Here is a 55480-nt window from a genome sequence, read left to right on the forward strand (position 1 = left end):
CGCGATCGCCGCGGCCGTCGCCGCCGGCCTGGGGGCGCTCGCGGACCTGCTCCGGGACGCGGCCCGCCCCGGCGGCCGGTAGCCGAACGCGCCCACGCCCTGCGCGAACGCGCCCAGCGCGCCGTCAGGGCCGTGTGGTCGAATGGCCCCATGAGCCTCACCTCATCCCGCCTGTCCGGCCTCGTCGACTGGGACCTCGCCGCCGGCACCGCCGCGAAGCTCGCCCCCGCCGGCCCGCGCGTCAGCCCCCGCCGGATGCGGGAGACGGTGGAGAGCCTGCGCGCGGCCGCCGACGCCTCCGTCGCCCACGTCCACCAGATCAGCCGGCTCGACGCCGCCGCCGACCTGCGGGACTCCGCCGTGCTCGTCGTCGACCGCGCGACGTGGTCCCGTGCCAACACGCAGAGCTTCTCCGTGCTCATGCAGCCGGCCCTGGACCGGCTGGTCGAGACCCGCGGCCAGGCGCTGACCGCGGCGACCGCGGCCCTGGGCGGGCGGCTCACCGGGGTGCAGCTCGGCTCCATCCTCTCCTTCCTCTCCAGCAAGGTGCTCGGCCAGTACGACCCGTTCGCCGCGCTCGCCGCCGGCACCACGGCCCCGCCCGCCGGCCGGCTGCTGCTGGTCGCGCCCAACGTGCTCGAGGTCGAACGGGAGCTGCACGTGGAGCCCGCCGACTTCCGGCTCTGGGTGTGCCTGCACGAGCAGACCCACCGGGTGCAGTTCGCCGCCGCGCCGTGGCTGCGCGGCCACATGATCGAGCAGATCGGCCTGCTGTCGGAGTCGATGGTGGACAAGGCGGACACGTTCGCCGCCCGGATCGCCGAGGCGGCCCGCTCCGTCGGCTCCGGCCGCCTCACCGGGGCGGCCGGCCGGGCCGACGGGGCGGCCGGGGGCACCGGTATCCTCGGCATCCTTCAGGACGAGCAGGAGAAGGAGATCTTCTCCCACCTGACCGCCGTGATGAGCCTGCTGGAGGGGCACGCCAACGTCGTGATGGACGGGGTCGACGCCGGGATCGTGCCGACCGTGCGGACCATCCGGCAGCGCTTCAACGCCCGGGGCGCCCACCGCTCGGGCCTGGAGAAGCTGCTGCGGCAGCTGCTCGGCCTGGACGCCAAGATGCGGCAGTACAGCGACGGGTCCCGGTTCGTCCGCGGGGTCGTGGACCAGGTGGGCCTGGACGGTTTCAACCGGATCTGGGACGCCCCCGGCAACCTGCCCTCCGAGCACGAGATCCACCACCCGGCAGACTGGGTCGACCGCCTGGGTCTGACCGGCCGGCGGTGAGCCGGTCGACCGCGTCGCCGCCCCCACCGCCACGAGCATGACGCCGTGCCCCACCCGGTGACGCGGCGGCAGCACGGACGCCGTGGACGGCTCGACCCCGTCGTCGCCCGCGCCCGGCGTACCGTGACCGCCGCGCTCGCGGGGCCGGACACGGCCACGCGCCCGATCGCGGGCGTGCACGCGCTGGTCGCCTGCAGCGGGGGAGCGGACTCGCTCGCCCTCGCGGCCGCGGCCGCCCACCTGGCCCGTCGCGGCGACGCCCGGGTCGGCGCCGTCGTCGTCGACCACGGCCTGCACCCGGACAGCGCCGCGATCGCCGCCCGCGCCGCCGAGCAGTGCATCGCCCTCGGCCTCGCCCCGGTCACCGTCGAACGGGTCGGGGTCGAGCAGGCCGGCGAGGGGCTGGAGGCCGCCGCCCGTCGGGCCCGGTACGCCGCGTTCGACGCCGCGGCCCGGCGTGCCGGGGCGCGGGCCGTGCTCCTCGCGCACACCCTCGACGACCAGGCGGAGCAGGTGCTGCTCGGCCTGCTGCGGGGTTCCGGCACGCGCTCGCTCGCCGGCATCCCGCCGCGGCGGGGCCCCTACCGGCGGCCGTTCCTCGACCCCGAGCTCGGCCTGGACCGCGCCGACACCGAACGGGTGTGTACGGCCGAGGGCCTGACCTGGTGGGACGACCCCGCCAACCACGACCCGGCGCACACCCGTTCCCGGATCCGCGCCACCGTGCTGCCCCTGCTCGCTCGTGAACTCGGCCCCGGCGTCGCCGCGGCCCTGGCCCGCACCGCCGCCATCGCCGCCCGGGACGCCGACCACCTCGACGCCGAGGCCGCCGCCCTCCTCGACCGGATCGGCCGGCGCGGTCCGGGGCGGTGCGCCCTGCCGATCGCCGACCTGCGGGCGGCCCCGGCCGCCCTGCTGCCGCGGGTGCTCGCGGCGGCGGCCGCCGAGGCCGGCGCCGGCCCGCTCTCCCGGGAGCGGATCGTCGCCCTCGAGACCCTCGTCGCACCCCGGGCCGCCGGCGGTCCCGGCAGCCCGGGACCCGTCCAGCTGCCGGGCGGCGTCACGGCATGGCGCACAGCGCCGGGGACCCCACCGGGGACCCCACGACGCGACGGGCGGCGGATCCCGCCGGACGAGCCCGGGCCGGCCGGCGCGGTGCTGGACCTGCGCGGCCCGGGATCGGCCGGCGATTGACCGGCGACGGTGCGACTGTGGCACGCTAGAGGGGCGCCGGCGCCGCCCGGCGTTCCCTCTCCCGCCGGCCGCACGACGGCCCGTCCCTCCTGAAGGAGCCCCGCGTGGATTCGAGCGACGTCCAGGCCGATCTGGAGCACGTGCTCTACACCAAGGACCAGATCCAGCAGAAGATCGCCGACCTGGCCGCCGAGATCGACCGGGACTACGCGGGGCGGGACATCCTGCTCGTCGGCGTGCTCAAGGGCGCCGTGATGGTCGTCGCCGACATCGCCCGGGCGCTGCACAGCCACGTGGCGATGGACTGGATGGCGGTCTCCTCCTACGGGTCGGGCACCCAGTCCTCCGGCGTCGTCCGCATCCTCAAGGACCTCGACACGGACCTGACCGACAAGCACGTCCTGATCGTCGAGGACATCATCGACTCCGGGCTGACCCTGTCCTGGCTGAAGTCGAACCTCGCCTCGCGGGGTCCCGCGTCGATCGAGATCTGCACCCTGCTGCGCAAGCCCGAGGCCGCGAAGGTGGAGCTGGACGTCAAGTACGTCGGCTTCGACATCCCCAACGAATTCGTCATCGGCTACGGCCTCGACTTCGCCGAGAAGTATCGCAACCTGGACTTCATCGGCACGCTCGCCCCGCACGTCTACCAGTGACGCCGGCGCGGTCCCGCGCGACACGCAGCGGCGAGGTGGACGGTGACCGCGGTCATGCCGCTGCGCTCTGAGGGAACTCGGCACCCGTCGAGTACGTCCTACAGCCGTAGCAGTGCGATATTGGGCACTGACACGACGCGCGCGCCGCGGCGGCACAGTTGAACGGGAGGTAGGGGCCGGTCCGGGCCCAACCACGCATGAACGTCAAGAAGCTCTTCAAGGGACCGCTGGTCTACATCGTGATCGGCCTGATCGCGCTCGCCGTCCTGTTCCCCCTCCTCACCGGCGGCTCCTCCAGCCGCGTCGACACCAACGTCGGGCTGCAACTGCTGGCGGACGGCAAGGCCGACCAGGCCCGCATCTCCGACGGCGAGCAGCGGGTCGACCTGACCCTGCGCGACGACTACATCAACGGGGACGGCCAGAACCTCGGCAAGAACGTCCAGTTCTACTACGTCGCCCCGCGTGGGGCGGACGTCGTGAAGGCGGTCTCCGACTCCCGGCTCGACAGCTACACCGACCAGCCGCCGGAGAACAACTGGCTGCTCGGCCTGCTGCAGCTGATGATCCCGTTCCTCATCATCGGCGTCATCTTCTGGTTCATCCTCTCCCGCGCCCAGGGCGGCGGGTCCAAGGTCATGCAGTTCGGCAAGTCCCGGGCGAAGCTGATCTCCAAGGACCACCCGAAGGTCACCTTCGCGGACGTCGCCGGGGCGGACGAGGCCGTCGAGGAACTGCACGAGATCAAGGAGTTCCTCTCCGAGCCGGCCAAGTTCCAGGCGGTCGGCGCGAAGATCCCCAAGGGCGTGCTGCTGTACGGCCCGCCGGGCACCGGCAAGACGCTGCTGGCCCGCGCCGTCGCCGGTGAGGCCGGCGTCCCGTTCTACTCGATCTCCGGCTCGGACTTCGTCGAGATGTTCGTCGGCGTCGGCGCCTCCCGCGTGCGCGACCTGTTCGAGCAGGCCAAGAACAACGCCCCGGCGATCATCTTCGTCGACGAGATCGACGCCGTCGGCCGGCACCGCGGCGCCGGCGTCGGCGGCGGCAACGACGAGCGCGAACAGACCCTGAACCAGCTCCTCGTGGAGATGGACGGGTTCGACGTCAAGACCAACGTCATCCTCATCGCCGCCACCAACCGGCCCGACGTGCTGGACCCGGCGCTGCTGCGGCCGGGCCGGTTCGACCGGCAGATCGGCGTCGAGGCGCCCGACATGGGCGGCCGCTTCCGCATCCTGCAGGTCCACGCGCAGGGCAAGCCGATGGCGCCCGGCGTCGATCTGTACTCCGTCGCCAAGCGCACGCCCGGCTTCACCGGCGCGGACCTGGCGAACGTGCTGAACGAGGCGGCGCTGTTGACCGCCCGCTCCAACGCCCAGCTGATCGACGACCGGGCCCTGGACGAGGCGATCGACCGGGTCATCGCCGGTCCGCAGAAGCGGTCCCGGGTGATGAAGGAGCTCGAGCGGAAGATCACCGCCTACCACGAGGGCGGTCACGCGCTCGTCGCGGCCGCGCTGCGGAACACGGACCCGGTCACCAAGATCACCATCCTGCCCCGCGGCCGGGCGCTGGGCTACACCATGGTGCTGCCCGCCGACGACAAGTACTCGACCACCCGCAACGAGCTGCTCGACCAGCTGGCGTACGCGATGGGCGGCCGCGTCGCGGAGGAGATCATCTTCCACGACCCCTCCACCGGCGCGTCGAACGACATCGAGAAGGCCACCGCCACGGCCCGGAAGATGGTCACCCAGTACGGCATGAGCGCCCGGGTCGGTGCCGTGAAGCTCGGCTCCGGCAGCGGCGAGCCGTTCCTCGGCCGCGACATGGGCAACGAGCGGGACTACTCCGAGGAGGTCGCCGCGGTGATCGACGAGGAGGTCCGCGTGCTGATCGACTCCGCGCACGACGAGGCCTGGGCCATCCTGATGGAGAACCGCGACGTCCTCGACCGGCTCGCCCTCGAGCTGCTGGAGCGGGAGACGCTGAACCAGGAGCAGATCGCGGACATCTTCCGCGACGTGCGCCAGCGCGACCTGCGGCCGGTGTGGCTCTCCAGCGACGAGCGGCCCGTCTCGGACATCCCGCCGGTGACGACCCGCGCCGAGCAGGACCAGGCCGCCCGCGAGGGCCGTCCGAACCCGGCGCGGCAGGCCCCGCAGGACCAGGCCGTCGCCGCCAAGCCCGAGCACCCGGTGCAGACTCCGCACGAGTCCGGCGCCGGGGAGCTCCCCCCGCACCAGTGATGGCGGACGTCAACCGGGCCGAGAGTCCCGACGACCCGGGCATGCCCGGCGCGGTCGGCGGGGTCGACGAACCGCGGATCGCCGCGGCCGTGCGCGAGATCCTGCTCGCCATCGGTGAGGACCCGGACCGGTCGGGACTGCTGGACACCCCGGACCGGGTGGCGCGCGCCTACGCGGAGATGTTCTCGGGGCTGCACCAGGACGCCGGCGACGTGCTCGGGACGACGTTCGACCTCGATCACGAGGAACTGGTGCTGGTCAAGGACATCCCGTTCTACTCGACGTGCGAACACCACCTGGTGCCGTTCCACGGGACCGCCCACGTCGGCTACATCCCGTCCCATGACGGCCGCGTCACCGGGCTGAGCAAACTGGCCCGGCTGGTGGAGATCTACGCCCGGCGGCCGCAGGTGCAGGAACGGCTCACCACCCAGATCGTGGAAGCATTGGTCACGCACCTCGCGCCCCGCGGCGCCATCGTCGTCATCGAGTGCGAGCACCTGTGCATGTCGATGCGCGGGGTCCGCAAGCCGGGGACGAAGACCGTGACCTCGGCCGTGCGCGGTCAGCTGCACGACCCGGCGACCCGCGCCGAAGCCATGGGACTCATCCTCGGAAGGTAGAACGTCATGGACACTCTCGGTGTCACGCCGGGCACGGGCCCGAACACGCTCCCCCTGCCGGTCATCCGCCGCGCGACGCGGCCCCGCACCGTCGCCGACCTGCCCACCGGGCGCACCCTGGTGATGGGCATCCTCAACGTCACCCCCGACTCGTTCAGCGACGGCGGGGACCACAGCACCCGCGGGGCGGCCATCGACCACGGCCTGCGCCTGCACTTCGCCGGCGCCGACATCGTCGACGTCGGGGGCGAGTCCACCCGGCCGGGGGCCGCCGAGGTCCCCGTCGAGGCCGAACTGGACCGGGTCGTCCCGGTGATCACCGCGCTGGCCCGTGCGGGCGCCCTGGTCAGCATCGACACCCGCCGCCCGCAGGTGGCCGCCGCCGCGATCGACGCCGGTGCGGCCCTCGTCAACGACGTCTCCGGCACCGCGGTGCACCCCGACATGCCGGCCCTGATCGCGCAGCGCGGCGTCCACTACGTCCTGCAGCACAGCCGCGGCGACTCCCGCACCATGACCTCGCGCGCGCAGTACGACGACGTCGTCGAGGACGTCATCGCCGAACTCGCGCCGCTGGCGGGTCGCTTCATCGACGCCGGCGTCGCCGAGGACCGGCTGATCCTCGACCCGGGGATCGGCTTCGCGAAGGCGGGCGAGCAGAACTGGCAGTTGCTGCGCTCGCTCGACCGGTTCACGGCGCTGGGCAAGAAGGTGCTGGTGGGCACGTCCCGCAAGACGTTCCTCGGCGAACTGCTGGCCAGCTCCGGCAAGTCGGCCCCGCCGAAGGACCGCGACGCCGCGACGGTCGCCTCCACCGCCCTTGCCGCCGCCGCCGGGGTCTGGGCGGTCCGCGTCCACGACGTGAAGGCGAACCTCGACGCGGTGAAGGTGGCCGCCGCCTGGTCCGGGCGGTGAGCGTGGACACGATCACCCTCACCGGCATCCGCGGGCGCGGCACCCACGGGGTGCTGGACGCGGAACGGGACCTCGGCCAGATCTTCACCGCCGACGTCGCGCTGGAGCTCGATCTGACCGCCGCCGCCCGCGACGACGACCTGACCCGCACGGTGAACTACGCCGAGGCCGCCGCGCGGGTGCACGCCCGGCTCACCGGGGCGCCGGTGGCCCTGATCGAGGCCCTCGCCGCGGCCATCGCCGAGGACCTGCTGGACGCGTACCCCGTGGCCGCGGTCACCGTCACCGTCCACAAGCCGGCCGCCCCGATCCCGGTCCCGTTCGACGACGTCGCCGTCACCATCCGGCGAAGCCGGGGATGACCGAGCCGGGGATGACCGAGCCGGGGATGACCGAGCGGGAGATGGCGCAGCCGGGGATGACGGCGCCGGTGACCGGACCGCCGCCGACCGCGCGGCCGGCGGTCGGCGCGGAGGCGGTCCTCGCCCTGGGCGCCAATCTCGGCGATCCGGCCGCGACCCTGACGGCGGCCGTGGACGCGATCGCCGGTGAACCGGGCCTGACGCTGCTCGGGGCCTCGCCCGTCGCGATCACGGCCCCGGTCGGCGGACCGCCCGGGCAACCGGACTACCGCAACCAGGTGGTCCGGGTCGCGACCGGGCTGAGTCCCGACGAGCTGCTCGCGGCCTGTCACCGGATCGAGGCGCGCTTCGGCCGGGAACGACTCGTCCACTGGGGGCCGCGGACCCTCGACGTCGACATCGTCACCGTCGTCACGGCCGACGGCGAGGTGCATCGCACGGATCCGCAGCTGACCCTGCCGCACCCCCGCGCCGCCACCCGCGCGTTCGTCCTCGCCCCCTGGTCCTGGCTGGAACCGGGGGCGCGGCTGGGCGGCGTCCCCGTGAGCGACCTGCTCGCGGCCGCGCCCGATCGCGACGGTGTCCGCGCCGAGGTGAGACCGTGAGCGGGCTGCGGCTCCGGCCGCTGGTGGTGGCGGCGGTCGTGGCCGCCGTCATCGGCTGGATCGCCGACGTGCTGATCACCCGGACCGGCGGGCCCACCCCGGTGCTGCCGCTGAGCTCCCTGCTGACCGTGCTCCTGCTCGTCGGCATCACCCTGGGCCTCGGCGTCCACGTGCTGCGCTGGCGGCAGGGGAGGGCGCGGCGGATGATCAACCCGCTCCTCGCCGCGCGCACCCTCGTGCTCGCCCAGGCCACCGCCTACACGGGGGCCGTCATCGGCGGCTGGCACGTCGGGGTGGTGGTCGAGCAGCTGGGCCTGGTCGCGTTGCGCTCGGACCAGTCGGTGCTGTGGTTCGCGGTCGCGCAGATCGCCGGCGGCGCCGTCATGGTCGGCGTCGGCGTGCTGGTCGAGCACTTCTGCCGCATCCCGCCGGAGGATGGGGACGGCAGCGGGGAAGGCCCCCAGCCGAGCGAGGGGGAGTATGCGTAGCGAACCGATCGACCCGGAGGGCTTGACCTTCACCGGCGTCTCGCCCCGGCTGGTGTGGGCCCGCGCCCTGGGCTGGCTGCCCGCCGCGGTCCTCATCGTCGCCGTCTGCTCCGTCCCGCTCGTCCTCACCCTGCTCGGCGTGTGGACCTGGGTGCCGCGATGGCTGGCCTGGGCCGTGCCCGTCGTCGCCCTCGTCGTCCAGCTCTGGCGCCTCGCCCTGATCCCGCGGCAGGTGCGGGCGCTCGGCTACGCGGAGCGGGACGAGGACCTGCTGATCCGCAGCGGCCTCTTCTTCCGCCGGCTCGTCGTCGTGCCCTACGGGCGGATGCAGTACGTCGACGTGCAGGCCGGGCCGGTCGAGCGGGCGCTGGGCATGGCCGGCATCAAGCTGCACACCGCGTCGGCCTCGACGGACGCCGCCATCCCCGGGCTACCCGCCGACGAGGCGGCGCGGCTGCGGGAGGCGCTGTCCGCGCGCGGCGAGGCGAGACTGGCGGGACTGTGACCGTGGCCTCCCCGGTGCGCGGCGGTATCGACGCGCCGTCGACGTGGCACCGCGTCCACCCGGCGTCACCGCTGGTCCGCGGTTGGCTCGCCCTCGTCGCCGTCTACGTCGTGTTCGGGCGGGACTGGCTGCAGAACGCGATCGGCTCGATGGCGGACCCGTCCTCCCGCGAGCCCGGCCCCGACGGCGTGCCGATCGGCATCATCGTGGTGGTCGCCGTCGTCCCCCTGGTCGTCGTCCTCGCCACCTTCTTCGCCAGCTGGTGGTTCACCCGTTACCAGGTCACCACCGATCACGTCCGGATCAACTCCGGGGTGCTGTTCCGGCAGAACCGGCAGGCACGGCTGGACCGGGTGCAGGCCATCGACATCAACCAGCCGCTGCTGGCCCGGCTGCTGCGGCTCGCCGAACTCAAGTTCGAGGTGGCCGACGCCGGCCAGTCCGCGATGCGGCTGTCCTTCCTGCGGCTCGACGAGGCCGAGCAGCTGCGTGCGACCATCCTGGGCCGCGCTGCAGGGGTGCACGGTGATCCCGCCCACCCCGACGTCATCGTCTCCGCCCCGGAGCGCCCGGTGCTGACCGTGCCCCCGCAGCGGGTCCTCGGCGCGGCCGTGCTCTCCGGCATGACGGTGTGGCTGCTCGTCGCCGCGGCGGTCACCCTGCTGCCGGCCGTGTTCAGCGGCCAGCCGCTCGCACTCGCGGCCGTCATCCCCGTCGTCTTCGGTGCGGGCACGGCCTACTGGGCCTTCTTCACCCGCAGCTTCAACTTCCGCGTCGCCCATTCCCCGGACGGGGTCCGGCTGCACTACGGGCTGCTCGAGACGCACGCCCAGACCGTGCCGCCGGGTCGCGTGCAGGCCGTGTCCGTGCACGCCCCCCTGCTCTGGCGGCCGCTGGGGTGGCACCGGGTGGAGATGAACGTGGCCGGCTACGGCACCGCCGGCAGCGAGCAGAACGCCCGCACCGTGCTGCTGCCGGTCGGCACGTTCGACGAGGTGCTCGAGGTCATGGCCCTGGTGCTGCCGCGCCCGGGCGTCGACGACCCGGTGGCCGTCTTCCGCGCGGGGCTGCACGGCACGGGCAGCGCCGAGGGATTCGTTCCCGCCCCGGCGCGCGCCCGATGGCTCGACCCGCTCGCCTTCCGGCGCAACGGGTTCCAGCACACCGAGACGGCGATACTCGTCCGCAGTGGGCGGCTCACCCGTCGGCTCGCCGTCGTGCCGCACGAGCGCACGCAGTCGGTGGCCCTGCAGCAGGGCCCGCTGCAACGCCGGCTGGGGCTGGCGCACGTCCACCTGCATTCCACGGCCGGACCGGTCAAGCCCGTGGTGCCGCATCTGGCCGTCGACGTCGCCCGCCGACTGTTCACCGACCAGGCGGAGCGGGCCGCGCGGGCCCGGCGCGCGGCCGGCCCCGAGCAGTGGATGCTCCGGCGCGCGACCCAGGACGCCGCGCCGATCCCGCCGGCTCCCGTCGCCGCGCCGGACGCCGCGCCCGGAGGCGCACCCACCGATCGCCACGGGGACCGGCCGTGAGGCCCGGGCGCCTCGGCGTCGGGGTGATCGGCGCCGGCCGGGTCGGGGCGGTGCTCGGGGCGGCGCTGCGGGCGGTCGGGCACTCCGTCGTGGGCGTCAGCGCGATCTCGGAGCAGAGCCGGGACCGGGCCGCCGCGCTGCTGCCCGGCGTGCCGCTGCTCGAACCGGCCGAGATCGTCGAGCGATGCGAGCTGGTCGTGCTCGCCGTGCCCGACGACGACCTCGTGCCCCTGGTCCGGGGCCTGGCCGAGCTGGACCACTGGCAGACCGGGCAGATCGTGCTGCACACGAGCGGCCGGCACGGTATCGCGGCCCTCGCGCCGGCCGCCGCGCGCGGCGCCGTGTGCCTGGCCGTGCATCCCGTGCTCGCGTTCACCGGGATGAGCCTCGACCTGGCCCGGCTGACCGGGGCGATGGTCGCGGTCACCGCGCCGGCGGCGTTCCTGCCGATCGCCCAGGCACTCGTCGTCGAGATGGGCGCGGAGCCGGTGGTGCTGAGCGAGGAGGACTTCCCCGTCGTCGGCGGCATCCTCGCCCGCGTCCGGGAGGACGTCGACCGGAGCACCCGGCAGGCGCTGCGCCGACTCGCCGAGGCGGACGTCGAGGATCCCGCGCGGATGGCCGGCCCGCTCGTGCGGGCCGTGCTGGAGAACGCCCTGGCCGCCGGCCCCGAACGGCCGGCCACCGGGCTGGCACCGCCCGATTCCCCCATCGAATAGGCGCGCGGGCGCCCGGGAAAGGGCGATATCCCGGCCGGTCCGGGAGCCGGGAAAATGGCGGCGGACGACCAGCGGAATCCGCGCGAAGAACAAGCACCCTGATGATCTCCGATCACCGCGAGGCGGCCGAAGAAATGAGGCGGGAGAAATGCCGGTCTCCGCCTCGTCGGCGGGCGCCCGCGGACCCGCGGTCCGTCCCGTCCACGGCGGCGGCGAATTCCGTTCAGGGGGAACCGGAAAAAGGGGCGAGTGCGCGGTGGTCGAGGGCGGTCAGAGCACGGTGAATCAGAGCACGGTGAAACGGGGCGGGAGGTCCGCGCGACCGGTCAGGGCGAGCAGCAAGGTCTCGGCCGAACCCGCCCGGATGCCCACGCGCGCCGCCAGCTCCGCCGCGTCGGCGACGAGCTCGGGGTCCAGACCGGCGGGGAAGCCGCACGCCCGCGCCAGGTCCAGGCCGTGCACGGTCAGCTCGAAGCACCGGGTCGGCAGGTACTCGCTCAGCAGCATGCCGCCCCCCGCGGTGGGCAGCAGGGGATCCCCGCCCCCGGCCATCGCCGCATCGACGGCGGCCGTGGCCGCCGTCGCCAGCCCCGCCACCGTCGCGGCCGGATCCGGCCCGAGGGCCAGACCGGCCTGTTCGCCCCGGGCCGCGACCTCCGCGTCGTGACCGTGGGCGGCGAGGAAGTAGGCGGTGGTGTCCGGCACGTCCCGGGTGACGGCCGGCCGCTGCAGGTAGTCGACCACGGTCGTCAGGGCGCGCGCGCCGTGACCGGCGAGCGACCGCACCGACCACTGGCCCAGGCCCGGGCGGTCCCAGTCCTCGGCCCCGATCCGGGAGACGATCGTGGTGTACGCGGCGGCCGCCGCACGGAAGCGATCCGTGGTCTGCATGCGCCGATCGTAGGCCACCGCCCTGGGCCGATACCCTTGGATATCGTGACCACACCGACTCCTGCCTCCACTCCGTCGTCCCCGGAGCCGGCCGACGACTCCGCCGAGGCGCAGCTGCGCCGGCAGACTTCAGAGCAGATCGAGGTGCGCACCGCCAAGCGCCGGCGCCTCCTCGAGGCGGGCGTCGAGCCCTACCCGGTCGGTGTCGAGCGCACCCACACGCTCGCCGAGGTGCGCGGCACGTACGCGCACCTGGCCGCCGACGAGGCGTCCGGCGAGCACGTCGGCGTCGCCGGTCGCGTCGTGTTCCTGCGCAACACCGGCAAGCTGTGCTTCGCGACCCTGCAGGCCGGGGACGGGACCCGGTTGCAGGCGATGATCAGCCTCACCGGGGTGGGTGAGGAGTCGCTCTCGCAGTGGAAGGCCGTCGTCGACCTCGGCGATCACGTGTTCGTGCACGGGGAGGTGATCAGTTCCCGCCGCGGTGAGCTGTCCGTGATGGCGGACCGCTGGCAGATGGCGTCCAAGGCGCTGCGGCCCCTGCCCACCCTGCACCACGACCTGTCCGAGGAGACCCGCGTCCGGCAGCGGTACGTCGACCTGATCGTGCGGGAGGAGGCCCGGCAGATCGTGCTCGACCGGGCCACCATCACCCGCACCGTGCGGCAGACCCTCGACGCCCGCGGCTACGTGGAGGTGGAGACGCCGATCCTGCAGCTGGTCCACGGCGGGGCGACCGCACGGCCGTTCAACACCCACATGAACGCCTTCGACCAGGACATGTCCCTGCGCATCGCCACCGAGCTCTACCTCAAGCGCGCCGTCGTCGGCGGCCTCGACAAGGTGTACGAGATCGGCCGGGTGTTCCGCAACGAGGGCGTCGACTCCACGCACAGCCCCGAGTTCACCATGCTCGAGTGCTACGAGGCGTATGCCGACCAGTTCGTCATGGCCGACCGGATGCGCGAGATGATCCTGGCCTGCGCCCACGCCCTGGGCCGCACCCGGATCGAGACCGCGGCGGGCACGGTGGACCTCGAGGGCGAATGGCGGTGGCTCTCCGTCTACCCGGCCGTCTCCGAGGCCGTCGGCGAGGAGGTCACGCCGCAGACGGGCATCGAGGACCTCCGCCGGATCGCCGCCGCGCACGACGTCGAGCTGCCCACCGACGTGATCGACCAGAAGATCGTGATGAAGCTGTTCGAGGAGCTGGTCGAGCACACCCTGCTGCAGCCCACCTTCGTCTGCGACTACCCCCCGATCGCGCAGCCGCTCGCGCGGCCGCACCGCAGCATTCCCGGCGTCATCGAGGCGTGGGACCTGATCATCGCCGGGACCGAGACGGGAACGGCGTTCTCCGAGCTGATCGATCCCGTCATCCAGCGGGAACGGCTGACCGCGCAGTCACGTCAGGCCGCGGCCGGGGACGAGGAGGCCATGCAGCTGGACGAGGACTTCCTGCGCGCGCTCGAATACGCGGCGCCGCCGATGGGCGGCATCGGCCTGGGCATGGATCGCCTGGTGATGCTCTTCACCGGTGTCGGCATCCGCGAGAGCATCCTCTTCCCCCTGATGAAGCCCGAGTGAGAGCTGTGAGCATTCACCCAGCCGACCGCACTACCCTGATCCGGTGAACGATTTTCTGGCGGCACTGACGGTGCTGCTGCCGTCCCTCGGCGTCGGCCTGCTCTTCTTCATCGCCATGCGCGCACTCCTGAATGCGGATCGTTCGGAGCGCCGCGCATTCGCCGAGGAAGAGGAACGATTTCTCAAGAATCATTCGGATTGACCGGAATACTTTGACTCCGGGCACGAGAATATTCATACTTGAGGGGAATTCCGCGGGATCCCGGGAATTCTGACAGGAACATTTCCCCCAAGGAGAGTTGACTTGGCTCAGAAGGTGAAGATCATCCTCGTGGACGATCTCGACGGCGGTACCGCCGATGAAACCGTCCGGTTCGGTCTCGACGGCGCGAACTACGAGATGGACCTGTCCACGGACAACGCGGAGCAACTGCGTGATGCGCTGAAGCCGTTCGTGTCCAAGGCCCGCCGTTCGGGCAGCCGTTCCTCCTCCGCCCGGAGCACCAGGTCCGGTGGCGGGTCCGGGCGCAATCAGGACACGGCGCGCATCCGGGAATGGGCGCGGGAGAACGGCTACACGGTCAGTGACCGCGGCCGCGTGCACTCGGACATCCAGGAGGCCTACCGCAAGGCACACGGCCAGTGACCGGCGCTCCGCGGCTGATCCCGCGGAGCGCGGACACGGAACCCTCCCGGCCGTCCCCGGGTGGAGCGAATGCGGATCGGCCATCGGCCGGTCCGCATTCGTCGTTCCGGCCCGATCACGGGATCCGGGTCCATCTCGCCTGTGGCGAACAACCGGCCACGGGGCGGCATCCCGCACGTAGCATCGTCAGTACGCATCAGCTAGGGAGTGTGCCCCATGTTCGAAAGATTCACTGACAGAGCCCGCAGGGTCGTCGTGCTCGCCCAGGAAGAGGCGCGCATGCTCAACCACAACTACATCGGTACGGAGCACATCCTCCTCGGCCTCATCCATGAAGGCGAAGGGGTCGCGGCCAAGGCGCTCGAGTCCCTGAACATCTCGCTCGGCGCGGTCCGGGAGCAGGTGCAGGAGATCATCGGTCAGGGCCAGCAGGCGCCGTCGGGGCACATCCCGTTCACCCCGCGCGCCAAGAAGGTCCTCGAGCTCTCCCTGCGCGAGGCCCTCCAGTTGGGCCACAGCTACATCGGCACCGAGCACATCCTGCTCGGCCTGATCCGCGAGGGCGAGGGCGTCGCCGCCCAGGTGCTCGTCAAGCTCGGCGCGGACCTGTCCCGGGTGCGCAACCAGGTGATCCAGCTGCTCTCCGGCTACCAGGGCGGCAAGGAGAACGCCGCCGCCGGCGTCGGGCCCGGCCAGAACGAGGGGGCGCCCGCCGGTTCGGTCGTGCTCGACCAGTTCGGCCGCAACCTGACCCAGGCGGCCCGCGAGAGCAAGCTCGACCCCGTGATCGGGCGCGAGCACGAGATGGAACGCGTCATGCAGGTACTCTCGCGCCGTACCAAGAACAACCCCGTCCTGATCGGCGAGCCCGGCGTCGGCAAGACCGCCGTCGTCGAGGGCCTCGCCCAGGCGATCGTCCGCGGCGACGTGCCGGAGACCATCAAGGACAAGCAGCTCTACACGCTCGACCTCGGGTCCCTGGTGGCCGGCTCCCGGTACCGCGGTGACTTCGAGGAGCGCCTGAAGAAGGTGCTCAAGGAGATCCGCACCCGCGGCGACATCATCCTGTTCATCGACGAGATCCACACCCTCGTCGGGGCGGGCGCCGCGGAGGGCGCGATCGACGCGGCCAGCATCCTCAAGCCCATGCTGGCCCGCGGTGAGCTGCAGACCATCGGCGCCACCACGCTGGACGAGTACCGCAAGCACATCGAGAAGGACGCCGCGCTCGAGCGCCGCTTCCAGCCGATCCAGGTCTCCGAGCCCTCGGTCGCCCACGCGATCGAGATCCTCAAGGGCCTGCGCGACCGGTACGAGGCGCACCACCGGGTGTCCATCACCGACGGCGCGCTGGCCTCGGCGGCGAGCCTGTCCGAGCGCTACATCTCCGACCGGTTCCTGCCGGACAAGGCGATCGACCTGATCGACGAGGCCGGGGCGCGGCTGCGCATCCGCCGGATGACGGCGCCGCCGGAGCTGAAGGAGATCGACGACCGGATCGCCGACCTGAAGAAGGAGAAGGAGTCCGCGATCGACGCGCAGGACTTCGAGGGCGCCGCCTCGCTGCGCGACAAGGAGCAGCGCCTCATCGCCGAGCGCGGCGAGAAGGAGCAGGCCTGGCGCAGCGGCGGCATGGACGACGTCGCCGAGGTCGACGAGGAACTCATCGCCGAGGTGCTCGCCAACTCCACCGGCATCCCCGTGTTCAAGCTGACGGAGGAGGAGTCCTCGCGCCTGAAGAACATGGAGGGCGAACTGCACAAGCGGGTCGTCGGCCAGGACGAGGCCATCAAGGCCATCAGCCAGTCCATCCGCCGGACGCGGGCCGGCCTGAAGGACCCGAAGCGCCCCGGCGGCTCGTTCATCTTCGCCGGCCCCACCGGCGTCGGGAAGACCGAGCTGGCCAAGGCGCTCGCCGAGTTCCTGTTCGGTGAGGAGGACGCGCTGATCCAGCTGGACATGAGCGAGTACTCCGAGAAGCACACCGTCTCGCGGCTGTTCGGCTCGCCCCCGGGTTACGTCGGTTACGAGGAGGGCGGCCAGCTGACCGAGAAGGTCCGCCGTCGTCCGTTCTCCGTCGTGCTGTTCGACGAGGTGGAGAAGGCGCACGCCGACATCTTCAACTCGCTGCTGCAGATCCTCGAGGACGGTCGTCTCACCGACAGCCAGGGGCGGGTCGTGGACTTCAAGAACACGGTCATCATCATGACGACGAACCTGGGCACCCGGGACATCGCCAAGGGCGTGCTCACCGGGTTCCAGTCGGGCACCGACACGCAGACCTCGTACGAGCGGATGCGCGCGAAGGTGCAGGAGGAGCTGCGTCAGCACTTCCGTCCCGAGTTCCTCAACCGTGTCGACGACATCGTCGTGTTCCCGCAGCTGACGCAGGACGAGATCATCGAGATCGTCGACATGTTCGTGGCCCGCCTCGAGCTGCGGCTCAAGGACAAGGACATGGGCATCGAGCTGACCACGGAGGCCAAGAAGCTGCTGGCCACCCGCGGGTACGATCCCTCGATGGGCGCCCGGCCGTTGCGCCGGACCATCCAGCGGGAGATCGAGGACCAGCTGTCCGAGAAGATCCTGTTCGGGGAGCTCTCCGCCGGCCAGGTCGTGCTCGTCGACGTGGAGGGCGAGGGCGACCTCGCGAAGTTCACGTTCGAGGGCACCTCGAAGCCGTCGGTGCCGGACACGGTCCCCTCGGCCTGACCCGCGCTGCCTCGACCGTTCGACGGGCCCGGAACCGCCGCCACGTGCGGCCGGTACCGGGCTCGTCGTCGTTCCGGGGTCCGTGCGGTGACGCCCGCACCGCGGGCGCGGCTGGGCACACCTGCGCATGGTCAGTAGGCTGAGGGTGACGCGGGGACCATCCCGCCACGAGGAAAGGAAGTGCCGGATGCTCAAGAAAGCGATCTTCCTGGTCGGAGCGGGCGTGGGGTTCGTGCTCGGAACCCGTGCGGGCCGGGAGACCTACGACAAGCTGCGGGCCCAGGTGACGGGCTTCGTCAACGACCCGAAGGTGCAGGAGAAGGTCAGCCAGGGCACCGAGTGGGCCAAGGACAAGGCCCCCGTGGTCGCCGGCAAGGTGCAGGAGGGCGCGGAGAAGATCAAGGGCGCCGCCTCCGACGCCGCCGGCACGGTTTCCGGCAAGGCCTCCGACGCCGCCGACAGCGCGTCCGCGAAGGCGGACCAGGCGGTCGGCACGATCAAGGACCGGACGTCGGGCGACGACGGGACCGATCCCGAGACGGGTGGCACCAGCAGCGACTACGAGCCGCACGTCGTCGATCAGGGCGACCAGCACTGAGCTGTCGCCGGCGCTGACCTGCCCGACCACGACGCTCGACACGGCGGACCGACCCGGCACGGGTCGGTCCGCCGTGCTGCATCCCCACCGTGTCGCCTCCACCGCGTCGCCTCCACCGGGGCCTGGTCCCACCCGATCCCGGCAGCGACCGGCAGTGATAGAGAAGAGACATGACCGACGTCACCGTGCCCACGACCGCCGCAGCCGACCCCGCTCCCGCCACGCACTTCCACGACGTCGACCGCTTCGTCCGCCTGCCGCGGCTCTCCGGGCTGACGCTCAGCCCGGACGGCCGGCGCCTGGTCACCGGCGTCGCCACCCTGAACGCCAAGGGGACCGGTTACAGCACCGCCCTGTGGAGCGTGGACACCGCCGGGGAGGCACCCGCCGTTCGCCTGACCCGCAGCGCCGCGGGGGAGACCGGTGCCGTCTTCACCGCCGACGGTGACCTGCTGTTCACCTCCGCCCGCCCCGACCCGGGCGCCGACGACGCCGAGGAGCCCGTGACGGCGCTGTGGGCGATCCCGGCCGCCGGGGGCGAGGCCCGCGTCGTGCACGGCCGGCCGGGCGGCCTGGGGCCGGTGCTCACCGCCGCGGACGCCGACGTCACGATCGTGCGGGCCAACGTGCTGCCGGGGGCCCGCGACGAGGCGGAGGACGCGCGGCTGCGTGACGCCCGGAAGACCGCCGGCGTCTCGGCCATCCTGCACGCCGGCTACCCCGTCCGGTTCTGGGACGCCGACCTCGGTCCCGACGAGCCACGCCTCTTCGCGCTGGAGACCGGCGGCGAGGCCGACCCGTTGCCCGGCACCACCGACGCCGTCGCCCCCACCGAGCTCCGCCCGATCACGGTCGGCATCGGCAACGGGCTGATGCACGCCGAGCAGGTCCTCAGCCCCGACGGTGCCACCGTGCTCGCTGGGCAGACGCTCGCCGTCGCGCGCGCCGACCTGCGCGACGTCCTGATCCGCGTCGACGTCGCCACCGGCGAACGGACCCGGCTCGTCGAGGACGCCGACTGGGACTACGCGCCCGGCCCGATCAGCCCCGACAGCACCCGGGCGGTCGTCGTGCGCGAACGTCGCACCACCCCCGAGCAGGCGGCCCAGCTGCAACTCATGCTCCTGGACCTGCGCACCGGGGACGTCAGCCCGCTCGCCCACGACTGGGACCGCTGGGGTCACCCGCACGCCTGGCTGCCGGACGGCTCCGGCGTCGTGGTCACCGCCGACCAGGACGGGCGCGGGCCCGTGTTCGTCATCGACGTGGCCAGCTCGGCCGTGCGCCAGGTGACCGACGACGCCGCCGCCTACACCGACGTCGTCGTCGGCCGGGACGGCGCCGCCTACGCGCTGCGGGCCAGCTACGCCCACCCGGCCGAGCCGGTGCGCGTGGACCTGGCCACCGGCGAGGTCACCACCCTCCGCGGCCCGGTCACCCGCCCGGAGCTGCCCGGCCGGCTCGAGGAGGTCCGCACCGAGGCCGCCGACGGCACCGCGCTGCGGGCGTGGCTGGCGCTGCCGGGCGGGGCGGGCGCCGACGCGCCGGCGCCGCTGCTGCTGTGGATCCACGGCGGGCCCCTCGGATCCTGGAACAGCTGGAGCTGGCGCTGGTGCCCCTGGCTGCTCGTCGCTCAGGGCTACGCGGTGCTGCTGCCGGACCCGGCGCTGTCCACCGGCTACGGGCAGGACTTCATCCAGCGCGGCTGGGGAGCGTGGGGTGAGGCGCCGTACACGGACCTGATGGACGTGACGGACGCCGTCGTCGCCCGCGACGACATCGACGAGACCCGCACCGCGGCGATGGGCGGCTCCTTCGGCGGCTACATGGCCAACTGGGTGGCCGGGCACACCGACCGGTTCGACGCCATCGTCACCCACGCCTCCCTGTGGGCGCTGGACAACTTCGCCCGGACCACGGACATGTCGCTGTACTGGGAGAAGGAGCTCTCCCCGGCGATGACCGACGCGAACTCCCCGCACCGCGCGGTGGAGCAGATCCGCACACCGGTCCTGGTGATCCACGGGGACAAGGACTACCGGGTGCCCATCAACGAGGGACTGCGGCTGTGGTACGAGCTGCTCTCCCGTTCCGGCCTGCCGGCCGACGACGAGGGCCACAGCCCGCACCGGTTCCTCTACTTCCCGGACGAGAACCACTGGGTGCTCAAGCCGCAGAACGCGAAGGTCTGGTACGGGGTGGTGGCGGCGTTCCTGGCCGAGCACGTGCTCGGCCGGGAACGCCCGCTGCCCGCCGAGCTCGGCCTCACCCGGGCCGTTGCCGAGGAGCCGGCGGAGGAACCGGCCGGCGCAGCAGCGGAGGGCCCCGCCGATGCCCGCTGACGGCGCGCCCGGTTACACCCTGCGCCGGGCACGCACGTCCGACGTCGGACCCATCCGGAACCTGGTCGCCCCGCTCGCCGAACAGCGCGTGCTCATCGCCAAGGAGGCCGTCGCCTACTACGAGGGCATCCAGGAGTTCCTGGTCGCGCAGGACGCGACGGGCACCGTGATCGGCTGCGGCGCCCTGCACGTGATGTGGGAGGACCTCGCGGAGGTGCGCACGCTCGCCACCTCGAGCGACTGGCGCGGACGGGGCGTCGGGCATGCGCTGCTGGACGCCCTGCTGCAGCGGGGACGGGAGATCGGCGTCGCCCGCGTGTTCTGCCTGACCTTCGAGGTCGATTTCTTCACCCGGCACGGGTTCACCGTGATGGCCAACCAGGACAGCATCGACCCGGTGATCTACTCGGAGCTGCTCCGCTCCCACGACGAAGGGGTCGCCGAGTTCCTCGACCTGGCCCGGGTCAAGCCGAACACCCTCGGCAACACCCGCATGATCCGGCGGATCGACACCGCCTGAGCGCCCCCGCAACGCTCACTGGCAAGCGGCCGGGAACCCGGGGCAGCACTGGACACCCTCCCGGCAGTCTGCTTAGTGTGGGGACCGCGGACGGAGGCGGCCCCGGCGGTCTCCACCGCGACGACAGGCTCTATCCCCGACCCGAGAGGGAACAGACCATGGGATTCGACGACGCGATCAACAAGGGCAAGGACGCCCTGGGCAACGACCAGGTGGGCGACAAGGTCGACGAGCTGCAGGAGCAGCACGGCGACAAGCTCGGTGAGCACGGCGACCAGGTCAACCAGGGCATCGACGCCGCTCAGGAGAAGTTCGGCGGCGGGTCGGACGCGGGCGAGGGCCAGTAGGCCGCCCGGCGGGAACGCTGCCGCATCCACCACGTCCGGCGCCGTGAGGGCGCCGATCGATCGAAGGGAGAACGCATGGGACTCGGAGACAAGATCAGCAATGCTGCTCAGGACGTCAGCGGCAAGGTGAAGGAAGCCGCCGGCAAGGGCAGTGACGACCAGAGCCTCGAGGCGGAGGGCCGAGCCGATCAGGCCGGCGCCGACGTCAAGAAGGCCGGCGAGAACGTGAAGGACGCGTTCAAGCACTAGAGCGGACCGGGCGCCCGATGATCGGGCGCCGACCGGACCGGAAGGGGCGGGGACCACGGGTTCCCGCCCCTTTCCCCTGCCCGGGGGCGGCGGTACTGTCGAGTCACCGCGACGACCTGCGATGACGCCGCGGACGGAGCGGACGAGGAGATTCGATGAAGAAGCTCATCAATGACCCGAAGAACGTCGTCATGGAGTCGGTCGAGGGGTTCGGGCGCGCTCACGCCGACCTCGTCACCGTCAACCCCGAGCCGTTGTACGTGGTGCGCAAGGACGCCCCGCGCAGCGGCAAGGTCGGCCTGGTCTCCGGCGGAGGCAGCGGGCACGAGCCGTTGCACGCCGGTTTCGTCGGGCGCGGCATGCTGGACGCCGCGGTGCCCGGCGCGGTGTTCACCTCGCCCACGCCGGACGCGATCATCCCGGCGACCGCCGCGGTGGACGGCGGTGCCGGCGTCGTGCACATCGTGAAGAACTACACGGGCGACGTGCTCAACTTCGAGGCCGCCGCGGAGATGGCCGAGGCCGAGGGCAGCACCGTGCGCCAGGTGCTGGTCAACGACGACGTGGCCGTCGAGGACTCGCTGTACACCGCGGGCCGGCGCGGCGTCGCCGGCACCGTGCTCGTCGAGAAGATCGCCGGTGCCGCCGCCGAACGCGGGGACGACCTGGACGCCGTCGTCGCCGTCGCCGAGCGGGTGGTCGCCAACGTCCGCTCGATGGGGGTGGCCCTGACCCCGTGCACGGTCCCGCACGCGGGGGACCCGAGCTTCGACCTGCGCGACGACGAGATCGAGATCGGCATCGGCATCCACGGGGAGCCGGGCCGCCGCCGGGGCAAGCTCGAACCGGCCGATGCCATCACCGAGCACCTGCTGCAACCGGTGCTCGACGACCTCGGCATCGGCTCCGGCGAGCGGGCACTGCTGTTCATCAACGGGATGGGCGGCACCCCGCTCTCCGAGTTGTACATCGTGTACCGGGCGGCGGCCGCGCTGCTGGACCGCAGCGGGATCGGCATCGCCCGCTCGCTGGTCGGCAACTACACGACGTCCCTGGAGATGCAGGGGGCGTCCGTGACGGTGCTGCGGGTCGACGACGACATGCTCACCCTGTGGGACGAGCCCGTGCTCACCGCCGCGCTGCGGTGGGGGGCCTGACCGTGGCGGGCGACGCCCTGGACACGGCGTGGGCGGTGCGCTGGGTGCGCGCCGCCGCCGACGCGATGGCGGAGCACCGCCGGGAGCTGATCGATCTGGACCGGGCGATCGGCGACGGCGACCACGGCGAGAACATGGACCGCGGCTTCAGCGCCGCCCGCGAGAAGCTCGAGGAGGAGTTCGCGGGCCCGGGCGCGGTGCTGAAGATGGTCGCCATGACGCTGATGTCCAAGGTCGGCGGCGCGGCCGGGCCGCTGTACGGCACGGCGTTCCTGCGGGCCGCCACCAGCCTGGGCGACGCCGACGCGTCCGCGGAGGCCGTCGCGGCAGCACTCACCGCCGCCCGCGACGGCGTCGTCAGCCGCGGCAAGGCCGAGGTGGGCGACGCGACCATGGTCGACGCGTGGACGCCGGCCGTGGACGCGGCCACGCAGGCGGCGTCCGCCGGTGATTCGCCGGCCGCGGTGCTGGCCGCCGCCGCCGACGCCGCGCAGACCGGGGCGGAGTCCACCGACGAGCTGCAGGCCCGGAAGGGCCGAGCCAGCTACCTCGGCGAGCGCAGTGTCGGTCACCGGGACCCGGGCGCTGTCTCCACCGTCCTGCTGTTGCGGGCCGCCGCCGACGCCGCCGCCACGGGTGCGGGGACGGCGTCGGGCGACGGGTCCGGCGCGTGAGCGTCGGCCTGGTCGTCGTCTCGCACAGCCCGAAGATCGCCGAGGGCGTGCGCGACCTCGCGGCCCAGATGGCCGCCGACGTGCGGATCGTTCCCGCCGGGGGCACCGACGAGGGCGGTATCGGCACCAGCTTCTCCGTCGTGATGGCGGCGGTCGAGTCCGCGCAGAGCGGTGACGGCGTCGTCGTGCTCACCGACCTCGGCTCCGCCGTGATGACCGCGGACTCCGTACTCGAGTTCCTCGACGACGACGCCCGCGCGCTCGTGCGGGTGCCGGACGCGCCGCTGGTGGAGGGCGCGGTGGCCGCCGCGGTCGCCGCACAGGGCGGGGCGGACCTGGACCGGGTGACCGCCGACGCGGTGGCCGCGGGAGGCCCCGGCTCACCGTCGACGGGGGCCGCGTCCGGCGGTGCCGACGCCGGTGCCGATCGCGCGGGCGCCGCCGACGAGACCGCGACCGGCTCCTTCACCCTCGTCAACGCGGTCGGCCTGCATGCCCGCCCGGCCGCGATGCTCGCCCAGGCGCTCGGCGCGCTCGACGCGCAGACCGAGGTGAACGGCGTCGACGGCGCCTCCGTGACGATGCTGATGACGCTCGCCGCCGGGCAGGGGTCGACCCTCACCGTCCGGTCCAGCGGGCCCGACGCGGAGCGCGCGATCCAGACCGTGGGCGACCTGGTGGGCCGCGGCTTCGACGAGGACTGAGCCCCGCTCCTCCTGCCCCGAGGCCGGCCCGGGGTGGGTCCGAACTCAGTCGGGCAGGCGGACGGTCCTCCCGTCGTCGTCGCGCGTGCCGCCCGCGCCGTCCAGCCTGACCAGTCCGTCTGCCGCCAGGCCACCCAGCGCGGAACGGATGCGGTCCTCGTCGTGGCCGAGTCCGGCCAGGGTCCGCAGGGCTCGGCCGTGCGTGGCCGGCTCGGCCGATGCCGCCGCGGAGGTGCCGGTGAGATCGACGGTGGCTCCGGTCGCGGTCCGTACCAGCGCCTCCACGTCGACGGGACCGGCCGCCTCGCGCACGACCGCGAGGATCGCGCCGCGCAGCTGCCGGGTAGTGCCGGCCCACGCCTGGCCGGTGGGGCGGTGTTCCGGTGCGGGGCGTCCGGCCGCGAGCCAGGCGCAGCGGTCGGCGAGGGGGCAGTCGTCGCACCGGGGGGAGCGAGCCGTGCACACGAGCGCGCCGAGCTCCATCACGGCGACGTTCCACACCGCGGCCTCGGCGTCGTCGGCGGGCAGCAGGTCGCGGGCGAGCCGGGTCTCGGCGACGGTCTGCGAGGGGCGGGGCAGGGCGCGGCCGTGCAGGACGCGCGTGAACACGCGCCGGATGTTGGTGTCCAGCACGACGGTGCGGCGCCCGTGGGCGAAGGCGGCGACGGCGGCGGCGGTGTAGGCGCCCACGCCGGGCAGCGCGAGCAGCGCTTCCTCGTCGTCGGGCACCCGGCCGCCGTGCCGGGTGGTGATCGCGGTGGCCGCCGCGTGCAGGCGCAGCGCGCGCCGCGGGTAGCCCAGGCGGCCCCAGGCGCGCACCGCCTCCCCGCTCGGCACCGCGGCCAGGTCCGCCGGCGTCGGCCACCGGGCGAGCCACTGCTCCCACACCGGGAGCACGCGCACCACCGGGGTCTGCTGCAGCATGAACTCGCTGACCAGCACGGCCCAGGCGGTGCGCTCCGCCGCACGCCATGGCAGCGTCCGGGCGTGCCGCCCGTACCAGTCGATCACGGTGGCGTGCAGATCGGCGGTCGCGTCCGGATCGGCGGGATCGACGACCGCAGCCGTCGTGCTCGATGCCGCCTGCGTCATGCTCTCGATGCTAGGGCAGCAGGCAGGCTCGGCCCGGCGGCGCGTCACCCGGGACGCGTCCACGGGCGCCACTACGCTGGAGGGCATGCCAACGAACGGAAGCGGCCGCGGGCCCAGTGCGGCCACCTTCCGGCGTCGCCGGCTGGTCGCCGCCCTCGTCGTGCTCGTGCTCGTCGTCGCGCTGCTCGGCGGGGTGATCGCCCTGTTCACCGCCGTCGGCGGCAGCACCGCCTCCGGTTCCGCGACCGGCCGACCCGGCGACGGCGGTACCGCGTCCGCGACGCCCGCCCCGACGTCGAGCCGGCCCACCTCCAAGCCGTCGAGCGCCTCACCCACCCCGACGCCCACGTGCGACCCCGCCAAGGTGACCGTGGAGGCGGCGACGGACAAGGCGGTGTACGCGCCGGGCGAGAAGCCGCTGCTGACGCTGCGGGTGATCAACGGCAATGCCGTGCCCTGCGAGGTCAACGTGGGCACCAGCCAGATGGAGTTCGTCATCACCAGCGGCAACGACCGGGTCTTCTCCTCGAAGGACTGCCAGGTGGAGCCGTCGGACAACAAGAAGCGGCTGGCCGCGGGCGCCACCGACTCGGCGAACTTCCCCTGGAACCGCAACCGGTCGACGACCGGCTGCGCGGCGGTGAAGACCGAACCGCGGCCCGGGTACTACCGGCTGGAGGTCAAGCTCGGGGACCGGGCCGGCGGGCAGACCATGTTCCAGTTGCAGTGACCGTCGCGGTGCGGCCCCGCTGACCGCCGTCAGCCGAAGCGGTCCAGCAGACTCGTCTCCGCGATCCGGGACAGGGTCTCGCGCACCAGCCGGGCGCGCTGTTCCCCGACGCCGTCGACGGTCATCAGGTCCTCGACGTTCGCGGCCATCAGGGTCTGCAGGTCACCGAACCGGGAGATCAGCCGTTCGATCACCGGGCGGGGCAGCGCCTGCATCCCGGCCAGGAGCCGGTAACCGCTGGGCTGGACGGGCGCCTCCAGGTTGTCGCCGGCGCGGATCAGCCCGACCGCCTGGGCGATCACGGCCAGGTCCACCATCTCCGCGGACGTCAGCCCCCGCAGCGTGGCCACCGCGGCGTCCACCTGGTCGGGGGTCAACTCCGTGCCGAGGTAGTCGCCGAGCAGCATCTGGCTGTCCGGCCCGAGCCCGGTGGACAGTTCCTCCAGCTGCAGGTCGACGAGCCGGCCGTCGGTCCCGAGCTCCGTCACGTACTGGCGGATCTCGTCCGAGATGCGGCGCACCATCTCCTGGCGCTGCAGGGTGATGGCCACCTCCCGGACGGTCGCGACGGCCTCGATCTCCGACGCGGAGAGGGCGGTCGTCACCTGGTCCAGCCGGTTGCGGTAGCGCTCCAGGGTCTGCAGCGCCTGGTTGGCGCGGGCGAGGATCGCGGCGGAGCCCTCCAGCACGTGCTTGCTGGCCCCCATGTACAGTCCGATGATCCCCATCGACTGGCTGACGGACACGACCGGCAGCCCGGTCTGCCGGGCCACCCGCTCGGCCGTGCGGTGCCGGGTGCCGGTCTCCGACGTCTCGATCGACGGGTCCGGCATCAGGTGCACGCCGGCGCGGACGATGCGGGTCAGGTCCCGGTCGACGACGATCGCCCCGTCCAGCTTCGCCAGTTCCCGCAGCCGGGTGGCGGAGAACTCGATCCCGATGTCGAATCCGCCGGTGCAGAGCCGTTCGACGGTGCGGTCCCAACCGAGCACGATCAGGGCGCCGGTGCGACCGTTGAGGATGCGCTCGATGCCGTCCCGCAGGGCGGTGCCCGGAGCCAGCCGCGCCAGCGTCTCCCGCGGCATGCTGCTCATCGGTCGCCTCGCTCCTGGTGGTGGGCCGGCCGGCCCGACGGGTACCGTCCGAGCCTAGTCCAGGCCCGCCGTTCCGGGCGTCAGCCCTCCGGTGTGCCGGGGTAGAGGACGGCCAGGGCCTCGTTGAGCGAGGACACCTCCCGGACGGTCACCCCGGCGGGGCCGATCACCGGGCCGTGGGGGGCGGCGGGCACGATGGCGTGGGTGTACCCCAGCCGCGCCGCCTCCTGCACCCGGCGCAGGATCTCCGGCACCGGACGTACCTCGCCGGCCAGGCCCACCTCGCCGAAGGCGATCATGTTCCGGCGCACCGCCTCGCCCCGCTTCGCGGACGCCAACGCCAGGGCGACGGCCAGATCGGCGGCCGGCTCGGTGAGCCGCACCCCGCCGACGGTGGCGACGTAGCTCTCGTCGCCGCCGACCGCGTAGCCGGCACGCTGCTGCAACACGGCCAGCAGCATCGACACCCGGGACGAGTCGAGCCCGCTGGTCGCCCGGCGGGTGCCGCCGGGGGCGGACGGCGCGAGCAGCGCCTGCACCTCGGCGACCAGCGGCCGGCGCCCCTCCAGGGTCACCGTGACGCACGTGCCGGGCACCGGCTCCCGGGTGCGGGAGATGAACAGGCCGCTCGGGTCGGCCAGCCCGGTGATGCCGTCCTCCGTCAGGTCGAAGCAGCCCACCTCGTCGGTGGGGCCGAACCGGTTCTTCGTGGCGCGCAGCAGCCGCAGCCGGGAGTGCCGCTCCCCGTCGAACTGGCAGACCACGTCCACCAGGTGCTCGAGCAGTCGGGGGCCGGCGATGGACCCGTCCTTGGTCACGTGCCCGACGAGCAGGGTGGTCATGTTCCGCTTCTTCGCCGCCGCGATCAGGGAGGCCGCCACCTCCCGCACCTGCGTGACGCCGCCGGCCACCCCGTCCACCTCGGCGCTGGAGAGGGTCTGCACCGAGTCGATCACCAGCAGCCGCGGGTCCAGGGCCTCGACGTGGGCCAGTGCGGTGCCCAGGTCCGTCTCCGCGGTCAGGTACAGCCGCTCCGCGACCGCGTCGATGCGCTCGGCCCGCAGCTTCACCTGCGCGGCCGACTCCTCACCCGTCACGTACAGCACGTCGCTGCCCCGGCCGGCGAGTTTCGCGGAGACGTCCAGCAGCAGCGTCGACTTGCCGACGCCGGGCTCCCCGGCCATCAGCACCACCGCCCCGGCCACCAGCCCACCACCGAGCACGCGGTCCAGCTCGTCGACGCCGGTCCGCAGGTAGGCGGCCGCCGTCGCATCGACCTCGGTGATCCGCTGGGCGGGGGCGGCGACGCGGGAGGCCGCCGTCGTGCGCCCCACCGACGGCCCGCCGACCTCCTCGATGCTGCCCCACGCCTGGCACTGGCTGCACCGGCCCATCCACTTCGCGGTGGTCGCCCCGCACTCGGCGCACCGGTAGCTGGCGGTGCGGGGGGTCCCGGGGCGGCGGGACGTGGTGGTGCGCGTGCTCATGGTTCCACCCTAGGCAGCGCCACCGACAGAACCGGGCCCACCCCGCGCCAGGTCGTCAATAGATGCACACCCGGCCCCGGATTCGGGGTCGGATGGAGCATCTATTGACGAGCTGGCGGAAGAAGAGAGGGGTCAGTCCAGGTCGGGCAGGAAGTCCCGGGCGTCCTCGTGGGACAGGCCGGTGGACTCCAGCAGGTCGACGATCAGCGGGCGCAGCAGCACGACGAGGGTCTCGCCCTCGAGGTGCTGGATGCGCAGCAGCCGGGGGTGCATCCGGGTGGCGACGTCACCGAGCTCGTACCGGGCCCGCCGGATCAGCCGGTCCCGCCCGTCCGAACGTCGCTCGCCGACGGCGGCGGCCAGCGAGTCCACCGCGTCCGCCAGGTCCTGCAGCACGGCGACGATGCTCTCGGCGCCGGGGTCGCTCAGTGCCGCGTGGTTGATCACGGACGCGAGCCGACGGGCGAACACCCGGCTGTTGCGCAGCGCCAGGTCGACGGCGGACAGGGCATCGGCCAGGTCCGCCAGCTCGCCCCGGTGCCGGCGGTAGGCCGGCGCGAGCGCGGCGACCTCGGTCGACCCCGTCAGGGTCACCCGCATCGCGTCGATCGACTTCTGGGTGCCGCGCGCCCGCACCAGCGCGTGCCAGGCCGTCGTCGCGTCGGCCTCCCGCACCGCCGTCGCGCACTCGCGCAGGATCAGCGCCTGCTCGGTGAGCAGGGAACTGAGCTCGGCGCGCGGCTCCGTGCGAGGATCCCGGGGGACGAGCATCGTGATCAGCAGGGCCATCACCCCGCCCACGACGGCGTCCACGCTGCGGGTGAAGGGGCCCGAGTCCGGCACCGGGAGCAGCACGACGAGCAGGGACTGCAGGCCCAGCTGGGTGGTGAAGACGACGCCCCGGTCGAGGAACCGGGCCAGCATGATGGAGACGAACAGGATGATCGCCGCCTGCCACAACCCGTGGCCGAGCACCTGGATCAACAGCTCGCCGACGGCGATGCCCAGGGTGCAGCCGATGCCCACCTCGAGCACCCGGCGCACGCGCGGCTCGCGGGAGAACCCGAGGGACACCAGGCCCGCGGTGGCGGCGAAGATCGGCCCCCGGTGGCCCAGCACCAGCTCGGCGAACGCGTAGGCGCCCACCCCGCAGACGGTCATCTGCACGGCCGGGAGCACGGACTTGCGCGTCCGGGACAACCCGACCCGCGAACGCACACGGACGAAGCGGCGGCCTCTGCTCCACACCTCGCTCACGTGCACGCTCGCCAGTCTAGGGGCGCGGGGATCGCCGCCGCGGCGTGGACCGGCGCCGAGACGCTGAGACGGGAATCACGCCGGCCGTCGTGAACCGCTGGCCGCCGTTAACCTCCCGTTAAGGTGAGGCGCCCGGTCCCGTCACCTGTCCTGCCTACCGTCACAGCTGTTGTGCTTCGCGACCGTTGCCCGGAATTGGGCCGGCGACGGATCGATCCTCCCAGGTAAAGGACTACACAGTGAAGTTTGTTCGCGTCAGCCAGGCTGCGGCCGTTCTCGCAGTCGGCGCCCTCGCCCTCACCGCGTGCGGCTCGGACAACGCGACCGGCCAGGCCGGCGGCTCCTCCGCCGCCGGGTCCGGCTCGGCGGGCTCGTCGGTCTCCGGCACCCTGACCGGTTCCGGCGCCAGCTCGCAGAACGCCGCCATGGACGCCTGGAAGGCCGGCTTCTCCAGCGCCAACTCGGGCGCCACCGTGCAGTACTCGCCGGACGGCTCCGGCGCCGGCCGCAAGGCGTTCATCGCCGGTGCCGTGCAGTTCGCGGGTTCCGACTCCGCGATGAAGAAGGAAGAGCTCGAGTCCGCGAAGAAGCAGTGCACCACCGGTGCGCTGGACATCCCGGCCTACATCTCCCCGATCGCGGTCGCCTTCAACGTCCCGGGCGTCAAGGAGCTCAACCTCGCCCCCGACACCATCGCCAAGATCTTCCGCGGCCAGGTCAAGAACTGGAACGACGCGGCGATCAAGGCCGACAACCCCGACGCGCAGCTGCCGGACCTGGCGATCACCGCCGTCCACCGCTCGGACGACTCGGGCACCACCACCAACTTCACCGACTACCTGAACAAGGCGGCCGAGAAGGTGTGGACCGACAAGTCGGACGGCGTGTGGCCGTCCGCCCTCGGCGGCGAGAACGCCAAGGGCACCCAGGGCGTCGTCAAGACCGTGACCGACACCGAGGGCGCCATCACCTACGCCGACGAGTCCGCCATCGGCGGCACCCTGGGCAAGGCCAAGGTCAAGGTCGGCGACGCCTGGGTCGACGTGACCCCCGAGGCCGCCGCCAAGGCCGTGGAACTGTCCTCCGTGCAGGAGGGCCGCGAGGAGCACGACATCGCGCTGACGCTGGACCGCACGCCGACCGACTCCTCCGCCTACCCGGTGGTGCTGGTCTCGTACCACGTCGTGTGCAGCAGCTACAAGGATCAGAAGACTGTCGACCTGGTCAAGGCGTTCGAGAACTACGTGATCAGCGAGCAGGGCCAGAAGGACGCCGCCGACTCGGCCGGCAACGCCCCGCTGTCCTCGAAGCTGAGCGAGCAGGCCAAGGCCGCGATCGCCACCATCAAGGTCGCTTCCTGATCGGTCGCCGTTCGCCCAGGTGCCCTGCCCGGAACGTCGGGCAGGGCACCTGCGCGGTTCACCGGTCGACGAATTCGACCTATCGTCTGAAAGGCGAATGACGAGTGTCACTCACGAGGAATCAGCTGGTGGGGTCCAGCTCCGCCCCCGGACGGGGCGACACCGGCCGTGCCGGGGACAAGGTCTTCTCGGGCGCCGCGCTCGCGGCGGGGATCCTGATCCTCGTCGTGCTGTTCGCGGTGGCCATCTTCCTGCTCATCCAGGCGCTGCCCACGTTCGGCGCGAACCCCGCCGACGTCAGCGGTGGGGCCGGGTTCGGCCGCTACATCTTCCCGCTGGTGATCGGCACGCTGATCGCGTCGGTCATCGCCCTGGTCATCGCCACCCCGGTGGGGATCGGCGTGGCCCTGTTCATCTCGCACTACGCGCCGCGACGGCTGTCGCAGGGCCTGGGTTACGTCATCGACCTGCTGGCCGCGATCCCGTCGGTGATCTACGGCGCGTGGGGCATCGCGTTCCTGGCGCCGGCGCTCGTGCCCGTCTACGACTGGCTGGCCACCTACGCCGGGTGGATCCCGATCTTCGCCGGCCCCGCCTCGGGCACCGGCAAGACGATGCTGACCGCCGGCATCGTGCTGGCCGTGATGATCCTGCCGATCATCACCTCGCTGTCGCGGGAGATCTTCCTGCAGACGCCGAAGCTGCACGAGGAGGCCGCCCTGGCCCTCGGTGCCACCCGCTGGGAGATGATCCGGATGTCGGTGCTGCCGTTCGCGCGGGCCGGCATCATCAGCTCGGTCATGCTCGCCCTCGGCCGGGCGCTCGGCGAGACGATGGCCGTGGCCATGGTCCTCTCGTCCGGTGGTCTGAAGGCCAGCCTGATCCAGTCCGGCAACCAGACCATCGCCGCCGAGATCGCCCTGAACTTCCCCGAGGCCTTCGGGTTGCGGCTCTCCGAGCTGATCGCCGCCGGCCTCGTGCTGTTCGTCATCACCCTCGCGGTGAACATGATCGCCCGCTGGATCATCAGCCGCCACAAGGAGTTCTCAGGAGCCAACGGATGAGCGCCACCACCCAGATCCGCGGCCGGTCGGCCTACATGCGGGGACGTGTTCCCGGGTGGGCCCGCTGGGCGGTCCTCGCGGCCGCCCTCGTGCTCGGCGCCGCCCTCTCCTCCCTCGTGGGCTTCTCCCTGGTCGGCTGGGTCCTGTTCTCCGCCGTGCTGTTCGTGATCGGCTGGCCGGTCACCGTCGGCGTCGTCGAGGGACGGCGCAAGGGTGTCGACGCGCTCGTCTCCGCCCTCATCGTCGCCGCGTTCATCGTGGCCCTGCTGCCGCTGCTGTCGGTGATCTGGACCGTGCTCGGCAAGGGCGTGCCCGGCCTCACCGGCAACTTCCTGTCCACGTCGATGAACGGCATGACCGGCGCCCAGGACAACCGGGCCGTCCGGGAGGGCACCGCGATCCTCGGCGGCGCCTACCACGCCATTCTCGGCAGCGTCCTGATCACCGTGTGGGCCACCGTCATCTCGGTCCCGATCGGTCTGCTCACCGCCGTCTACCTGGTGGAGTACGGCCAGGGCAGGTCCCTGTCGCGGGCCATCACGTTCTTCGTCGACGTGATGACGGGCATCCCGTCGATCGTGGCCGGCCTGTTCGCGGCGGCCCTGTTCGGGCTGATGTTCGGGCCCGGCTTCAAGGCGGGCATCGTCGGTGCCATCGCCCTGTCGGTGCTGATGATCCCCACCGTCGTCCGCTCCGCGGAGGAGATGCTCCGGATCGTGCCCAACGAGCTGCGGGAGGCGTCCTACGCCCTCGGCGTGCGCAAGTGGCGGACCATCCTCAAGGTGGTCATCCCCACGGCGATCTCCGGCATCGCCTCCGGCGTCACGCTGGCGATCTCGCGCGTCATCGGCGAGACCGCGCCGCTGATCGTGACCGCCGGCTTCGCCACGGGCATCAACGGCAACGTGTTCGCCGGCTGGATGCAGTCCCTGCCGGCCTACATCTACACCCAGATCCTCACGCCGACCTCGCCGACCAACCCCGGCCCCAGCGAGCAGCGGGCCTGGGCGGCCGCCCTGATCCTGATCATCCTGGTGATGCTGCTCAACCTCATCGCCCGGCTGGTCGCCCGCCTCTTCGCCCCCAAGACCTCCGGACGCTGACGCCGCGCGTCAGCAGCCACCGAAACCGAAGGAAGTCACGTGTCCAAACGCATCGACGTGGACGATCTGAACGTCTACTACTCGAAGTTCCTCGCCGTGGAGGGCGTCTCGATCACCATCGAGCCGCGCTCCGTGACGGCGTTCATCGGTCCCTCCGGCTGCGGCAAGACGACGTTCCTGCGCACCATCAACCGGATGCACGAGGTGCTGCCCGGGGCCCACGTGCAGGGCAAGATGCTGCTCGACGGCGACGACATCTACGCCGCCGGGGTCGACCCGGTCACCGTGCGCAGCCAGGTCGGCATGGTGTTCCAGCGGCCCAACCCGTTCCCCACCATGTCCATCCGAGACAACGTGCTCGCCGGGGTGAAGCTGAACGGCAAGCGCCTCGGCAAGCGCGCGGAGGAGGAGATCGTCGAGACCTCCCTGCGCGGCGCCAACCTGTGGAACGAGGTCAAGGACCGCCTCGACAAGCCCGGCTCGGGGCTCTCGGGCGGCCAGCAGCAGCGGCTGTGCATCGCCCGCACCATCGCGGTGCAGCCCGACGTCATCCTCATGGACGAGCCCTGCTCCGCCCTGGATCCCATCTCCACGCTCGCGGTCGAGGACCTGATCAACGAGCTCAAGGAGAAGTACACGGTCGTCATCGTCACGCACAACATGCAGCAGGCGGCGCGGGTGTCGGACAAGACGGCGTTCTTCAACATCGCCGGCACCGGCAAGCCCGGCAAGCTGATCGAGTACAACGACACGAAGACCATCTTCAACAACCCGTCCGTGAAGGCCACCGAGGACTACGTCTCCGGCCGCTTCGGGTGAGCCGTCCGCCCCGGGCGGAGGACGACGCGCGCGTCAGTGGGCGAGCGCGACCAGGGGGTCCAGGGCGAGCGTGAGCACCATGCCCAGCAGCAGGCACGCCGGCACGGTGAGGATCCAGACGCCGACGATGCGGGTGGCCAGGGGTCGGTTGATGGCGACGAACCGGTGGTTGGCGGCGGTGCCGAGCAGGCCCGCGGCCACGGTCTGGCTGCTCGAGACCGGCACGTCCAGGACCGTCGTGCCGCCGAACATCATCACGGCGCTGATCCACTGGGTCACCATCGCCCGCAACGGGTCCAGGCGCACCAGCCGGTAACCCAGCGTGTGGGTGATGCGCCAGCCCCCGGTGAGGCAGCCGGCCGCGCCGATCAGGGCGACCGCCGCGACCACCGTGCCCACGGGTCCGCCGTCGCGGTCGACGACGCCGGCGGTGATCAGCGCGGCGGTCATCACGGTGATGGAGCGCAGGCCGGTCTGCATGCCGTGCCCGAGGGCGACGACCGCGGCCCCCACGGCCAGGGCGGCCCGGTTCCGGGCGGAGAGGAACCGCACCTCCTCGTGCCGGTCCAGGAAGCCGAACACGGCGACGGCCCCGAAGCTGAGGGCGAAGGCGGCGACGGGCGTCACCAGCAGCGGCAGCACCACCGAGGGCCAGAACTGGCCGTCGATGCCGTCCAGCGCCTCGTGACCGAGCAGCACGGTGGCCAGGGAGGCGCCGACCAGGCCGGAGACCAGCGCGTGCGTCGTCGATGAGGGCATCGACCACCAGTAGGTCACCAGTCCCCAGCAGCACGCCGCGAGCACGCCGCTGAGCAGCACGCCCAGGCCGAACGGGCCGTCCGGCATGGTCAGCCAGTCCGCCACGGTGGAGCCGAGGGTCGCGCCGGCGACGCAGCCGAACCCGTTGAACAGCGCGGCGACGAGGACGGCGATCGACGGGCTGAGGGCGTGGGTGCGGACGGCGGTCGCGATCGAGTTGGAGACGTCGTGGAAGCCTGCGATGAACACCAGCACCCCGCTCACCACGAGGGTGACGACGAGCAGCAGCGACACCTCAGGATTCCCTCACGATGATCTGACCGACGTGGCTGGCCATGTCCCGCAGCAGCCGGGTGGTGCCCACCAGCTGGTCCGCGAGGAAACGGTGCCGCTCGAACCCCGTCGGCGCGTGCTCGGCGAGCAGTTCGGCCAGGTGCTTGCGGTGGGTGCTCTCCGCGCGGCGGGACAACCGGTGCACCTCGATCCAGTAGTCCTCCAGCTCGTCGAGCGTGGTGAGCCGGCGCATCGCCCGGGTGGTGCTGTCGACCTGCAGGCTGATCACCTCGAGTTGCTCCGCGGGACGCCGGGACAGATGGGTCAGCCGGTGCAGCAGGATCAGGTGACCCGCGGCGTCCAGGCTGGTCATGACGCCGGTGAGGTGGGCGGCGAGGGCGTAGAGGTCCTCCCGGGGCAGCGGGGAGATCAGACTGGTGCGCATCCGGGTCAGCAGCGCGAACTGCAGGTTCGCGGTGGCCGCGTCGAGCTCGTGCAGGGACCCCGAGAGTCGTTGGACGTCCTGCACGGGGGCACCGAGGAGTTCACCGAGGATGCGGACCGCCTCGCCGAGCTGCTGGGCCATCTCGGCGAGCAGCTCGACCCCCTCGTTCTGCTGGGGGAACAACGTGAAACGCACGGGGTCACTGTAACCGGCCCGCGTGAACGCGGCCGCGCACCGGCATCCGGGCATGAAGGTGGCGCCGAACCGGGAGCGCCTCTCGGCGGAAGGCCGCTCGAAGCGGCTTTATGTTGGAGCCCGGGGCTGCCACGGTTCGACGCCGTAACTCAGTCAACTACTCGACTTCGGGCCGTGTCAAACCCTTCCGGGGCGACCCCGGCGGCGTCGCAGGTCAGGGCGCGGGACGCGGCACGTCGCCGCACCCGCCATGCCCGGGACGCCCCGGTGAGCGCTCAGTAGCGGTTCGCCGGCTCCGGGTCCCGCCCCAGCGACAAGCCGGCGAACGAGGCGACGACCAGGCTGACGCCGGCCAGGACGGCCGCCAGCGGTGCCGTGGCGGTGACGTCGCGCTGCACGATCTCGGCGGCACCGGCGGGGAGCGCCGTGGACGTCGCGAGGAAGGCGAAGCCGGTGGCCGCCGCCAGCACGAGGATGACGACGCCGCTGACGACCATGCCGCCCGGGGCGCGGGAGGTGCAGGCCACGCCGATCGCCATCAGCACCAGGCCGAGGACGAGCGCGATCGGGCGGGTGGCGTCGGGGGCGGGCCAGCCCACGCGGGCGAACGCCTGGAGCAGATTCTCCTGCGTGGCCAGGCAGAACAGGGCAAGCCCGGGCGCGAAGCAGATCGCCGAGAACAGGCCCAGGAAGAACGAGCTGACCGGACCGGCGAGGTCCTCGGCCCGGCGGCGGGTGGAGAACGCCAGACCGATCAGGAAGAGCAGCACCCCCGCCAGGGCCGTCTCCGGTCGGAGGAACGCCTCCGCGACGGGGGCGGGCACCGACCACGCCGTCAGCTGGCCGCGCACCAGGGCGGCCGCGTCGCCGCTCACCATGGCGGCGAGGGCGGGCAGGGCGATGATCGACCCCATCAGGGGAGCGGTGGAACTGACCCGGCCGGCGACGATCACGATGGCCACGCACAGCACACCGGCCCCGAAGCCCAGCAGGGCCAGCAGGCCGCCGCCGTCGAACGCGCCGCCGGGGCGCACGGTGCCGGTCGCCGCCTGACCGTTCATGCCCAGCAGCGCCGCGGCGATGACGGCCAGCAGCAGGCCGAGGACCAGCAGCCCCAGCTTCGCGCCGATGCCCGTCCGGTGCGCCCTGCCGGTCGCGGCGTAGGCGTCCCGGTCCTCGTCGACGGCGAGGCGGCGGTCCGACGAGTAGCCCGCGGCCCGGTCGGTCTCCTCCGGGTAGTCGTCCTGGTCCTCGTCCCAGGCCGCGCGCTCGCTGCTGATCGGCTGCGGCGCGGTCGTGCCGCGCCCGTCGTCATTCCCGTCGTCGTTCCCGCCGGCGGGCTGGCCCGTCGGCCGGTCGAACGCCTCGGTCCGGGCGCCGACCGGTTCCCTGCCGGCGGCATCCGCGCGGTCGCGATTCCCTCCGCGTCCGCGGTCCAGACCTTCGAGCGGCCGGGTGGCCGCCGAGCCGGCACCCCGGTCGTCGGCATCGTCGTCGCCGACGTACAGATCGGAGTCGTACCAGTTGCTGTAGTCCGGGCCCTTGTCGTCGCGGTCCCGGGACGAGCGGGCGATCGGCTGGGTGGGGGTGGCCTGTGTCGGCGCCCCACCGTCGAGGTCGAGGGGCTGCGTGCGGTCCGTCGGGGTGGTGCGGATCGGCTCCGTCGGGGAGGACGACCCACGGCTCCTACGGGCGTCACGAGTGTCGTCGGGCTGGTCCTCTGGCCGGATCTGCATGCCTGCCAGCCTATCGGCGGGGCCGGCCGGCGGGCCGGGAGCCGGGGCGTTTCGCGCGGCGGGCTCGGTTCGGGTGGCCGCGGACCTCAGTCCAGGTGGCCGCGCCGCCAGGCCTCCGCCGACGCCTCGAGGTCCTCCGCCGTCTTGATCAGCCGGTGGGACCGGCGGGTCAGCTCGCTGGCGTACTCCGGCTTGCTGGTCTCGGCGTCGTCGGCGACGTTCGTCTGTCCCAGGGCGACCACCCGGCAGAACGCGGCGCTGCGCTCGAGCGCGACGTCGAACTCGCCGTCGAAGGCGCCGGAGAGGATCGCGTCCGCCATCTCGCGCATCTCGACCGCGCCCGGCGGCTCGGCGGCACCGGCCACCACGTTGGACACCTGCGCGACCGACTGCCCGGCCTGGAAGAACTGGGCGATGCGCTCCGGGTCCCGCTGGGCGGATGCACGGATCGCGTACAGCCGCCACAGGGCACCGGGCAGGGAAACGGCGGGGCTCTCGGCCCACATTTCGGCGATGGCCTCCAGGCCCTGCTTGTCGGCGAGCTTGACCAGCCGGCGGGTCACCTCGGGGTCCTCGGACGCGCGCCCGTGGTGCACGAGGGCCCGGGCGGCCAGGTGCGCCGCCTCGGAGATCCGGACCGGGTCCGCACCACCCTCGTACGCCTCGAATCCCGCCGGGTCCATCTGCACGGGGCGGTGGGGTCGGGGTGCTGAAGAGCTGGGCTTCTCGCTCATGCCCGTCAGGATACGCCCGGGAGGCGGGACCGCGACGACCGATCCGGCGGACCGGTCGGGACGCGGCTCAGAGCCGGGCGTTGGCCAGCACCGGCAGCGTCCGGCGGGTCCGCGCGACGACCCCGGGATCGACATCGGCGATCAGCAGGTCCGCCCGCCCGTCGAGGGTGGCGACGGGGAACCCCAGCGGGTCCACCAGCGCGCTGTGCCCGACGCCGGTCGGGGCGCCCTCCTTGACGGGGACGCCGGTGACGGCGGGGTCGGCCTGCCCGGCTGCGGCGACGTAGGCCGTCGCGTCCAGCGCGCGGGCCCGCACCAGCAGGTCCCACTGCTCGGTCTTGGTCGGGCCCGCGCCCCAGGACGCGCACACGGCGATCAGCTGGGCGCCCTCGGTCGCCAGCCGGGTGAACAGTGCCGGGAAGCGCACGTCGTAGCAGGTGGCCAGGCCGACCGTCACGTCGTCCACGGTGAAGGTGACCGGCGCGTCCCCGGCGTCGACGGTGTCCGACTCGGCGAAGCCGAACGCGTCGTAGAGGTGGATCTTGTCGTAATGGGCCTCGACGCCACGGCCGGTGGCGAGCAGGGTGTTGCGCACCTTCCCGTCCGCCCCCGGCGTGAACATGCCGACGACGACGGTGACGTCGTGGTCCGCGGCGACCTGCCGCACGGCGTCGGCCCACGGCCCGTCGACGGGCTCGGCGATGTCGGTCAGCCGGTGCCCGAAGGCCCGCATCGTCGCCTCGGGGAACACGACCAGCCGCGCCCCCTGGGCCGCCGCGCGGGCGGTGTACTCGCGGACCAGCGCGAGGTTCTCCGCGGCGTCGGGTCCGCTGTTGATCTGGGCCAGGGCGATACGCATCGAACTGCCTCCTCCTCGTGTTGTATACATAAGGTATGCGTCAGCGTGTCACGGCGGCCACGTCCGGTCGGGAGCGCGCCTACGCCTACCTGCGGGACGAGATCCTCTCCGATCCCGCACGGCAGGGCACGTTTCTCAACGAGACCGAGCTCGCCGCCTCCATCGGAGTCTCGCGCACGCCCGTCCGGGAGGCGCTGCTCCTGCTCGTCGCGGACGGGCTGATCGAGATGATCCCCCAGCGCGGCGCCCGGGTGCCGGTGGTGGGCCGGCAGCACATCCACGACCTGATGCAGCTGCGCTCCATGCTGGAGTGCCAGTCGGCGCTGATCACGCTGCGCGACCGGACCGCCCCGGTGGGGGCGATGGACGCCGTGCTCGCCGCCCAGGAGGACCTGGCCGACGGCGGGGACGAGCGCGCGTTCATCGACCTGGACCGCGACTTCCACCAGGCGCTCATCGACGCCGTCGGCAACGGCCTGCTCTCCGCCAGCTACGCGAAACTGCGCTCGCGGCAGATCGTGATCGGCGTCGAGGCGCTCTTCCGGTCCCCGGAGCGACAGCGGCAGGTGGTCGCGGAGCACCGGGCCATTCTCGCCGCGCTGCAGGCCGGCGACGACGCCGCGGCGACGGCCGCCATCGTCGAGCATCTGCGCGTGACCGAGCGGGTGCTGCTCGGCGGCTGACGCCCCGCCGCCGAGCGCACGCCGCGTCACAGGCTGGGCGAGTCCTGGTGCTCGGCCGCGTACTCGCGCAGGTACTCCTCGTCCTCGGCGTGGTTCGGCTCCCGGCCCATGGCCAGCCCGACCAGCGTCAGGATGCACGCCACCGCCACGTACAGCGCCACCGGCCACCAGTTGGCCCCGTTGGCCGAGACCAGCGTGAACATCAGCGGCGCCAGCGCGCCGCCGAACACGCCCGCGATGGTGTACGCGAGCGAGGCCCCGGTGTAGCGCAAGCGCGGGTGGAACTGCTCGATCACGAAGGCCGCCTGCGGGCCGTACATGAACGAGTGGAAGGTCAGGCCGATGATCAGGGCGAGGATGAGCAGCCCCTGCGCGCCGGGCTGGAGGATGACGAAGAACAGGAAGCTGAAGACGGCGGTGCCCGCCGCGGCGACGGCGTAGAGCGTGCGTCGCCGGATCCGGTCCGACAGCCAGCCGGCCAGCGGGATGGTCACCAGCTGGAACGCGGAGCCGACGAGCACGGCCACGAGCGCGGCATTGCGGGACAGGCCCAGGTGCTGGACGGCGTAGGAGAGGCTGAAGACCGTCAGCAGCGCGTACAGCACGTCCGGTCCGAGGCGGGAGAGGATGCCGGCGACCAGCGGACGCAGCTGGGTGGTGAAGACCTCCCGCACCGGCGCCTCGGAGCGGTCACCGCGGGACTCGAGCGCCTGGAAGACCGGGGTGTCCTCGAGCTTGAGCCGGATCCACAGGCCGAAGGCCACCAGGACGGCGGAGAGCAGGAACGCGACGCGCCAGCCCCACTCGAGGAAGGCGTCGGCGGAGAGCAGCGCGGTCAGCCCGGCCAGGGCACCGTTGGCGAGCAGGTTGCCGGCCGGCGGCCCGATCTGTGCGGCCGACGCCCACAGGCCCCGCTTCCGCGGATCGCCGAACTCGCTCGAGAGCAGGACGGCGCCGCCCCATTCGCCGCCGACGCCCACGCCCTGCGCGAACCGCAGCACCACGAGCAGCAGCGCGGCGGTGCCGCCGATGTCCACGTAGGTGGGCAGCACGCCGATCAGGAAGGTGGAGACGCCGATCAGCAGGAGCGTGATGACGAGCACGCGCTTGCGGCCGATGATGTCGCCGAGCCGGCCGAACACCACGCCACCGACGGGCCGGGACACGTAGCCGACGGCATAGGTGCTGAAGGCCAGGATGGTGGCGGTGAACGGGTCCGCGGACGGGAAGAACAGGATGGGGAAGACGAGGGCGGAGGCGGCGGAGTAGACGGCGAAGTCGTACCACTCCAGCGACGTGCCGGTGAGGCTGGCGACGAAGGCCTTGCGCAGGCCTGCGCTGTCGATGGCCTCCTCGGCGGAGACCGGTCGGTCGGGGGTCATGGATTCTCCTCGGGAACGGTGCGCGGGGAACGACGTGTTGTATACATTAGGCATACAGAGCCGCGCTGACCAGACCTGCGCCGGCGTCGTCGGGAGAATCGATCTCCCCACACACCGTCACATCGCCGACACATGAGGGAGCCGAGATGACCACCCTGACCTTCGCCCTGCCGGACGGCACCACCGAGACCGTCGCCGTCACGCGCCTCCTGAACGCCGGGTACGCCGGCCGCGACCAGGCCGAGGTGCGCGCGCACATCGAGGAACTGGCCGAGCTCGGCGTGCCCGGGCCGGACACCATCCCGACCATGTACCCCATCGCGCCGTACCTCGCGCAGCAGACCGACGTCGTCGAGGTCCAGCACGGCAAGACCTCCGGCGAGGCGGAATGGGCACTGATCATCACCGAGTCCGGCGTGCTGCTGAGCGCCGCCTGCGACCACACCGACCGGAACCTCGAGGTGCACGGCGTGGCGTGGAGCAAGAACGCCTCCCCGGACGTCATCGCCACCAGCGCCTGGCGGCTCGACGACGTCCGCGACCACCTCGACGACATCACGCTCAAGGCGTGGGTGGGCCAGGACCGCCGGCTGATCCAGGACGGCACGCTCGGCGCCCTGCTCGACCCCGACCACTGGCTCGGCGTGCTCGCCGAGCGCGGCCTGGACACGCCCGGCACCGTGCTGGTCTCGGGCACCATCACGATGAAGCCCGGCGTCGACCAGTTCGCCGACCGCTGGGAGGTCGAACTCGGCGACCCGACCACGGGTGCCACCATCGGCCTCGCCTACGCCGTCGCACCGCTGCCGGAGCCGATCGGCTGACGCCCTCCGGCGTGCTCGGCCGGCGGGCGTTGCATCGGGGCTGACGTGCGATGATGCGACCGGGCGACCGCGCGTCGTCCGTCTGCCGCACGTGCGCGGCGGGCACGGGGGCCGAGCACGGGGAATCGATGAGAACAGCACCCTCCACCAGAACAGCACCGTCCACCGGAATCGCCACGAGCACTGAACTCAGGGCGCCGGCCGCGGCAACGTTCGGAATCGCAGGAACGGTGGCGCTGGTCATCTCCATCGTGGCCACGGCAGGCATGTTCACCGAGGGCGACCCCCTGTCCGCCCTGGCGAGGGCGGTGTCGTCCGTTCCCGTGGTCGCCGGGGCGTCCCTTCTCCTGGTGGGCATCGCGTCGGCCATCTACCTCGTGGCTCAGCGCCGTCTGCTGTGGCTGATCGTCGGGATACCGTGTTCCGCCGTGCTCCTGCTGGTCGTCCTGGTCGTCATCGGCCTTGCCCTCGGCCCCGGTCTCGACGGACTGATCCTCCCGGCGATGTTCGCGCCGATCGTCATACTCCTCGGGGGAACGCTGACGGTCCTCATGAGCCTCGGCCTGCTCCTGCCTGGTCGAGCGAGGACCCCGGTGACGGTCGTCGGCGTGGTCTTCATCGGCGCGTCAGTGGTCTGCGGCTTCTTCGCGCTGCAGTCGTAGGCCGACAGACACGGCGTGGTCGCCATAATGGGGTGATGGACCTGAACTGCGACCTCGGCGAGTCCTTCGGCGCGTGGACCATGGGGGACGACGAGGCGATGTTCTCGCTCGTCACCAGCGTCAACGTGGCCTGCGGATTCCACGCCGGGGACCCCATGACCATGCTGCGCTCCTGCCGGCTCGCCGGTGAGCACGGGGTCACCGTCGGCGCGCACGTCGCCTACCGGGACCTGGCCGGCTTCGGCCGGCGCCGGATGGACGTCGCCCCCGACGAGCTGACCGCGGACGTGCTCTATCAGCTGGCCGCGCTCGACGGGATCGCGCGGGCCACCGGTATCGCGGTCCGCTACGTCAAACCGCACGGCGCTCTCTACAACACCATCGCCGTCGACGAGTTCCAGGCTCGCGCCGTCGTCGCCGCGGTCCGACTCGCCGACCCCGGCCTGCCGATCCTCGGCCTGCCCGCCTCGGTGATCGAGGCCGTCTGCGTCGAGGAGCGGCACCCGTTCGTGCGTGAAGCCTTCGTGGACCGCGCCTACACCCCGGACGGCAACCTCGTGTCCCGCCGCGAGGAGGGCGCGGTGCTGCACGACGTCGCCGCCGTCGCCGACCGGGCGGTGGTGATGGCCCGCGACGGCGTGGTGACCGCCCTGGACGGCACGCAGGCCGAGGTGCGGCCCCGCTCGCTGTGCGTGCACTCCGACACCCCCGGTGCCGTGGCGATGGCCGGCGCCGTCCGCGAGGCCCTGACCGGTGCCGGGATCGAGCTGAGGCCGTTCGCATGAGCGACGTCGCTGTTCCCCCGTCCGCACCGTCGACGCCCCGCATCCTGCCCGACGGGGATCGCGCCCTGCTGGTCGAGGTGGAGGACAACGCCGCGGTCCTGGCCCTGCGCGCTCGTTTGCGCGCCGATCCGGGTGCCGTACCCGACGCCGTCGTCGACGTCGTGCCGGCCGCCCGCACCCTCCTCGTCGTCGCGTCGACTCCGTCCGCCCTCAGCGCGGTGCGCGCCTGGCTCGAGACGGCCCTGGCGGCCGGACGCTCCGGCGACGAACCCGTGGACGTCGCCCCCGGCCGGGAGATCACCATTGCCGTCCGCTACGACGGGCCCGACCTGGCCGACGTCGCCGCCGAGCTCGGCATCGGCGTCGACGAGGTGATCGCCCGGCACACGGGCACCGTGTGGCGCCTGGGCTTCATGGGCTTCGCGCCCGGCTTCGGGTACCTCGTGCCCGACGACTCCGCGTCGCCTGCGGACGGCGGGCTCGCCGTGCGGCGCCTGCCGACGCCCCGGACCCGGGTACGGCCCGGCTCCGTCGGGCTCGCCGACGGCTTCAGCGCCGTCTACCCCGCGGCGTCCCCCGGCGGTTGGCGACTGATCGGCAGCACGGACCACGCGATGTGGGACCCGGCCGCGGAACCGCCCGCCGCGGTCGGCCCCGGGGACACCGTCCGGTTCGTGGCGGCCGACGACGTCGCGGAGCCGCCGGCGGCGGGCGAGGACGGGCCGGAGGCGACGGACCGGGCCGCGACCGCGCCGTCCGGGCGGCACGCCGGTGCCTCCCCGGCTCTCCCGCGATCCGGTGCCGCGGTCCGGAAGCTCACCGTGCTGCAGTCCGGCCCCCAGACACTCGTGCAGGACTCCGGCCGACCCGGACGGGCCGACCTCGGGGTCAGTCCCTCCGGGGCGCTGGACCGGCAGGCCGCCGCCATCGCCACGGCGCTGGTGGGCAACGATCCGGGCACGCCGGTGCTCGAGGTCCTCCAGGGCGGCCTCCAGGTGCGCGCCCACGCCGAGCTGCTGGTCGCCGTGACGGGCGCCGTCGGCCCCGTGCGCGTCAACGCCCAGCCCGTCTCGCAGCACCGGGCGGTGACCCTTCCCGCCGGCGGCCTGCTCGACATCGGGCCGGCACTGGCGGGCATGCGCTACTACGTCGCGTTCCAGGGCGGCCTCGAGGCGGAGCCGGTCCTCGGCTCGGCCAGTGCCGACCTGCTCTCCGGGCTCGGGCCGCGGCCCCTGATCGCGGGGGAGGAGGTCGCCGTCGGACGGACCCGGCTGACGCTGGCCCGCCCGAGGAGGCCGCTCAAGCCCCGGGTGCCGACCGTGGACGACACCGTCGTGCGGGTCCGGCCCGGTCCCCGCCGAGACTGGTTCGACGCCACCGCATGGGAGGCGCTACTGGACGCCCGGTGGACCGCCACGGGCGACTCCAACCGGGTCGGCATCCGCCTCGACGGCCCCGATCTGACGCGGGTCCGCGAGGACGAACTGCCCAGCGAGGGCATGGTCACCGGGTCGCTGCAGGTGCCGTCGTCGGGACTGCCGATCGTCTTCCTCGCCGACCACCCGGTCACCGGCGGCTACCCGGTGATCGCCGTCGTCGTGGACGCCGACCTCGACGTCCTCGCCCAGCTGCGGCCGGGCCAGGGGCTGCGGTTCACCGACGGCGCCGTCCGGGTCTCGGCCGGCCTCCAGGGCTCGGTGAACCGGATCGAACGGGCGGTCGGTTCCCTGTTCCGGCGCTGACGGCAGGTCCGGGCGCATTCCCGGGGTGAGGCGTCCTCGCCGCGGTCGGCGATACGGTGAGCCATGATCGTCGTCCTGGCCGCGGTGCTGCTCGTGCTCGTCGGTGGCTCGAGCGTCGTCCTGGGACTGCGCGTGCGGCGGCGGTGCGCACGGCGGCTGCGGGAATGGACGGCCGTCGAGGCGACCGTCGTGGGGCGATCTCCCGGCGCCGGCGCCGACGTCTCTCAGGAGGGTCTCGTCGCGCAGTACCGCTGGCATGACGGACGGGTCCGCACGGTCCGCAGCGCGGTGAGCCGGACGTCGGTGCCGTGGCGATCGCACCAGGGCGAGACGATCACGGTGCACGTCGACCCGGCCGATCCGGACGAGGCGGCGATCGTCGTCGGCCCCTGGGGCGAACAGCGTGCGGTCGGCCTCACCGTCGCCATCGGGATCGTCTTCGTGGTGGTCGGGCTGGTGGTCGGTGTCGTCGCCCTGAGTCTGCGCTGACCACGCGTCGCCCACTCGATCGGCAAGGCCCCGCGGGCAGCGGCCGCCCGGTCCCCGAACCGCGCCCGTCAGACCGTGGTGTCGCCGGCGGTGCGACGCTGCCGTCGCAGCGACGCCGTGGCGAGGGTGGACCTGAGCAGGTAGAGCGGGCCGGGTGGCATCCAGCCGAGCTGGCGGGCGCACCGGTGCGGCCCGGCGGCAACGCGGGGCATACTGGCACCCTCAGCCGCAGCCCACCCGAACGGAGGCGCCATGATCTCGACCGAGCTGGCCCGGGCGCTGCGCACCGCGGGTCTGCGCTGGACGCCGGAGCCCGGTGACCGATTCGTGCTCGACCCGGAGCAGTCGCGGCTGGTGCCGGACGAGGACCGCAAGGACGTCTACACGGTCAGCGACATGACCATCGAGGCCCACGAGTACCCCACCGGCACGATCCTCGGGTTCAACGGGACGACGGAGTGGGCACTGGACTCGGTGGCCCTGCAGGACGCGCTGTGGCTGCCGGCCGAGGGCCAGCTGCGGAGCCTGCTGGGGGACGGATTCCGGTCGCTGACCGCCGACGACGACGGTCGCTTCACGGTGCGGGCGCGGCTGCGCGGTGGTGACCGCGCCTTCGAGGGGCCCAGCCCCGCCGAGGCCTACGGCGAGGCGCTGCTGGCGCTGCTCCTGCTGGCGGTCGCGCCGCCGGACTGAACGGTGCCCCGGCCGTCGTCGGGCCGCCGTCCTGGCCGGCCATGGGGATCCCCGGCATGCGCTACCGTGGAGGCAGCCCGCTCGCGGGCAGGGGCCTCTAGCTCAGTTGGTAGAGCATCGGACTTTTAATCCGCGGGTCGTGGGTTCGAGCCCCACGGGGCCCACTCGTGACTACGCGCCGGTGAGCATCCGGTGGACGAGGTCGAACCGCGCCTCCGCCCGGCTGGCCGGCAGCCGCCCGCTCGCCTCCAGGGTGGCGAGCCCGTGCAGAGCGGACCAGGCCACCTCCGCCCGCACGTCGTCGGGTTCCCCGAACACGTCGCGGATCCCCGCGAATGCACGCACGAGTGGCTCGGAGGTGTCGTCCGCGGCGAAGACCAATCCGGTCGACATGGTGAACATCGCGTCGTAGACGCGGGGGTGGGCGGCGGCGAAGTCGAGATAGGCGCGCATCCGGACCAGCAGATCGACCTCCACCGCCTCCAGCGCGGCGGCCAGATCGGCGAACCCGGCGAGCGTCACCGCGTCCAGCAGCGCCTGGCGGCCGGTGAAGGCCGAGTACAGCACCGGTTGCGTCACGCCGAGTTCGCCGGCGAGGCGACGCATCGTCACTGCCGTCCAACCCTCGGATTCGGCGAGGTCACGGGCGGCGCGGACGACCAGGTCTCGGCGCACGTCGAGGTCGGGGGCCGGTCTCGGAGGCACGGTGTCGAGGATAGCGGGATCGGGGAGCGCGGTGCGCCGCCCCGGGGTACGGTGCAGCCCTCAGTCCCAGGCCCCGGCGGCGGCGTCGCCCTGCGCCGTCACCTGCGACATCAGACCGGCGAAGTCCTCGAGGTGCCACGTCGTGTCGATCCGGCCGGCTCGCACCCGGTGCACGTCCATCGTGCGGATCGCGATGCGCCGCCCGGTCGGCGGGTGGCCGAGGAAGGCCCCGCGGTGCGTGCCGGTGACCGTGTTGCGGACGGCGACGCGATCGCCGTCGACGAGCAGATCCTCGTTGACGACGTCGTAGTCGGGGAACGCGTGGCGGAACGTCTCGATCTGGGCGGCGAGCCCGGCGGCTCCCGGCTGCTGGCCGGGAGCGAGTGGCAGATCCACCCAGCCGATGGCGAGAACATCCCGGTGGATCGCGGTGTCGCCGGTGCGGAACGGTTCGTAGAAGGCGCGCACCAGACCCTTCAGGTCGGCCGGCTCGGATCTCGTCATGATGTCCTCCTGGCGTGGTACTGAGCGGTTCAGCTGCGGTCAGCCGAGCGCGAGAACGAGCCCGGCGGCGACGAGGACAGCGGCAGTGGCCCCGTGAATGCCGAGCGCGGTGGAGAGCGTCCCGTGGTTGGCCCGGACGATGATCGCATCGCCGATCGGCGTGATCGCCGCCGCCACCATCACCCAACCCAACGCCTGCCGACCGGCGACGATCAGCACCACGACGAGCACGATGCCGGAGGCGATGTCGCGGACGCCCTTGATGCTGGTGAGGGCGCGGAAGCTGTCCGCCGGAACCCCGTAACCCGCCACGGCGACGCGAGGTGCGACGATGAAGCGGGCGCCGATGAGCACGATGAGGACGCAGACCAGGAGTGCGACGACGAGTGCGGCGATGACCAAGGGACGCCCCTTCTTCAGATAGCAACGTTATATAACGATGCTAGCCAAACCGCACGGCTCGTCAAGGGATCTCGTGCCGAAGCGCGGGATTCCGTCCGTCCGTCAGGACTTCACGAGCCGCGCGATGGCGTCGGACGCTTCCTTGATCTTCTGCTCCGCCTCCGAGCCGCCGGCCTTCGCCGCGTCGACGACGCAGTGCTTGAGGTGGTCGTCCAGCAGGCCGAGCGCCACGTTCTCCAGGGCGCTGGTGAGCGCGCTGATCTGGGTGAGGATGTCGATGCAGTACGTGTCCTGGTCGATCATCCGGTGGATGCCGCGCGCCTGGCCCTCGATGCGCTTGAGCCGCGCCAGGTACCGGTCCTTGTCGCTGATGTACCCGTGGACGGGGCTCGACGGAGTCTCGGGGGTGGTGGCCATGGTGGTGGCTTCCTTCCTCTCAGCTGCTGTCGGTCGTGCGGTGGTCGAGGAACGCGCCGGCGCTGCTGGCCGGTCTGAGGTCCAGGCGGCGCAGCAGCTGGGCGTTGAGCGCCACGACGACGGTGGAGATCGACATCAGGATCGCACCGACGCTCATCGGCAGCACGAACCCGATGGGGGCGAGGACCCCGGCGGCCAGCGGCACGGAGATCAGATTGTATCCGGCGGCCCACCACAGGTTCTGCTTCATCTTCTGGTACGCGGCACGCGACAGCACGATCACCGAGAGCACCGACCGCGGGTCGGAGGAGGCGAGGATGACGCCCGCCGAGGCGATGGCGACGTCCGTGCCGGCGCCGATCGCGATGCCGACGTCGGCGGCCGCGAGCGCGGGCGCGTCGTTCACGCCGTCGCCGACCATCGCCACCCGCCGGCCCTCCCGCTGCAGCTCCGCCACGGTCTCGGCCTTGTCCTCGGGCCGGACTCCGGCGTACACGCGGTCGATGCCGAGCTCGCGGGCGACGGTGTCCGCCACGGCCCGCGCGTCGCCGGTCACCATGACGACCTGCACCCCGGCGGCGTGCAGCGCGTCCACGGCGTCGCGGGACTCGGGCCGCACCTCGTCGGCCAGCCGGAGCGCCCCGGCCACCCGACCGCCGACGACGACGTGCAGGACGATCGCGCCCTCGTCGTGCCAGCGGCCCGCGGTGGTCAGTTCGTCGAGGCCGTGCTGCTCGAGCAGGCGCGGGCCGCCGACCTCGACGACGTCGCCGTCCACGGTGGCCCGCACGCCGACGGCGGGGGAGGAGGTGAAACCGTCCGCCGGCGGGACGTCGATCCCCCGGTCCTCCGCGGCCCGGACGATCGCCTTCGCCAGCGGGTGCTCGCTCGCCCGTTCGGCCGCGGCGGCGACTGCGAGCACGTCGTCCTGGGACCGGCTCCCGTCCGCGGTCGCGACGGCCGTGACCGTCGGCTCGCCCCGGGTCAGGGTGCCGGTCTTGTCCACGAGCACCGTGTCCACGGTGCGCATCGACTCCAGGGCCAGCCGGTCGGTGACGAGCACCCCGCCGCGTGCGGCGCGCTCGGTCGCGATCGCCACCACCAGGGGGATGGCCAGGCCGAGGGCGTGGGGGCAGGCGATGACGAGGACGGTGATGGTGCGCACGACGGCGTCGTCGGGCAGGCCGACCGCGCTCCAGACCAGCGCGGTGATCACCGCGGAACCGAGGGCGAACCAGAACAGCCAGGCCGCCGCCGTGTCGGCGATCCGCTGGGCCCGTGAGGTGGAGCTCTGCGCGTCCGCGACCAGCCTGCGGATGCCGGCCAGCGCGGTGTCGTCGCCGGTGGCGGTCACCTCGACGCGCAGCCCGGAATCGGTGGCCACGGTGCCGGCGACGACGCGGTCCCCGGTGCCCCGGTCCACCGGCGTCGACTCCCCGGTGACCATCGACTCGTCCATGCTGGCGGCCCCGTCGAGGATCCGCCCGTCGGCCGGTACCGCGGCGCCGGGCCGCACGAGCACGACGTCGCCGACCACCAGGTCCGCCGGGGCCACCGGCACGACGTCGTCCCCGTCGATCCGCTCGGCGGTGTCCGGCAGCAGCGCGGCGAGGGAGTCGAGGGCGGACGTGGTCAGCGCCAGCGAGCGCATCTCGATCCAGTGCCCGAGCAGCATGATGACGACCAGCAGGGCGAGTTCCCACCAGAAGTTCAGCTGCGCGTCGAGCAGGCGCAGGCTCGCGCCCCACGAGGCGAGGAAGGCGACCGTGATGGCGAGGGCGATCAGCAGCATCATCCCGGGCCTACGAGACCGGAGTTCCGCGACGCCGCCGGTGAGGAACGGCCGGCCGCCCCCGGCGTAGAGCACGGTGCCGAGGACGGGGGAGACCCAGCGCACCCACGCGGCGTCGGGCAGGTGGTAGCCGAGCAGGTGGGCGAACATGTCGTTGCACGCGACCACCGGGACGGCGATCACGAGCATGATCCAGAACAGGCGGCGGAATTGGGCGACGTGATCGCCGTGGCCGCCGTGGCCGCCGTGGCCGCCGTGATGACCCGGATGTCCGTGGTCCGGATGGTCGCCGTGCCCGGCATGGTCGTGGCGGGAGGGGGTGCCGTCCGGAGCGGTCATCGGGTGGGCGTCGTCGAGGGCGGGGGTGGCGTGCGGATCTCGTGCCATGACCCATACTGTATACCCCTAGGGGGTATTAGCGAAGGGTGGCAACCCGGCGTCAGGAAGGATGGCCTCATGTCCGCCTCAGCCGTGTCCCTCGATCGTTCCGCCTGGGCCTCCGCCTTCGCCCGGGTGGTGATCGGCAACCTCCAGCGGGAGTACCCGTACGTCGCGCACCACGCGACAGCCGGTCCCGACGACCGGGCGCTGCCGGTTGACCTGCACCCCGCGTTCGCGACGTCGTACGACTGGCACTCCTCGGTGCACATGCACTGGCTGGCGGCGCGGCTGCTCGCGTATGCGGCGACCGCGCCGGACGCGCACGGCATCGGCCTCGAGGAGGGCCTGAAGGCCCGACTCACCGACCTCCTGTCGGCCCATTTGACCGGCCCCCACGTGCAGCGGGAGGCCGAGTACCTGACGGCGGCGCCGGACTGGGAACGGCCCTACGGATGGGCCTGGGCGTTCCGGCTCGCGGCCGAGGTCTCGACGTCCGAGGTGCCGGCCGTCCGGGCGCTGGCGCCGGGGTTCGCCCCGTTCCTCGACGTGCTCGAGGACGTGACCGCCCGGTGGCTGGCGAATGCGGCCTACCCCGTGCGCCACGGCGTGCACGGGAACTCGGCGTTCGGGCTGATGCTCACCCTCGACGCCGCCCGCGTGCTCGGCCGGACCGACCTCGCCGACACGGCGTCGCGCACGGCACGGGCGTGGTTCGGCGCGGACGCGGGCTGGCCGTTCGCCTGGGAGCGCAGCGGGCACGACTTCCTGTCCGCGGGGCTGGCCGAGGCCGACCTGATGCGGGCCGTGCTGCCGCCGGCCGAGTTCGCCGGCTGGGCGGAGGACTTCTTCTCGGCGCTCCGGCCGGGCGACGACGTGCTCGCGCCGGCCGTCGTGCGCGACGAGAACGACCCCCAGCAGGTGCACCTGTTCGGCCTGGATCTCTCCCGTGCCGGGGCCGCGCGCCGCATCGTCGACGCGCTTCGAAGCGCGGGTGCGGCCGGAGGCCCCGTCGACCTGCTCGAACCCGCAGTCGACCCGCTGCTCGCGGCCGGCCTCGCCGCGAGCGTCGGCGAGGAGTACTACTCCACGCACTGGCTCGCCTCGTTCGCGTGGGACGCCATGGAGGCCCGGGAGCACGCCGCCCGCACCGCCGGCTGACGCGAGGACGGTCAGGACATGCCGGCGACGTTCACGAGGACGACGAACGTCGCCGTACCGAGGCCGACGCTGAGCAGCGTGCGCCGCCCGAAGGCCAGGTGCACGACGACGGTGACGACCGCGGCGATCGCCCCGGAGAGCAGGGAGGGAAGGTCGTGACCGGCGGAGGAGCGGAACGTGGCCGCGGCGAGGATGGCCAGGATGCCCACCGGCATCCACACGGACATCGTCCGGACGAACCGGGACGCGCGCAGGGGCCGGAGCAGCGCGAACGGCAGCGCCCGCAGGGAGAAGGTGACGACGAAGATGATCGCCAGCACCCCGGCGACGTACCAGGGATCGACCGACCCGCCGATCACGCTGCCGCCTCTCGGGTCCGAGTCAGTGCCCAGCGGGCCACGAGCAGCACGACGAAGCCGATCAGCCCGGCGAACAGCGCCGAGTCCGGTACCAGCACGATCGCGGCGGAGAAGCTGAGGCCGGCCAGCAGCAGGGAGGGCAGTTCCTTCCGGCTGCGGCAGGCGTCCAGGGTGAGCGTGATGAAGAGGGCGCAGAGGGCGAACTCGAGGCCCTGGATCCGGAACGGGATCAGCTGCGCGAGCGCGACGCCGGTCAGGCCGCCGCCCACCCAGTACGACTGGAACGCGAGCTGCATCGCGAGCAGCCGCCACGACGTCCACGCGCGCGGCCGGCCCGCGGTCACCGCGAACGCCTCGTCGATCAGCGCGTACATGGAGTAGAACCGCGCCACGGGGTTGCGCACCACGTGCAGGGGGAACGTGAAGGCGTAGAAGACGTGCCGGAAGTTGACCAGGAAGGTGGTCAACGCGATGGTCGCCAGCGGGGTGGCCACCGTGATCATGCTGATCATCAGCAGCTCGAGGGACCCCGCGAAGCCGAAGATCGACAGGGCCGGCGCGATCCACCACGGCAGACCCGCCTGGATCACGAGCAGGCCGAACGCGATGCCGATCGGGTACATGCCCAGCCCCGCGGCGAGGGAGTCCCGCGCGCCCGCGGCCACCTGCTGGCGCCGGGTCTGCGGGGGCGCCGCCACGATCGTCTCCACCTCACCATGTTCTCAGGATCGGCGAGCCATCCGGTTGCCGGATCATTCGTTCAGACCGCGAATCGTGCAACGATATGGCATGGATCGCACCGATCGCGCCATCATCGACATTTTGCGCTCCGATGGGCGCATCTCGAACGTCGCCCTCGCCGACCGGGTCGGCCTGACGCCGGGGCCGTGTCTGCGCCGGGTGCAGCGGCTGGAGGAGGACGGCGTGATCCTCGGCTACCGCGCGGACATCGACCCGGCGGCGGTCGACGAGGGCTTCGAGGTGATCCTCGACGTCGCCCTCCACCAGTTCGACCTGGCGACCGTCGACCACTTCGAACAGACCGTCGAGCGGATGCACGAGGTTCTCGAGCTGTTCCGGCTCTTCGGCTCACCCGACTACTTCCTCCGCGTCGCCGTCGCCGACCTGGCCGCCTACGAGGCGTTCGTCCGGAACGAGATCATGACCATCGCCGGCATCCAGACGGTGACCTCGCGGTTCCCCATGAAGGTGATCAAGTCGCTGCGCCGGGTACCGTGAGCGGCCGCTGACGCCGCCGTCGGGCGATCCGTCACCTGGAACATGCCGGCTCGACGCCGGGGGTTCACGTTCGCCCGGCATCGTTGAAGACTGGGACCTCTGTGGGCGACCGGTGAGGAGTGACGGACATGAGCGATCAGCGCGTCGAGGGATTGCGCGAGTACATCGACCAGCTGCGGGACGAGGGGTACTCGGTCCGCGACGGACACACCGCCGATCCCGATCTGATCGACCCGGAGGGCAACGCCGTCTCCACCTGGCGCGAAGGCTACCCGTACGAGGAGCGCCTGGATCGCGACGAGTACGAGTTCGAGAAGTACCTCCTGCAGATCGAGCTGCTCAAGTTCCAGTACTGGCTGGAGGACAACGGCAGGCGCGCCATCATCCTGTTCGAGGGACGGGACGCGGCCGGCAAGGGGGGCACGATCAAGAGGTTCACCGAGCACCTCAACCCGCGGACGGCGCGCGTCGTCGCCCTCACGAAGCCGACGGAACGCGAGCAGGGTCAGTGGTACTTCCAGCGGTACGTGCAGCACCTGCCCACCGCCGGCGAGATCGTGATGTTCGACCGGTCCTGGTACAACCGCTCCGGCGTGGAACGCGTCATGGGCTTCTGCAGCGACGAGGAGTACGAGCAGTTCATGATCCAGGCTCCGCAGTTCGAGCGGATGCTCGTCGAGTCCGGCATCCACGTGACGAAGCTGTGGTTCTCGGTCTCGCGGACCGAGCAACGGACGAGGTTCGCCATCCGGCAGCTGGACCCGGTGCGCCGCTGGAAGCTCTCGCCGATGGACCTGGCGTCGCTGGACCGCTGGGAGGACTACACGGTCGCCAAGGAGGAGATGTTCCGCCGGACGGACAAGAACTACGCCGCCTGGATGATCGTCCGGTCCAACGACAAGAAGCGCGCCCGGCTGAATGCGATGCGGTTCTTCCTGGGACAGTTCGCCTACGACGGGCGGGACGACAAGGTCGTGCGCAAGCCCGACCCGCAGCTGGTGATGCGAGGCAAGCGGGAGATCGCCGACGAGTGACCCGGCGATGTCCCCAGGGCCCGATGACGTCTTGGGTTCCGTCGGTGGCACCTGAGATTCTGAGGGCATGAGCCCCACCCCGCAGCAGACCGACTCCTCGACCGGCCCCACCGTCCGTGACCGCGGACTGTACGACGAGGCCCTCGACGTGCTGCACGCCCTCACCGGCAGCGCCGACGCGCGGTTCCACGCCGGCCAGTACGAGGCGATCGAGGCCCTCGTCGCGGATCACCGGCGTGCCCTCGTCGTCCAGCGCACGGGCTGGGGCAAGTCCGCGGTCTATTTCCTCGCGTCCCTGCTGCTGCGCCGCCGCGGCGCCGGGCCCGCCCTGATCGTCTCCCCACTGCTGGCGCTGATGCGGGACCAGATCTCCGCTGCGGAGCGCGCCGGGGTGCGCGCGGTGGCGATCAACTCGGCGAACGCGACCGAGTGGACCGACATCGCGGGCCGGCTGGCGGCCGACGACGTCGACGTCCTGCTCATCTCGCCGGAGCGGCTGACCAATCCGCGGTTCCGTGCCGAGCAGCTACCCGACCTGATCCGCCGGTGTGCCCTCGTCGTCATCGACGAGGCCCACTGCATCTCCGACTGGGGGCACGACTTCCGGCCCGACTACCGCCGCATCCGGGACCTGCTGGCCGAGCTGCCCGACGGGGTGCCCGTGCTCGCCACCACGGCGACGGCGAACGCCCGGGTGGTCTCGGACGTCGCGGAGCAGCTGGACGTGCGGCTGGTGGACGGTTCCCGCACGCCGCCCGACGACGGCGTCTTCACCCTGCGCGGGCCGCTCGCGCGCAGCTCCCTGCGGCTCGGGGTGCTGCGGCTGGGCAACAACACGGACCGGCTCGGCTGGCTCCTGCAGCACCTGGGGGACTTGACCGGTTCGGGCATCATCTACGCGCTGACCGTCGCGGCCGCCGAGGACACCGCCCGCGCGCTCGCGGCCGCGGGGTACGACGTGCGGGCCTACACCGGTCGCACGGACCCGGCCGATCGGCAGGAGCTCGAGGACGCGCTCAAGGGCAACCGGGTGAAGGCGCTCGTCGCCACCAGTGCGCTGGGCATGGGCTTCGACAAGCCGGACCTCGGGTTCGTCATCCACCTCGGGGCGCCGTCCTCCCCGGTCGCGTACTACCAGCAGGTGGGCCGTGCGGGCAGGTCCGGGGCGGACGCGGACGTGCTGCTGCTGCCGGGCATCGAGGACGAGAACATCTGGCAGTACTTCGCCACCGCGTCCATGCCGCGGCAGGAGAAGGCGGAGGCCGTCATCGCCGAGCTGACCCGCGCACGAGGCGCGCTGTCCGTTCCGGCCCTGGAGGCCCGGGTCGACCTGCGCCGCACCCCGCTGGAGCTGCTGCTCAAGGTGCTCGCCGTGGACGGGGCGATCGAGAAGGTCGCCGGCGGCTGGCAGGCCACCGGGGTGCCCTGGACCTACGACGCCGAGCGGTACGCCGCGATCGCCGCGGCCCGGAAGGCCGAGCAGCAGGCGATGCTCGAGTACGAACGGACCACGGGCTGCCGGATGGAGTTCCTCACCCGGCAGCTCGACGACGCCGACGCCGCCCCCTGCGGCCGGTGCGACCGCTGCACGGAGCCCTGGTACCCGGACGCCGTCGACGCCGGCAGCACCGAGCGCGCCGCCGGAGCGCTGGCCGC

The 55480-nt window shown here is 72.5% G+C and carries 58 protein-coding genes, 1 tRNA gene and 1 pseudogene (1 of these 60 cut by a window edge); 41 read left to right on the forward strand and 19 right to left on the reverse strand.

Features of this window, described 5'->3' with window-relative positions; all coding sequences use genetic code 11:
- Window positions 1-150 precede the first annotated feature (150 nt).
- The 12 genes and pseudogenes from IEX22_RS10390 to IEX22_RS10445 all read left to right on the forward strand — a co-directional run.
- Complete coding sequence (locus IEX22_RS10390; protein ID WP_188668340.1) at window positions 151-1287, forward strand: zinc-dependent metalloprotease; 1137 nt, start codon at window positions 151-153, stop codon at window positions 1285-1287.
- Window positions 1288-1332: 45 nt separating this feature from the next.
- Entirely contained in the window at window positions 1333-2481 is a 1149-nt protein-coding gene (gene tilS / locus IEX22_RS10395; protein WP_229659948.1) for a tRNA lysidine(34) synthetase TilS, read from the forward strand.
- Window positions 2482-2585: 104 nt separating this feature from the next.
- Window positions 2586-3137 carry a hypoxanthine phosphoribosyltransferase gene (gene hpt, locus IEX22_RS10400; RefSeq protein ID WP_188668341.1) on the forward strand — a complete coding sequence of 184 codons (552 nt, stop codon included), beginning with the start codon at window positions 2586-2588 and terminating at the stop codon, window positions 3135-3137.
- 197 nt (window positions 3138-3334) lie between these two features.
- Window positions 3335-5386, forward strand: coding sequence for an ATP-dependent zinc metalloprotease FtsH (gene ftsH / locus IEX22_RS10405; RefSeq protein WP_188668342.1), 2052 nt, complete (start codon window positions 3335-3337; stop codon window positions 5384-5386).
- 41 nt (window positions 5387-5427) lie between these two features.
- Window positions 5428-6009 (forward strand): GTP cyclohydrolase I FolE, encoded by a 582-nt coding sequence (gene folE / locus IEX22_RS10410; protein WP_229659956.1) that lies wholly within the window; start codon window positions 5428-5430, stop codon window positions 6007-6009.
- Window positions 6010-6015: 6 nt separating this feature from the next.
- Complete coding sequence (folP, locus tag IEX22_RS10415) at window positions 6016-6924, forward strand: dihydropteroate synthase (protein WP_188668344.1); 909 nt, start codon at window positions 6016-6018, stop codon at window positions 6922-6924.
- A 2-nt stretch (window positions 6925-6926) separates the two neighbouring features.
- Window positions 6927-7286, forward strand: a complete 360-nt coding sequence (folB, locus tag IEX22_RS10420; protein ID WP_306464441.1) for a dihydroneopterin aldolase — start codon at window positions 6927-6929, stop codon at window positions 7284-7286.
- Window positions 7283-7891, forward strand: coding sequence for a 2-amino-4-hydroxy-6-hydroxymethyldihydropteridine diphosphokinase (gene folK / locus IEX22_RS10425; protein WP_229659949.1), 609 nt, complete (start codon window positions 7283-7285; stop codon window positions 7889-7891). The genes folB and folK overlap by 4 nt, the downstream gene beginning before the upstream one ends.
- On the forward strand, window positions 7888-8379 hold the full coding sequence (locus IEX22_RS10430; protein ID WP_229659950.1) for a DUF3180 domain-containing protein: 492 nt from the start codon (window positions 7888-7890) through the stop codon (window positions 8377-8379). Before folK ends, IEX22_RS10430 begins: the two co-directional genes overlap by 4 nt.
- The gene (locus IEX22_RS10435) at window positions 8372-8884 is read left to right on the forward strand and encodes a PH domain-containing protein (protein WP_188668346.1); all 513 of its coding nucleotides are present in this window, start codon (window positions 8372-8374) and stop codon (window positions 8882-8884) included. Before IEX22_RS10430 ends, IEX22_RS10435 begins: the two co-directional genes overlap by 8 nt.
- Window positions 8881-10419 carry a PH domain-containing protein gene (locus tag IEX22_RS10440; RefSeq protein ID WP_188668347.1) on the forward strand — a complete coding sequence of 513 codons (1539 nt, stop codon included), beginning with the start codon at window positions 8881-8883 and terminating at the stop codon, window positions 10417-10419. Before IEX22_RS10435 ends, IEX22_RS10440 begins: the two co-directional genes overlap by 4 nt.
- A pseudogene (locus tag IEX22_RS10445) lies at window positions 10416-11108 on the forward strand (Rossmann-like and DUF2520 domain-containing protein); the annotation flags it as partial. The gene IEX22_RS10440 and the pseudogene IEX22_RS10445, both read left to right, overlap by 4 nt.
- A 315-nt stretch (window positions 11109-11423) precedes the next feature.
- Here the strand turns inward: IEX22_RS10445 and IEX22_RS10450 are convergent.
- Window positions 11424-12029: a maleylpyruvate isomerase family mycothiol-dependent enzyme gene (locus tag IEX22_RS10450; RefSeq protein WP_188668349.1), complete on the reverse strand. Its 606-nt coding sequence runs from the start codon at window positions 12027-12029 to the stop codon at window positions 11424-11426.
- A 45-nt stretch (window positions 12030-12074) separates the two neighbouring features.
- On the opposite strand from IEX22_RS10450, the gene lysS reads away from it, so the two are divergent.
- From lysS to dhaM, 12 genes are all read left to right on the forward strand, one after another.
- Window positions 12075-13616, forward strand: coding sequence for a lysine--tRNA ligase (gene lysS, locus IEX22_RS10455; protein ID WP_438816621.1), 1542 nt, complete (start codon window positions 12075-12077; stop codon window positions 13614-13616).
- 43 nt (window positions 13617-13659) lie between these two features.
- On the forward strand, window positions 13660-13818 hold the full coding sequence (locus IEX22_RS10460; RefSeq protein ID WP_188668350.1) for a hypothetical protein: 159 nt from the start codon (window positions 13660-13662) through the stop codon (window positions 13816-13818).
- Between the two features lie 102 nt (window positions 13819-13920).
- On the forward strand, window positions 13921-14262 hold the full coding sequence (locus IEX22_RS10465; RefSeq protein ID WP_188668351.1) for a histone-like nucleoid-structuring protein Lsr2: 342 nt from the start codon (window positions 13921-13923) through the stop codon (window positions 14260-14262).
- A gap of 216 nt (window positions 14263-14478) precedes the next feature.
- Window positions 14479-16974 (forward strand): ATP-dependent Clp protease ATP-binding subunit, encoded by a 2496-nt coding sequence (locus IEX22_RS10470; RefSeq protein WP_188668352.1) that lies wholly within the window; start codon window positions 14479-14481, stop codon window positions 16972-16974.
- A gap of 187 nt (window positions 16975-17161) precedes the next feature.
- Window positions 17162-17572, forward strand: coding sequence for a YtxH domain-containing protein (locus IEX22_RS10475; RefSeq protein ID WP_188668353.1), 411 nt, complete (start codon window positions 17162-17164; stop codon window positions 17570-17572).
- 170 nt (window positions 17573-17742) lie between these two features.
- Complete coding sequence (locus tag IEX22_RS10480) at window positions 17743-19914, forward strand: S9 family peptidase (protein WP_188668354.1); 2172 nt, start codon at window positions 17743-17745, stop codon at window positions 19912-19914.
- Complete coding sequence (locus IEX22_RS10485) at window positions 19904-20434, forward strand: amino-acid N-acetyltransferase (RefSeq protein WP_188668355.1); 531 nt, start codon at window positions 19904-19906, stop codon at window positions 20432-20434. The genes IEX22_RS10480 and IEX22_RS10485 overlap by 11 nt, the downstream gene beginning before the upstream one ends.
- Before the next feature lie 158 nt (window positions 20435-20592).
- Window positions 20593-20781, forward strand: a complete 189-nt coding sequence (locus tag IEX22_RS10490) for a hypothetical protein (protein ID WP_188668356.1) — start codon at window positions 20593-20595, stop codon at window positions 20779-20781.
- Window positions 20782-20856: 75 nt separating this feature from the next.
- Window positions 20857-21030: a CsbD family protein gene (locus IEX22_RS10495; protein ID WP_188668357.1), complete on the forward strand. Its 174-nt coding sequence runs from the start codon at window positions 20857-20859 to the stop codon at window positions 21028-21030.
- 155 nt (window positions 21031-21185) lie between these two features.
- Window positions 21186-22187 (forward strand): dihydroxyacetone kinase subunit DhaK, encoded by a 1002-nt coding sequence (gene dhaK, locus IEX22_RS10500; RefSeq protein WP_188668358.1) that lies wholly within the window; start codon window positions 21186-21188, stop codon window positions 22185-22187.
- 2 nt (window positions 22188-22189) lie between these two features.
- Window positions 22190-22861 carry a dihydroxyacetone kinase subunit DhaL gene (gene dhaL / locus IEX22_RS10505; protein WP_268236877.1) on the forward strand — a complete coding sequence of 224 codons (672 nt, stop codon included), beginning with the start codon at window positions 22190-22192 and terminating at the stop codon, window positions 22859-22861.
- Window positions 22858-23565 carry a dihydroxyacetone kinase phosphoryl donor subunit DhaM gene (dhaM, locus tag IEX22_RS10510; RefSeq protein WP_188668359.1) on the forward strand — a complete coding sequence of 236 codons (708 nt, stop codon included), beginning with the start codon at window positions 22858-22860 and terminating at the stop codon, window positions 23563-23565. Before dhaL ends, dhaM begins: the two co-directional genes overlap by 4 nt.
- A 45-nt stretch (window positions 23566-23610) precedes the next feature.
- On the opposite strand, the gene IEX22_RS10515 is transcribed toward dhaM, so the two are convergent.
- On the reverse strand, window positions 23611-24657 hold the full coding sequence (locus IEX22_RS10515) for an iron-sulfur binding domain-containing protein (RefSeq protein WP_188668360.1): 1047 nt from the start codon (window positions 24655-24657) through the stop codon (window positions 23611-23613).
- Window positions 24658-24742: 85 nt separating this feature from the next.
- Here IEX22_RS10515 and IEX22_RS10520 point away from each other — a divergent pair, with 85 nt between their 5' ends.
- Complete coding sequence (locus IEX22_RS10520; protein WP_188668361.1) at window positions 24743-25387, forward strand: hypothetical protein; 645 nt, start codon at window positions 24743-24745, stop codon at window positions 25385-25387.
- Window positions 25388-25416: 29 nt separating this feature from the next.
- Here IEX22_RS10520 and disA read toward each other — a convergent pair whose 3' ends face one another.
- From disA to IEX22_RS10535, 3 genes are all read right to left on the reverse strand, one after another.
- Complete coding sequence (disA, locus tag IEX22_RS10525) at window positions 25417-26481, reverse strand: DNA integrity scanning diadenylate cyclase DisA (RefSeq protein ID WP_188668362.1); 1065 nt, start codon at window positions 26479-26481, stop codon at window positions 25417-25419.
- Between the two features lie 80 nt (window positions 26482-26561).
- The gene (gene radA, locus IEX22_RS10530) at window positions 26562-27968 is read right to left on the reverse strand and encodes a DNA repair protein RadA (RefSeq protein ID WP_188668363.1); all 1407 of its coding nucleotides are present in this window, start codon (window positions 27966-27968) and stop codon (window positions 26562-26564) included.
- A gap of 132 nt (window positions 27969-28100) precedes the next feature.
- Complete coding sequence (locus IEX22_RS10535; protein WP_438816622.1) at window positions 28101-29240, reverse strand: FUSC family protein; 1140 nt, start codon at window positions 29238-29240, stop codon at window positions 28101-28103.
- Window positions 29241-29464: 224 nt separating this feature from the next.
- Between IEX22_RS10535 and pstS the strand changes: the two genes are divergently transcribed.
- The 4 genes from pstS (at window position 29465) to pstB (ending at window position 33572) form a co-directional block, all read left to right on the forward strand.
- A complete protein-coding gene (gene pstS / locus IEX22_RS10540; protein ID WP_188668364.1) occupies window positions 29465-30586 on the forward strand; it encodes a phosphate ABC transporter substrate-binding protein PstS in 1122 nt (373 codons plus the stop codon).
- A 128-nt stretch (window positions 30587-30714) separates the two neighbouring features.
- Window positions 30715-31650, forward strand: coding sequence for a phosphate ABC transporter permease subunit PstC (gene pstC / locus IEX22_RS10545; protein ID WP_188668365.1), 936 nt, complete (start codon window positions 30715-30717; stop codon window positions 31648-31650).
- Window positions 31647-32753 (forward strand): phosphate ABC transporter permease PstA, encoded by a 1107-nt coding sequence (pstA, locus tag IEX22_RS10550; RefSeq protein ID WP_188668366.1) that lies wholly within the window; start codon window positions 31647-31649, stop codon window positions 32751-32753. The genes pstC and pstA overlap by 4 nt, the downstream gene beginning before the upstream one ends.
- Before the next feature lie 39 nt (window positions 32754-32792).
- The gene (gene pstB, locus IEX22_RS10555; protein WP_188668367.1) at window positions 32793-33572 is read left to right on the forward strand and encodes a phosphate ABC transporter ATP-binding protein PstB; all 780 of its coding nucleotides are present in this window, start codon (window positions 32793-32795) and stop codon (window positions 33570-33572) included.
- 33 nt (window positions 33573-33605) lie between these two features.
- Here the strand turns inward: pstB and IEX22_RS10560 are convergent, their stop codons facing one another.
- The 5 genes from IEX22_RS10560 to IEX22_RS10580 all read right to left on the reverse strand — a co-directional run bounded on the left by IEX22_RS10560 (window position 33606) and on the right by IEX22_RS10580 (window position 38573).
- On the reverse strand, window positions 33606-34625 hold the full coding sequence (locus IEX22_RS10560; protein WP_188668368.1) for an inorganic phosphate transporter: 1020 nt from the start codon (window positions 34623-34625) through the stop codon (window positions 33606-33608).
- A 1-nt stretch (window position 34626) separates the two neighbouring features.
- Window positions 34627-35244 (reverse strand): nuclease PIN, encoded by a 618-nt coding sequence (locus IEX22_RS10565; protein ID WP_188668369.1) that lies wholly within the window; start codon window positions 35242-35244, stop codon window positions 34627-34629.
- Between the two features lie 275 nt (window positions 35245-35519).
- Window positions 35520-36980, reverse strand: a complete 1461-nt coding sequence (locus IEX22_RS10570) for a cation:proton antiporter family protein (protein ID WP_188668370.1) — start codon at window positions 36978-36980, stop codon at window positions 35520-35522.
- 86 nt (window positions 36981-37066) lie between these two features.
- Window positions 37067-37714, reverse strand: a complete 648-nt coding sequence (locus IEX22_RS10575) for a hypothetical protein (protein WP_188668371.1) — start codon at window positions 37712-37714, stop codon at window positions 37067-37069.
- Between the two features lie 67 nt (window positions 37715-37781).
- Window positions 37782-38573: a carbon-nitrogen hydrolase family protein gene (locus tag IEX22_RS10580; RefSeq protein WP_188668372.1), complete on the reverse strand. Its 792-nt coding sequence runs from the start codon at window positions 38571-38573 to the stop codon at window positions 37782-37784.
- A 35-nt stretch (window positions 38574-38608) separates the two neighbouring features.
- Here IEX22_RS10580 and IEX22_RS10585 point away from each other — a divergent pair, with 35 nt between their 5' ends.
- Window positions 38609-39256, forward strand: a complete 648-nt coding sequence (locus IEX22_RS10585) for a GntR family transcriptional regulator (RefSeq protein ID WP_188668373.1) — start codon at window positions 38609-38611, stop codon at window positions 39254-39256.
- A 26-nt stretch (window positions 39257-39282) separates the two neighbouring features.
- Here the strand turns inward: IEX22_RS10585 and IEX22_RS10590 are convergent, their stop codons facing one another.
- Entirely contained in the window at window positions 39283-40638 is a 1356-nt protein-coding gene (locus tag IEX22_RS10590; protein ID WP_188668374.1) for an MFS transporter, read from the reverse strand.
- A 146-nt stretch (window positions 40639-40784) separates the two neighbouring features.
- On the opposite strand from IEX22_RS10590, the gene IEX22_RS10595 reads away from it, so the two are divergent.
- The 5 genes from IEX22_RS10595 (at window position 40785) to IEX22_RS10615 (ending at window position 45140) form a co-directional block, all read left to right on the forward strand.
- Window positions 40785-41462 (forward strand): DUF2848 domain-containing protein, encoded by a 678-nt coding sequence (locus IEX22_RS10595; protein WP_188668375.1) that lies wholly within the window; start codon window positions 40785-40787, stop codon window positions 41460-41462.
- Window positions 41463-41692: 230 nt separating this feature from the next.
- The gene (locus tag IEX22_RS10600) at window positions 41693-42124 is read left to right on the forward strand and encodes a hypothetical protein (protein ID WP_188668376.1); all 432 of its coding nucleotides are present in this window, start codon (window positions 41693-41695) and stop codon (window positions 42122-42124) included.
- Window positions 42125-42159: 35 nt separating this feature from the next.
- Complete coding sequence (locus IEX22_RS10605) at window positions 42160-42909, forward strand: LamB/YcsF family protein (RefSeq protein ID WP_188668377.1); 750 nt, start codon at window positions 42160-42162, stop codon at window positions 42907-42909.
- Window positions 42906-44651: a 5-oxoprolinase subunit B/C family protein gene (locus tag IEX22_RS10610; RefSeq protein WP_188668378.1), complete on the forward strand. Its 1746-nt coding sequence runs from the start codon at window positions 42906-42908 to the stop codon at window positions 44649-44651. Before IEX22_RS10605 ends, IEX22_RS10610 begins: the two co-directional genes overlap by 4 nt.
- 63 nt (window positions 44652-44714) lie before the next feature.
- Window positions 44715-45140 carry a DUF3592 domain-containing protein gene (locus IEX22_RS10615; protein WP_188668379.1) on the forward strand — a complete coding sequence of 142 codons (426 nt, stop codon included), beginning with the start codon at window positions 44715-44717 and terminating at the stop codon, window positions 45138-45140.
- A gap of 68 nt (window positions 45141-45208) precedes the next feature.
- On the opposite strand, the gene IEX22_RS10620 is transcribed toward IEX22_RS10615, so the two are convergent.
- Window positions 45209-45352 carry a hypothetical protein gene (locus IEX22_RS10620; RefSeq protein ID WP_188668380.1) on the reverse strand — a complete coding sequence of 48 codons (144 nt, stop codon included), beginning with the start codon at window positions 45350-45352 and terminating at the stop codon, window positions 45209-45211.
- Window positions 45353-45392: 40 nt separating this feature from the next.
- On the opposite strand from IEX22_RS10620, the gene IEX22_RS10625 reads away from it, so the two are divergent.
- The gene (locus tag IEX22_RS10625; RefSeq protein WP_188668381.1) at window positions 45393-45833 is read left to right on the forward strand and encodes a pilus assembly protein CpaE; all 441 of its coding nucleotides are present in this window, start codon (window positions 45393-45395) and stop codon (window positions 45831-45833) included.
- Window positions 45834-45924: 91 nt separating this feature from the next.
- A tRNA-Lys gene (locus tag IEX22_RS10630) sits at window positions 45925-45997 on the forward strand.
- Window positions 45998-46004: 7 nt separating this feature from the next.
- Here IEX22_RS10630 and IEX22_RS10635 read toward each other — a convergent pair.
- The 5 genes from IEX22_RS10635 to IEX22_RS10655 form a co-directional block, all read right to left on the reverse strand.
- Window positions 46005-46538: a TetR/AcrR family transcriptional regulator gene (locus IEX22_RS10635; protein WP_188668382.1), complete on the reverse strand. Its 534-nt coding sequence runs from the start codon at window positions 46536-46538 to the stop codon at window positions 46005-46007.
- Between the two features lie 60 nt (window positions 46539-46598).
- Window positions 46599-47042, reverse strand: a complete 444-nt coding sequence (locus tag IEX22_RS10640; protein ID WP_188668383.1) for an ester cyclase — start codon at window positions 47040-47042, stop codon at window positions 46599-46601.
- A gap of 39 nt (window positions 47043-47081) precedes the next feature.
- Window positions 47082-47444 (reverse strand): DUF4267 domain-containing protein, encoded by a 363-nt coding sequence (locus IEX22_RS10645; RefSeq protein ID WP_188668384.1) that lies wholly within the window; start codon window positions 47442-47444, stop codon window positions 47082-47084.
- Window positions 47445-47546: 102 nt separating this feature from the next.
- Window positions 47547-47861, reverse strand: coding sequence for a metal-sensitive transcriptional regulator (locus tag IEX22_RS10650; protein ID WP_188668385.1), 315 nt, complete (start codon window positions 47859-47861; stop codon window positions 47547-47549).
- Between the two features lie 19 nt (window positions 47862-47880).
- A complete protein-coding gene (locus IEX22_RS10655) occupies window positions 47881-49992 on the reverse strand; it encodes a heavy metal translocating P-type ATPase (protein ID WP_188668425.1) in 2112 nt (703 codons plus the stop codon).
- A gap of 117 nt (window positions 49993-50109) precedes the next feature.
- On the opposite strand from IEX22_RS10655, the gene IEX22_RS10660 reads away from it, so the two are divergent.
- Entirely contained in the window at window positions 50110-51192 is a 1083-nt protein-coding gene (locus tag IEX22_RS10660) for a DUF2891 family protein (RefSeq protein WP_188668386.1), read from the forward strand.
- A gap of 11 nt (window positions 51193-51203) precedes the next feature.
- Here the strand turns inward: IEX22_RS10660 and IEX22_RS10665 are convergent, their stop codons facing one another.
- Together IEX22_RS10665 and IEX22_RS10670 are read right to left on the reverse strand one after the other, a co-directional pair.
- Complete coding sequence (locus tag IEX22_RS10665) at window positions 51204-51551, reverse strand: branched-chain amino acid transporter permease (protein ID WP_306464442.1); 348 nt, start codon at window positions 51549-51551, stop codon at window positions 51204-51206.
- Window positions 51548-52261 (reverse strand): AzlC family ABC transporter permease, encoded by a 714-nt coding sequence (locus tag IEX22_RS10670; protein WP_306464443.1) that lies wholly within the window; start codon window positions 52259-52261, stop codon window positions 51548-51550. The genes IEX22_RS10665 and IEX22_RS10670 overlap by 4 nt, the downstream gene beginning before the upstream one ends.
- 79 nt (window positions 52262-52340) lie before the next feature.
- Here IEX22_RS10670 and IEX22_RS10675 point away from each other — a divergent pair, with 79 nt between their 5' ends.
- The 3 genes from IEX22_RS10675 to IEX22_RS10685 all read left to right on the forward strand — a co-directional run.
- Entirely contained in the window at window positions 52341-52790 is a 450-nt protein-coding gene (locus tag IEX22_RS10675) for an Lrp/AsnC family transcriptional regulator (protein ID WP_188668387.1), read from the forward strand.
- 128 nt (window positions 52791-52918) lie between these two features.
- Entirely contained in the window at window positions 52919-53824 is a 906-nt protein-coding gene (gene ppk2, locus IEX22_RS10680) for a polyphosphate kinase 2 (protein ID WP_188668388.1), read from the forward strand.
- A gap of 67 nt (window positions 53825-53891) precedes the next feature.
- Window positions 53892-55480 carry the 5' portion of a DEAD/DEAH box helicase gene (locus tag IEX22_RS10685; RefSeq protein WP_188668389.1) on the forward strand. 643 nt of this gene lie beyond the right edge of the window, so 1589 of the gene's 2232 nt are visible here — the first part of the coding sequence; its start codon is at window positions 53892-53894; its stop codon lies beyond the right edge, outside the window.

Origin of the sequence: Tersicoccus solisilvae (genome assembly GCF_014643255.1) — a bacterium.
GTDB lineage: Bacteria > Actinomycetota > Actinomycetes > Actinomycetales > Micrococcaceae > Tersicoccus > Tersicoccus solisilvae.

What these genes read in the sequence shown, in the direction of transcription:
- IEX22_RS10650 (WP_188668385.1), bottom strand. Translation starts at nt 47,861, where the DNA reads ATGGCCACCACCCCCGAGACTCCGTCGAGCCCCGTCCACGGGTACATC.
- IEX22_RS10580 (WP_188668372.1), bottom strand. Translation starts at nt 38,573, where the DNA reads ATGCGTATCGCCCTGGCCCAGATCAACAGCGGACCCGACGCCGCGGAG.
- pstA (WP_188668366.1), top strand. Translation starts at nt 31,647, where the DNA reads ATGAGCGCCACCACCCAGATCCGCGGCCGGTCGGCCTACATGCGGGGA.
- IEX22_RS10495 (WP_188668357.1), top strand. Translation starts at nt 20,857, where the DNA reads ATGGGACTCGGAGACAAGATCAGCAATGCTGCTCAGGACGTCAGCGGC.
- IEX22_RS10490 (WP_188668356.1), top strand. Translation starts at nt 20,593, where the DNA reads ATGGGATTCGACGACGCGATCAACAAGGGCAAGGACGCCCTGGGCAAC.
- IEX22_RS10585 (WP_188668373.1), top strand. Translation starts at nt 38,609, where the DNA reads ATGCGTCAGCGTGTCACGGCGGCCACGTCCGGTCGGGAGCGCGCCTAC.
- folE (WP_229659956.1), top strand. Translation starts at nt 5,428, where the DNA reads ATGCCCGGCGCGGTCGGCGGGGTCGACGAACCGCGGATCGCCGCGGCC.
- IEX22_RS10655 (WP_188668425.1), bottom strand. Translation starts at nt 49,992, where the DNA reads ATGACCGCTCCGGACGGCACCCCCTCCCGCCACGACCATGCCGGGCAC.
- IEX22_RS10485 (WP_188668355.1), top strand. Translation starts at nt 19,904, where the DNA reads ATGCCCGCTGACGGCGCGCCCGGTTACACCCTGCGCCGGGCACGCACG.
- IEX22_RS10570 (WP_188668370.1), bottom strand. Translation starts at nt 36,980, where the DNA reads ATGCAGATCCGGCCAGAGGACCAGCCCGACGACACTCGTGACGCCCGT.
- IEX22_RS10610 (WP_188668378.1), top strand. Translation starts at nt 42,906, where the DNA reads ATGAGCGACGTCGCTGTTCCCCCGTCCGCACCGTCGACGCCCCGCATC.
- IEX22_RS10620 (WP_188668380.1), bottom strand. Translation starts at nt 45,352, where the DNA reads ATGCCCCGCGTTGCCGCCGGGCCGCACCGGTGCGCCCGCCAGCTCGGC.
- IEX22_RS10390 (WP_188668340.1), top strand. Translation starts at nt 151, where the DNA reads ATGAGCCTCACCTCATCCCGCCTGTCCGGCCTCGTCGACTGGGACCTC.
- IEX22_RS10475 (WP_188668353.1), top strand. Translation starts at nt 17,162, where the DNA reads ATGCTCAAGAAAGCGATCTTCCTGGTCGGAGCGGGCGTGGGGTTCGTG.
- disA (WP_188668362.1), bottom strand. Translation starts at nt 26,481, where the DNA reads ATGAGCAGCATGCCGCGGGAGACGCTGGCGCGGCTGGCTCCGGGCACC.
- IEX22_RS10595 (WP_188668375.1), top strand. Translation starts at nt 40,785, where the DNA reads ATGACCACCCTGACCTTCGCCCTGCCGGACGGCACCACCGAGACCGTC.
- IEX22_RS10435 (WP_188668346.1), top strand. Translation starts at nt 8,372, where the DNA reads ATGCGTAGCGAACCGATCGACCCGGAGGGCTTGACCTTCACCGGCGTC.
- IEX22_RS10615 (WP_188668379.1), top strand. Translation starts at nt 44,715, where the DNA reads ATGATCGTCGTCCTGGCCGCGGTGCTGCTCGTGCTCGTCGGTGGCTCG.
- dhaK (WP_188668358.1), top strand. Translation starts at nt 21,186, where the DNA reads ATGAAGAAGCTCATCAATGACCCGAAGAACGTCGTCATGGAGTCGGTC.
- IEX22_RS10515 (WP_188668360.1), bottom strand. Translation starts at nt 24,657, where the DNA reads ATGACGCAGGCGGCATCGAGCACGACGGCTGCGGTCGTCGATCCCGCC.
- IEX22_RS10520 (WP_188668361.1), top strand. Translation starts at nt 24,743, where the DNA reads ATGCCAACGAACGGAAGCGGCCGCGGGCCCAGTGCGGCCACCTTCCGG.
- IEX22_RS10640 (WP_188668383.1), bottom strand. Translation starts at nt 47,042, where the DNA reads ATGACGAGATCCGAGCCGGCCGACCTGAAGGGTCTGGTGCGCGCCTTC.
- radA (WP_188668363.1), bottom strand. Translation starts at nt 27,968, where the DNA reads ATGAGCACGCGCACCACCACGTCCCGCCGCCCCGGGACCCCCCGCACC.
- IEX22_RS10675 (WP_188668387.1), top strand. Translation starts at nt 52,341, where the DNA reads ATGGATCGCACCGATCGCGCCATCATCGACATTTTGCGCTCCGATGGG.
- IEX22_RS10480 (WP_188668354.1), top strand. Translation starts at nt 17,743, where the DNA reads ATGACCGACGTCACCGTGCCCACGACCGCCGCAGCCGACCCCGCTCCC.
- IEX22_RS10590 (WP_188668374.1), bottom strand. Translation starts at nt 40,638, where the DNA reads ATGACCCCCGACCGACCGGTCTCCGCCGAGGAGGCCATCGACAGCGCA.
- IEX22_RS10605 (WP_188668377.1), top strand. Translation starts at nt 42,160, where the DNA reads ATGGACCTGAACTGCGACCTCGGCGAGTCCTTCGGCGCGTGGACCATG.
- IEX22_RS10660 (WP_188668386.1), top strand. Translation starts at nt 50,110, where the DNA reads ATGTCCGCCTCAGCCGTGTCCCTCGATCGTTCCGCCTGGGCCTCCGCC.
- ftsH (WP_188668342.1), top strand. Translation starts at nt 3,335, where the DNA reads ATGAACGTCAAGAAGCTCTTCAAGGGACCGCTGGTCTACATCGTGATC.
- folP (WP_188668344.1), top strand. Translation starts at nt 6,016, where the DNA reads ATGGACACTCTCGGTGTCACGCCGGGCACGGGCCCGAACACGCTCCCC.
- ppk2 (WP_188668388.1), top strand. Translation starts at nt 52,919, where the DNA reads ATGAGCGATCAGCGCGTCGAGGGATTGCGCGAGTACATCGACCAGCTG.
- IEX22_RS10450 (WP_188668349.1), bottom strand. Translation starts at nt 12,029, where the DNA reads ATGCAGACCACGGATCGCTTCCGTGCGGCGGCCGCCGCGTACACCACG.
- IEX22_RS10625 (WP_188668381.1), top strand. Translation starts at nt 45,393, where the DNA reads ATGATCTCGACCGAGCTGGCCCGGGCGCTGCGCACCGCGGGTCTGCGC.
- IEX22_RS10575 (WP_188668371.1), bottom strand. Translation starts at nt 37,714, where the DNA reads ATGAGCGAGAAGCCCAGCTCTTCAGCACCCCGACCCCACCGCCCCGTG.
- folK (WP_229659949.1), top strand. Translation starts at nt 7,283, where the DNA reads ATGACCGAGCCGGGGATGACCGAGCCGGGGATGACCGAGCGGGAGATG.
- IEX22_RS10470 (WP_188668352.1), top strand. Translation starts at nt 14,479, where the DNA reads ATGTTCGAAAGATTCACTGACAGAGCCCGCAGGGTCGTCGTGCTCGCC.